Annotated in this window: 52 protein-coding genes and 3 pseudogenes; 29 read left to right on the top strand and 26 right to left on the bottom strand. The window is 72.3% G+C overall.

The window, feature by feature from the left end; translation table 11 throughout:
- The first annotated feature begins 181 nt into the window (after nucleotides 1-181).
- The 3 genes from groL to ACFV9O_RS09375 all read left to right on the top strand — a co-directional run bounded on the left by groL (nucleotide 182) and on the right by ACFV9O_RS09375 (nucleotide 3,185).
- Nucleotides 182-1,810, top strand: a complete 1,629-nt coding sequence (gene groL, locus ACFV9O_RS09385; protein ID WP_385414496.1) for a chaperonin GroEL — start codon at nucleotides 182-184, stop codon at nucleotides 1,808-1,810.
- Between the two features lie 88 nt (nucleotides 1,811-1,898).
- A complete protein-coding gene (locus ACFV9O_RS09380) occupies nucleotides 1,899-2,315 on the top strand; it encodes a hypothetical protein (RefSeq protein WP_385414493.1) in 417 nt (138 codons plus the stop codon).
- Nucleotides 2,316-2,489: 174 nt separating this feature from the next.
- Entirely contained in the window at nucleotides 2,490-3,185 is a 696-nt protein-coding gene (locus ACFV9O_RS09375) for a DUF4232 domain-containing protein (protein WP_385414490.1), read from the top strand.
- Here ACFV9O_RS09375 and ACFV9O_RS09370 read toward each other — a convergent pair.
- Nucleotides 3,175-4,014 carry a class I SAM-dependent methyltransferase gene (locus ACFV9O_RS09370; RefSeq protein WP_385414489.1) on the bottom strand — a complete coding sequence of 280 codons (840 nt, stop codon included), beginning with the start codon at nucleotides 4,012-4,014 and terminating at the stop codon, nucleotides 3,175-3,177. The two genes, ACFV9O_RS09375 and ACFV9O_RS09370, sit on opposite strands and share 11 nt — an antisense overlap.
- A gap of 140 nt (nucleotides 4,015-4,154) precedes the next feature.
- Here ACFV9O_RS09370 and ACFV9O_RS09365 point away from each other — a divergent pair.
- Nucleotides 4,155-4,292, top strand: a pseudogene (locus ACFV9O_RS09365) (TetR/AcrR family transcriptional regulator); the annotation flags it as partial.
- 399 nt (nucleotides 4,293-4,691) lie between these two features.
- On the opposite strand, the gene ACFV9O_RS09360 reads toward ACFV9O_RS09365, so the two are convergent.
- The 4 genes from ACFV9O_RS09360 to ACFV9O_RS09345 all read right to left on the bottom strand — a co-directional run bounded on the left by ACFV9O_RS09360 (nucleotide 4,692) and on the right by ACFV9O_RS09345 (nucleotide 8,312).
- On the bottom strand, nucleotides 4,692-6,224 hold the full coding sequence (locus ACFV9O_RS09360; RefSeq protein WP_385414487.1) for a S8 family serine peptidase: 1,533 nt from the start codon (nucleotides 6,222-6,224) through the stop codon (nucleotides 4,692-4,694).
- A 264-nt stretch (nucleotides 6,225-6,488) separates the two neighbouring features.
- On the bottom strand, nucleotides 6,489-7,223 hold the full coding sequence (locus ACFV9O_RS09355; RefSeq protein ID WP_385414484.1) for a hypothetical protein: 735 nt from the start codon (nucleotides 7,221-7,223) through the stop codon (nucleotides 6,489-6,491).
- Nucleotides 7,220-7,489 (bottom strand): DUF397 domain-containing protein, encoded by a 270-nt coding sequence (locus ACFV9O_RS09350; RefSeq protein WP_385414482.1) that lies wholly within the window; start codon nucleotides 7,487-7,489, stop codon nucleotides 7,220-7,222. The genes ACFV9O_RS09355 and ACFV9O_RS09350 overlap by 4 nt, the downstream gene beginning before the upstream one ends.
- Complete coding sequence (locus tag ACFV9O_RS09345) at nucleotides 7,476-8,312, bottom strand: Scr1 family TA system antitoxin-like transcriptional regulator (RefSeq protein ID WP_385414666.1); 837 nt, start codon at nucleotides 8,310-8,312, stop codon at nucleotides 7,476-7,478. Before ACFV9O_RS09345 ends, ACFV9O_RS09350 begins: the two co-directional genes overlap by 14 nt.
- 113 nt (nucleotides 8,313-8,425) lie before the next feature.
- On the opposite strand from ACFV9O_RS09345, the gene ACFV9O_RS09340 reads away from it, so the two are divergent.
- The 6 genes from ACFV9O_RS09340 (at nucleotide 8,426) to ACFV9O_RS09315 (ending at nucleotide 13,338) form a co-directional block, all read left to right on the top strand.
- The gene (locus tag ACFV9O_RS09340) at nucleotides 8,426-8,647 is read left to right on the top strand and encodes a hypothetical protein (protein WP_385414479.1); all 222 of its coding nucleotides are present in this window, start codon (nucleotides 8,426-8,428) and stop codon (nucleotides 8,645-8,647) included.
- A complete protein-coding gene (locus ACFV9O_RS09335) occupies nucleotides 8,644-8,850 on the top strand; it encodes a hypothetical protein (protein WP_385414683.1) in 207 nt (68 codons plus the stop codon). Before ACFV9O_RS09340 ends, ACFV9O_RS09335 begins: the two co-directional genes overlap by 4 nt.
- A 133-nt stretch (nucleotides 8,851-8,983) precedes the next feature.
- Nucleotides 8,984-9,766 carry a putative protein N(5)-glutamine methyltransferase gene (locus ACFV9O_RS09330; protein ID WP_385414476.1) on the top strand — a complete coding sequence of 261 codons (783 nt, stop codon included), beginning with the start codon at nucleotides 8,984-8,986 and terminating at the stop codon, nucleotides 9,764-9,766.
- Nucleotides 9,767-9,820: 54 nt separating this feature from the next.
- Complete coding sequence (locus ACFV9O_RS09325; protein ID WP_385414473.1) at nucleotides 9,821-11,086, top strand: MFS transporter; 1,266 nt, start codon at nucleotides 9,821-9,823, stop codon at nucleotides 11,084-11,086.
- 34 nt (nucleotides 11,087-11,120) lie between these two features.
- Nucleotides 11,121-12,587, top strand: a complete 1,467-nt coding sequence (locus tag ACFV9O_RS09320; protein ID WP_385414470.1) for an ABC transporter permease — start codon at nucleotides 11,121-11,123, stop codon at nucleotides 12,585-12,587.
- Between the two features lie 61 nt (nucleotides 12,588-12,648).
- Complete coding sequence (locus tag ACFV9O_RS09315) at nucleotides 12,649-13,338, top strand: ABC transporter ATP-binding protein (RefSeq protein WP_385414467.1); 690 nt, start codon at nucleotides 12,649-12,651, stop codon at nucleotides 13,336-13,338.
- Between the two features lie 72 nt (nucleotides 13,339-13,410).
- Here the strand turns inward: ACFV9O_RS09315 and ACFV9O_RS09310 are convergent, their stop codons facing one another.
- From ACFV9O_RS09310 to ACFV9O_RS09300, 3 genes are all read right to left on the bottom strand, one after another.
- Nucleotides 13,411-14,064 (bottom strand): sortase, encoded by a 654-nt coding sequence (locus tag ACFV9O_RS09310; protein WP_385414465.1) that lies wholly within the window; start codon nucleotides 14,062-14,064, stop codon nucleotides 13,411-13,413.
- A gap of 305 nt (nucleotides 14,065-14,369) precedes the next feature.
- The gene (gene murQ / locus ACFV9O_RS09305) at nucleotides 14,370-15,317 is read right to left on the bottom strand and encodes an N-acetylmuramic acid 6-phosphate etherase (RefSeq protein ID WP_385414462.1); all 948 of its coding nucleotides are present in this window, start codon (nucleotides 15,315-15,317) and stop codon (nucleotides 14,370-14,372) included.
- A gap of 99 nt (nucleotides 15,318-15,416) precedes the next feature.
- Complete coding sequence (locus ACFV9O_RS09300; protein WP_385414459.1) at nucleotides 15,417-16,355, bottom strand: MurR/RpiR family transcriptional regulator; 939 nt, start codon at nucleotides 16,353-16,355, stop codon at nucleotides 15,417-15,419.
- A 113-nt stretch (nucleotides 16,356-16,468) separates the two neighbouring features.
- Here ACFV9O_RS09300 and ACFV9O_RS09295 point away from each other — a divergent pair, with 113 nt between their 5' ends.
- Both ACFV9O_RS09295 and ACFV9O_RS09290 read left to right on the top strand, forming a co-directional pair.
- On the top strand, nucleotides 16,469-16,825 hold the full coding sequence (locus ACFV9O_RS09295; RefSeq protein WP_385414456.1) for a hypothetical protein: 357 nt from the start codon (nucleotides 16,469-16,471) through the stop codon (nucleotides 16,823-16,825).
- Nucleotides 16,822-17,100, top strand: a complete 279-nt coding sequence (locus tag ACFV9O_RS09290) for a DUF4031 domain-containing protein (protein ID WP_385414453.1) — start codon at nucleotides 16,822-16,824, stop codon at nucleotides 17,098-17,100. The genes ACFV9O_RS09295 and ACFV9O_RS09290 overlap by 4 nt, the downstream gene beginning before the upstream one ends.
- A gap of 199 nt (nucleotides 17,101-17,299) precedes the next feature.
- Here ACFV9O_RS09290 and ACFV9O_RS09285 read toward each other — a convergent pair whose 3' ends face one another.
- Nucleotides 17,300-17,947, bottom strand: a complete 648-nt coding sequence (locus tag ACFV9O_RS09285) for a hypothetical protein (protein WP_385414451.1) — start codon at nucleotides 17,945-17,947, stop codon at nucleotides 17,300-17,302.
- 152 nt (nucleotides 17,948-18,099) lie between these two features.
- Here ACFV9O_RS09285 and ACFV9O_RS09280 point away from each other — a divergent pair, with 152 nt between their 5' ends.
- Nucleotides 18,100-18,606: a DUF6479 family protein gene (locus tag ACFV9O_RS09280; RefSeq protein ID WP_385414448.1), complete on the top strand. Its 507-nt coding sequence runs from the start codon at nucleotides 18,100-18,102 to the stop codon at nucleotides 18,604-18,606.
- 66 nt (nucleotides 18,607-18,672) lie between these two features.
- Nucleotides 18,673-19,362 (top strand): copper homeostasis protein CutC, encoded by a 690-nt coding sequence (locus tag ACFV9O_RS09275; RefSeq protein WP_385414445.1) that lies wholly within the window; start codon nucleotides 18,673-18,675, stop codon nucleotides 19,360-19,362.
- A 157-nt stretch (nucleotides 19,363-19,519) separates the two neighbouring features.
- On the opposite strand, the gene ACFV9O_RS09270 is transcribed toward ACFV9O_RS09275, so the two are convergent.
- The gene (locus ACFV9O_RS09270) at nucleotides 19,520-21,463 is read right to left on the bottom strand and encodes a HelD family protein (protein WP_385414664.1); all 1,944 of its coding nucleotides are present in this window, start codon (nucleotides 21,461-21,463) and stop codon (nucleotides 19,520-19,522) included.
- A 406-nt stretch (nucleotides 21,464-21,869) separates the two neighbouring features.
- On the opposite strand from ACFV9O_RS09270, the gene ACFV9O_RS09265 reads away from it, so the two are divergent.
- The 3 genes from ACFV9O_RS09265 (at nucleotide 21,870) to ACFV9O_RS09255 (ending at nucleotide 23,538) form a co-directional block, all read left to right on the top strand.
- Complete coding sequence (locus ACFV9O_RS09265) at nucleotides 21,870-22,061, top strand: hypothetical protein (protein WP_385414443.1); 192 nt, start codon at nucleotides 21,870-21,872, stop codon at nucleotides 22,059-22,061.
- A gap of 227 nt (nucleotides 22,062-22,288) precedes the next feature.
- Entirely contained in the window at nucleotides 22,289-23,386 is a 1,098-nt protein-coding gene (locus ACFV9O_RS09260) for a glycosyltransferase 87 family protein (protein WP_385414662.1), read from the top strand.
- A complete protein-coding gene (locus ACFV9O_RS09255) occupies nucleotides 23,383-23,538 on the top strand; it encodes a hypothetical protein (RefSeq protein ID WP_385414440.1) in 156 nt (51 codons plus the stop codon). Before ACFV9O_RS09260 ends, ACFV9O_RS09255 begins: the two co-directional genes overlap by 4 nt.
- A 50-nt stretch (nucleotides 23,539-23,588) precedes the next feature.
- Here the strand turns inward: ACFV9O_RS09255 and ACFV9O_RS09250 are convergent, their stop codons facing one another.
- Nucleotides 23,589-25,232 (bottom strand): DNA repair helicase XPB, encoded by a 1,644-nt coding sequence (locus ACFV9O_RS09250; RefSeq protein WP_385414437.1) that lies wholly within the window; start codon nucleotides 25,230-25,232, stop codon nucleotides 23,589-23,591.
- A gap of 231 nt (nucleotides 25,233-25,463) precedes the next feature.
- Between ACFV9O_RS09250 and ACFV9O_RS09245 the strand changes: the two genes are divergently transcribed.
- On the top strand, nucleotides 25,464-26,339 hold the full coding sequence (locus tag ACFV9O_RS09245) for a glycosyltransferase family 2 protein (protein WP_385414434.1): 876 nt from the start codon (nucleotides 25,464-25,466) through the stop codon (nucleotides 26,337-26,339).
- A gap of 72 nt (nucleotides 26,340-26,411) precedes the next feature.
- On the opposite strand, the gene ACFV9O_RS09240 is transcribed toward ACFV9O_RS09245, so the two are convergent.
- Nucleotides 26,412-29,036, bottom strand: a complete 2,625-nt coding sequence (locus tag ACFV9O_RS09240) for a helicase C-terminal domain-containing protein (RefSeq protein ID WP_385414431.1) — start codon at nucleotides 29,034-29,036, stop codon at nucleotides 26,412-26,414.
- Between the two features lie 93 nt (nucleotides 29,037-29,129).
- Here ACFV9O_RS09240 and ACFV9O_RS09235 point away from each other — a divergent pair, with 93 nt between their 5' ends.
- Nucleotides 29,130-30,146 (top strand): hypothetical protein, encoded by a 1,017-nt coding sequence (locus ACFV9O_RS09235; RefSeq protein WP_385414429.1) that lies wholly within the window; start codon nucleotides 29,130-29,132, stop codon nucleotides 30,144-30,146.
- Nucleotides 30,147-30,476: 330 nt separating this feature from the next.
- Here ACFV9O_RS09235 and ACFV9O_RS09230 read toward each other — a convergent pair whose 3' ends face one another.
- Genes ACFV9O_RS09230 through ACFV9O_RS09220 form a run of 3 tightly spaced genes read right to left on the bottom strand, consistent with a single transcriptional unit; the run spans nucleotide 30,477 to nucleotide 33,510 of the window.
- Entirely contained in the window at nucleotides 30,477-31,370 is an 894-nt protein-coding gene (locus ACFV9O_RS09230) for an ABC transporter ATP-binding protein (RefSeq protein WP_385414426.1), read from the bottom strand.
- Complete coding sequence (locus ACFV9O_RS09225; RefSeq protein WP_385414660.1) at nucleotides 31,367-32,485, bottom strand: FecCD family ABC transporter permease; 1,119 nt, start codon at nucleotides 32,483-32,485, stop codon at nucleotides 31,367-31,369. The genes ACFV9O_RS09230 and ACFV9O_RS09225 overlap by 4 nt, the downstream gene beginning before the upstream one ends.
- 32 nt (nucleotides 32,486-32,517) lie before the next feature.
- Nucleotides 32,518-33,510 carry a FecCD family ABC transporter permease gene (locus ACFV9O_RS09220; protein WP_385414424.1) on the bottom strand — a complete coding sequence of 331 codons (993 nt, stop codon included), beginning with the start codon at nucleotides 33,508-33,510 and terminating at the stop codon, nucleotides 32,518-32,520.
- 110 nt (nucleotides 33,511-33,620) lie between these two features.
- Between ACFV9O_RS09220 and ACFV9O_RS09215 the strand changes: the two genes are divergently transcribed.
- Nucleotides 33,621-34,265 carry an HAD family hydrolase gene (locus tag ACFV9O_RS09215; protein ID WP_385414420.1) on the top strand — a complete coding sequence of 215 codons (645 nt, stop codon included), beginning with the start codon at nucleotides 33,621-33,623 and terminating at the stop codon, nucleotides 34,263-34,265.
- Here ACFV9O_RS09215 and ACFV9O_RS09210 read toward each other — a convergent pair.
- On the bottom strand, nucleotides 34,244-34,492 hold the full coding sequence (locus tag ACFV9O_RS09210; protein WP_385414417.1) for a hypothetical protein: 249 nt from the start codon (nucleotides 34,490-34,492) through the stop codon (nucleotides 34,244-34,246). The two genes, ACFV9O_RS09215 and ACFV9O_RS09210, sit on opposite strands and share 22 nt — an antisense overlap.
- 170 nt (nucleotides 34,493-34,662) lie before the next feature.
- On the opposite strand from ACFV9O_RS09210, the gene ACFV9O_RS09205 reads away from it, so the two are divergent.
- Nucleotides 34,663-35,046 carry a cold-shock protein gene (locus tag ACFV9O_RS09205; protein ID WP_385414414.1) on the top strand — a complete coding sequence of 128 codons (384 nt, stop codon included), beginning with the start codon at nucleotides 34,663-34,665 and terminating at the stop codon, nucleotides 35,044-35,046.
- 20 nt (nucleotides 35,047-35,066) lie between these two features.
- On the opposite strand, the gene ACFV9O_RS09200 is transcribed toward ACFV9O_RS09205, so the two are convergent.
- The 4 genes from ACFV9O_RS09200 to ACFV9O_RS09185 all read right to left on the bottom strand — a co-directional run bounded on the left by ACFV9O_RS09200 (nucleotide 35,067) and on the right by ACFV9O_RS09185 (nucleotide 38,619).
- Entirely contained in the window at nucleotides 35,067-35,918 is an 852-nt protein-coding gene (locus ACFV9O_RS09200; protein ID WP_385414412.1) for a 1,4-dihydroxy-6-naphthoate synthase, read from the bottom strand.
- Complete coding sequence (locus ACFV9O_RS09195) at nucleotides 35,915-36,637, bottom strand: futalosine hydrolase (protein WP_385414410.1); 723 nt, start codon at nucleotides 36,635-36,637, stop codon at nucleotides 35,915-35,917. Before ACFV9O_RS09195 ends, ACFV9O_RS09200 begins: the two co-directional genes overlap by 4 nt.
- 25 nt (nucleotides 36,638-36,662) lie before the next feature.
- On the bottom strand, nucleotides 36,663-37,139 hold the full coding sequence (locus ACFV9O_RS09190; RefSeq protein WP_385414407.1) for a DUF2771 domain-containing protein: 477 nt from the start codon (nucleotides 37,137-37,139) through the stop codon (nucleotides 36,663-36,665).
- 106 nt (nucleotides 37,140-37,245) lie between these two features.
- Nucleotides 37,246-38,619, bottom strand: a complete 1,374-nt coding sequence (locus tag ACFV9O_RS09185) for an MFS transporter (RefSeq protein ID WP_385414405.1) — start codon at nucleotides 38,617-38,619, stop codon at nucleotides 37,246-37,248.
- 278 nt (nucleotides 38,620-38,897) lie between these two features.
- On the opposite strand from ACFV9O_RS09185, the gene ACFV9O_RS09180 reads away from it, so the two are divergent.
- Nucleotides 38,898-39,806, top strand: a complete 909-nt coding sequence (locus ACFV9O_RS09180; RefSeq protein WP_385414402.1) for a DUF3027 domain-containing protein — start codon at nucleotides 38,898-38,900, stop codon at nucleotides 39,804-39,806.
- A gap of 515 nt (nucleotides 39,807-40,321) precedes the next feature.
- Nucleotides 40,322-43,408, top strand: coding sequence for a sacsin N-terminal ATP-binding-like domain-containing protein (locus ACFV9O_RS09175; RefSeq protein ID WP_385414399.1), 3,087 nt, complete (start codon nucleotides 40,322-40,324; stop codon nucleotides 43,406-43,408).
- Between the two features lie 250 nt (nucleotides 43,409-43,658).
- Here ACFV9O_RS09175 and ACFV9O_RS09170 read toward each other — a convergent pair whose 3' ends face one another.
- Nucleotides 43,659-46,112, bottom strand: coding sequence for an HAD-IC family P-type ATPase (locus ACFV9O_RS09170; RefSeq protein WP_385414396.1), 2,454 nt, complete (start codon nucleotides 46,110-46,112; stop codon nucleotides 43,659-43,661).
- A gap of 288 nt (nucleotides 46,113-46,400) precedes the next feature.
- Nucleotides 46,401-46,673, bottom strand: coding sequence for a DUF2530 domain-containing protein (locus ACFV9O_RS09165; protein ID WP_385414393.1), 273 nt, complete (start codon nucleotides 46,671-46,673; stop codon nucleotides 46,401-46,403).
- A gap of 192 nt (nucleotides 46,674-46,865) precedes the next feature.
- On the opposite strand from ACFV9O_RS09165, the gene ACFV9O_RS09160 reads away from it, so the two are divergent.
- Nucleotides 46,866-48,341, top strand: a complete 1,476-nt coding sequence (locus tag ACFV9O_RS09160) for an NCS2 family permease (protein ID WP_385414390.1) — start codon at nucleotides 46,866-46,868, stop codon at nucleotides 48,339-48,341.
- A 24-nt stretch (nucleotides 48,342-48,365) separates the two neighbouring features.
- On the opposite strand, the gene ACFV9O_RS09155 is transcribed toward ACFV9O_RS09160, so the two are convergent.
- Nucleotides 48,366-48,548: a ribbon-helix-helix protein, CopG family gene (locus ACFV9O_RS09155; protein WP_385414388.1), complete on the bottom strand. Its 183-nt coding sequence runs from the start codon at nucleotides 48,546-48,548 to the stop codon at nucleotides 48,366-48,368.
- Between the two features lie 132 nt (nucleotides 48,549-48,680).
- On the opposite strand from ACFV9O_RS09155, the gene ACFV9O_RS09150 reads away from it, so the two are divergent.
- The 3 genes from ACFV9O_RS09150 to thpR are packed head-to-tail and all read left to right on the top strand — an operon-like array spanning nucleotide 48,681 to nucleotide 51,132.
- Complete coding sequence (locus ACFV9O_RS09150; protein WP_385414385.1) at nucleotides 48,681-49,118, top strand: MarR family winged helix-turn-helix transcriptional regulator; 438 nt, start codon at nucleotides 48,681-48,683, stop codon at nucleotides 49,116-49,118.
- Between the two features lie 27 nt (nucleotides 49,119-49,145).
- A complete protein-coding gene (locus ACFV9O_RS09145; protein WP_385414382.1) occupies nucleotides 49,146-50,516 on the top strand; it encodes an MFS transporter in 1,371 nt (456 codons plus the stop codon).
- A gap of 52 nt (nucleotides 50,517-50,568) precedes the next feature.
- Entirely contained in the window at nucleotides 50,569-51,132 is a 564-nt protein-coding gene (gene thpR / locus ACFV9O_RS09140; protein WP_385414380.1) for an RNA 2',3'-cyclic phosphodiesterase, read from the top strand.
- Nucleotides 51,133-51,206: 74 nt separating this feature from the next.
- On the opposite strand, the gene ACFV9O_RS09135 is transcribed toward thpR, so the two are convergent.
- From ACFV9O_RS09135 to ACFV9O_RS09125, 3 genes are all read right to left on the bottom strand, one after another.
- Nucleotides 51,207-51,611, bottom strand: coding sequence for a helix-turn-helix transcriptional regulator (locus ACFV9O_RS09135; RefSeq protein WP_385414378.1), 405 nt, complete (start codon nucleotides 51,609-51,611; stop codon nucleotides 51,207-51,209).
- A gap of 201 nt (nucleotides 51,612-51,812) precedes the next feature.
- Nucleotides 51,813-52,802 (bottom strand): aldo/keto reductase, encoded by a 990-nt coding sequence (locus ACFV9O_RS09130; RefSeq protein ID WP_385414375.1) that lies wholly within the window; start codon nucleotides 52,800-52,802, stop codon nucleotides 51,813-51,815.
- Between the two features lie 108 nt (nucleotides 52,803-52,910).
- On the bottom strand, nucleotides 52,911-53,417 hold the full coding sequence (locus tag ACFV9O_RS09125) for a MarR family winged helix-turn-helix transcriptional regulator (RefSeq protein ID WP_385414373.1): 507 nt from the start codon (nucleotides 53,415-53,417) through the stop codon (nucleotides 52,911-52,913).
- A 65-nt stretch (nucleotides 53,418-53,482) separates the two neighbouring features.
- Between ACFV9O_RS09125 and ACFV9O_RS09120 the strand changes: the two are divergent.
- Nucleotides 53,483-53,735: pseudogene (locus ACFV9O_RS09120) on the top strand (hypothetical protein).
- A 323-nt stretch (nucleotides 53,736-54,058) separates the two neighbouring features.
- Nucleotides 54,059-54,737: pseudogene (locus tag ACFV9O_RS09115) on the top strand (DNA primase); the annotation flags it as partial.

The raw sequence follows: 54,737 nt of genomic DNA, 5'->3' as shown, positions 1-54,737 counted from the left end.
CTCTCTGCCCGAGTGCTAATCATTGGCGTTAGCACTCTCCGAGTGAGAGTGACAACGAAGGACCGGGTCGGTGAGGCCCGCAGGCCGGGTGGGGCAAGGAACCACAAGGCATGCAGGCCGTCCGTCGCGGGCGCCAACGCGGTCCGGAGAAATCCACCCCAGTCCGGGAGGACCACTTCACATGGCCAAGATCATCGCGTTCGACGAGGAGGCACGGCGCGGTCTCGAGCGCGGGATGAACCAGCTCGCCGACGCCGTCAAGGTCACCCTTGGCCCCAAGGGCCGGAACGTCGTCCTCGAGAAGAAGTGGGGCGCCCCCACGATCACCAACGATGGTGTTTCCATCGCCAAGGAGATCGAGCTCGAGGACCCGTACGAGAAGATCGGCGCCGAGCTGGTCAAGGAAGTCGCCAAGAAGACGGACGACGTCGCCGGTGACGGTACGACCACCGCGACCGTTCTCGCCCAGGCACTCGTCCGCGAGGGCCTGCGCAACGTGGCGGCCGGCGCCAACCCCATGGCTCTGAAGCGCGGCATCGAGAAGGCCGTCGAGGCCGTCTCCGGCGCCCTGCTCGAGCAGGCCAAGGATGTCGAGACCAAGGAGCAGATCGCTTCCACGGCCTCCATCTCCGCCGCCGACACCCAGATCGGCGAGCTCATCGCCGAGGCGATGGACAAGGTCGGCAAGGAAGGCGTCATCACCGTCGAGGAGTCCCAGACCTTCGGTCTGGAGCTGGAGCTCACCGAGGGTATGCGCTTCGACAAGGGCTACATCTCGGCGTACTTCGCCACCGACATGGAGCGTATGGAGTCGTCCCTGGACGACCCGTACATCCTGATCGTCAACTCCAAGGTCTCTTCGGTGAAGGACCTGCTCCCGCTGCTGGAGAAGGTCATGCAGTCGGGCAAGCCGCTGCTGATCATCGCCGAGGACGTCGAGGGCGAGGCCCTGTCGACCCTGGTCGTCAACAAGATCCGCGGCACCTTCAAGTCCGTCGCCGTCAAGGCCCCGGGCTTCGGCGACCGCCGCAAGGCCATGCTCGGTGACATCGCCATCCTCACCGGTGGCACGGTCATCTCCGAGGAGGTCGGCCTCAAGCTCGAGAACGCGGGCCTGGACCTGCTGGGCCGCGCCCGCAAGGTCGTCATCACCAAGGACGAGACCACGATCGTCGACGGTGCCGGTGACAGCGACCAGGTTGCCGGTCGCGTCAACCAGATCCGTGCCGAGATCGAGAACTCCGACTCGGACTACGACCGCGAGAAGCTCCAGGAGCGCCTGGCGAAGCTGGCCGGCGGCGTGGCCGTCATCAAGGCCGGTGCCGCGACCGAGGTCGAGCTCAAGGAGCGCAAGCACCGCATCGAGGACGCCGTCCGCAACGCGAAGGCGGCCGTCGAGGAGGGCATCGTCGCCGGTGGTGGCGTGGCTCTCATCCAGGCTTCCACGGTCTTCGAGAAGCTCGAGCTCGACCTGACGGGCGACGAGGCCACGGGTGCCGCGATCGTGAAGCTGGCCCTGGAGGCCCCGCTGAAGCAGATCGCGATCAACGCCGGCCTCGAGGGCGGCGTCGTGGCGGAGAAGGTCCGCAACCTGCCGACCGGTCACGGCCTCAACGCCGCGACCAACGAGTACGTCGACCTCATCGCCGAGGGCATCATCGACCCGGCGAAGGTCACCCGCTCGGCCCTGCAGAACGCGGCCTCCATCGCCGCGCTGTTCCTCACCACCGAGGCCGTCATCGCCGACAAGCCGGAGAAGGCCGCCGCGGCCGCTCCGGGCGGCATGCCGGGCGGTGACATGGACTTCTGATCGACCTCTGGTTGATCAACTGTCCTGAGTACCGAGGGCGGCACCCCTACTCCCAGGGGGGTGCCGCCCTCGGGCGTTCCCGTGGCCGGTGGGGGTTCCCGACGAGACACAGGCCGTCACCGCCGCGCGCCTCGCCAACGACCACTACGCGGAAGTCGTACGCGCCCAGCCCGCGCGCTTCTCCGCATTCGCCGCGCTGCCGACGCTGCTGCCGCGCGCCGACGCGCACGTCCCGTGGGAGGCCCCGGACATCACCGAGTTGCCGACGGTCGCGGCACGCCGCATGTTCTACGACACCGTCGCCCACGGCCACGAACCCGCGCTGCGTGCCGCGGCCGAGTCGTACGGCACGGAGCGGCTGATGCTCGGCACGGACTTCCCGTACCAGACGGGCGACGGTCTGCGCCGGGCCGTCAGGTTCATCGAGGAGACGTGGTGCCGGAGGAGGCGGAAGCGGTGCTGGAGGCGGGCGCGGAGCCGCTGCCTGCAGGCCACGGCGGCGTAGGCGTTCGGCGGCGCAGCCCGTGAGCTTCTCGGTGCCGCGGCGACGGTTCCCGCGATGCGGCATTCCGGATTTCCGTGGTGGATTCGGGAAGGCTCGGTCACCAATTCGTGAAGCTCGGGCGAGACGCTGGGTCCAGTCCAGCGCTCTCGCGCTTCTCACTCGGGGGAACTTCAGATGACCAAGCACATCCGCCGTGGCGTCCGCAGAGGCGCCGTCGTGCTCGCCGCCGTGTCCGCACTCGCTCTGACGGCCTGTGGGCCCGAGGGGCACCGGTCCGACCAGACCGGCGCCGGGGCCGAAGCGCCGCCCGCGAGCGCGAGCCCGTCCAAGCCCGCGAGCCCGTCCAAGCCCGCGAGCCCGTCCAAGCCCGCGAGCCCGTCGAAGCCGGCCACCCCCAAGGGCACGCCCGGCAAGGGCTCGTCCGGCGGCACCGATGACTCTTCGGCGCCCGACCCCGACTACGCGGTCTTTCCGTGCAGCACGTACGACGTGAAGTTCACCGCGACCCTCGCCGAGCGCACGACGAGCAGCTACCTGCTGAAGATCACCAACAAGAGCGGCAAGCCGTGCAAGGCGATGGACTACCCCGTCGTGACCTTCGGCGACCTGGACGGCGCGGCGACCGAGCGCACGGGGACGCACCCCGGCACCGACATCCTGCTCAAGCCGGGCCAGTCTGCGTACGCCGGGCTCATGGGCGGCGTGAACGACGGCACGGGCCGGACCGTCAACTCGATCGCCATGACCATGAACACGCACTCCGACCTGGAGCAGGTGCCGCTCAAGGCGTCGACCCCCGGCATGTACGTGGCCCCCGACCCGTCGGTGACCGCGTGGGTGAACAACGCTGAGGACGCCCTCAGCCTGTAGGCGGCTCGCGGTGCGTGACCCGGATCTTGGGCTGGCTGTGCGGACCCTGCTCCCAGTCGTCCATCAGGCGGGCGGCCAGCCCGTGGCTGCTCGCGACATCGATGAGCGTTTCGGTGCGGTAGTAGAAGTCCTCGCGCAGTACGTGGTGTTCCTTGCCCGCGGTGCGGTTGAAGGTGAAGTCGAAGAAGCCGTGTGGGGCGAGGACCCGTCCCACATGGGCCAGGCACTCGTCGATGACCTCGATCGGCGAGTGGGAGAACACGCTGTGCGCGTGCACCACGGTGAAGTACCCGGAGGGCAGAGCGGCCAGGCGCAGGTCACGGACCACGCTCAGGTGCGGAAGCTTGTCCTGCAACTGTCGGCGCGCGACCGTCTCCTGTGCGGCGATCAGGATCTCGGGGGAGATGTCGATCCCGTAGTAGTGGCCGACGTCGAGGTAGTCGATGAGGCGCCAGCCCGCGCGCAGATTGCCGCAGCCGATCTCCAGCAGTCGGTCGTCGGCCCGCAGCCCGTGCCGGCGGAGGTAGTCGTACTGGAGCTGTCCCATGGCGAGCCAGCGGTGATGGGTCCTGCTCCCGACGGCGGAGTCCGGACTGATCGCGCTGTCCGCCTTCATCACGGCCCGGTAGAAGGACGCGTGGTCGTCCGTGGACCACATCAGCCTCAGGTTGCGGCCGAGCCGGCGCACGTGCTGCGGGATGCGGTCCGGGTGCCGCAGGGCGTAGCGGAGTTTGTGGGCGAGGGCGGCGCGGTTGGTGGCGCTGCTCTTGCCCTCGCTCTTGCTCTTGCCATCGCTCGTGCCCTGGCCGTGGTCCGTGGCCTGTGCCATGTCGCCGGTCCTCCTGCGTCGGTCGCCGCCTTGTAGGCCACCATGCGACGGGTCGGCGCCCGGGGCGACCGCGGGCGACCGTTCAGAGCACGTAGACACTGTCTGCGTAGCTGAGGTGGACAGTGTCCATGCATCAGCCGCCGCGCGTCGTCGCGGGCGCGCTGTGGGCCAACCTGCGCGGCATCGCCCAGCTGTGGGGGTGGGGCAGCCTCCCGCTCGTGATGGGGGCCGACGACGTCGAGCCGCTGCTGCGGGCCGCGCTCGACGCCCACCTCGGCGTGCGCGGAGGCCCGATGAACCAGGGGCGGGTGCAGCGCCTCACCCTCGCCGGCAGCACCACCGGCGCCGTGATCGTCGCCCTCGACGGGACCGCCCTGACCATCGTCCCTGCGGTGGGCGTCGCCGCCGCGACGATGCTGATGTCCCCGGGCGACGGCCCCCGCTGGACCGGCGCCGCCTTCACCTCCGCGATGGGCCCGGCCCTGGTCGTCCTCGCGGCGGCGGCGGCGGTGGGCGGTGGCGGTGGCGGTGGGCGGTGAGCAGCCGGCGACCAGGCTGCCTCAGCGGACGTAGTCCCTGAGCTGTCTCGGTGGCGAGGCCCTGACGCACGCCCCTCCATGGGGCCCTGAGGCCCGCCTGCAGGTGCGCTGCAGGCAGGCCTCAGGGGAGTAGGGGTGTCAGTGCCTGGTGACGGCGTCGAGTGCGTTGACGATGCCGTGGCCGTAGAAGCCGTTCACGCGCTGGGAACCCACGCAGGTGGAGTCCTGGATTCCGTTGCCGTCCGGGTCGTACAGTCCGGTCGGGCAGCCCGGGTTGTCGGCCTGTGCCTTCAGCAGCGCCTGCAGGACCTGCGGGCCGGCCCACGGGTGGGTGCTCTTGAGGAGCGCGGCGACGCCGGCCACGTGCGGGCTGGCCATCGAGGTGCCCTGCAGGAAGGCGTAGCCGTTGTTGGGCATGGTGGCGAGGATCCGGCCGTTCTTCGACGGTGTGTCGGGGATCTGGTACTTGTCGCCGCCCGGGCCGGCGACGTCGACGACGCCGAAGCCGTAGCTGGAGTAGTACGACTTGAGGTTCCGCACGCCGGTCGCGGAGACGGTGACGACGCCCGGCAGCTGGGTCGGGATGTCGAAGCACTCGTGCGGGTCGATGGTCCGCTCGACCGGGGTGGTGTCGTCCGGGCTGGAGTCGTCGACGATCGAGTCGGCGTCGAGGTCGTGGTTGGAGTTGCCCGCGGAGGCGACGTGCAGGGTGCCCTTGCCCTGCGCGTACAGCGAGGCCCGGTTGACCGCGTCGACGATGGCCTTCTGGTCCGGGTCGTCAAGGCAGTTGTAGAGCCACGGGTCGATGTAGTAGCTGTTGTTGGTGATCTCGACGCCGTGGTCGGCGGCGAAGACGAACGCGCAGACCACGCTCTCCGGGAAGAAGAGACTGGTGGTCGGGTCGCTCACCTTGATCGAGGCCACCTTGACGCCCGGGGCCACGCCGGCGATGCCGATGCCGTTGCGTGCGGCGGCGATCTCACCCGCGACGTGGGTGCCGTGGTAGTCGTCGCTGGTGTAGGGGCGCCAGGCCCCCTCGCTGGTGTCTGCGACGCCGCCCACGCAGTTCGCGGACTGGCTCTTGGAGAAGTTGGCGGCGAGGTCGGGGTGGGTGTCGTCGACACCGGTGTCGATCACCGCGACGGTGACGTCCTTGCTGCCCGGGTTGATCTTGGCGGCCTTGTCCGCACCGATCGCGCGCAGGTCCCACTGGTCGGCCTCGAGCGGCTCGACACCGTCGGCGGTCGCGGCCGTTCGGCCCGCAGCGCTGTCCACGTACTCCGGGGCACCGATCTCGGTGGTGCCCGCGGGGGCGAGTGCCGCGGTCCGCGTGGCACCGGCACTCTGCACACCCTCGACCGTGCGTATCTGCTCGGCGAAGCCGGGGTTCGTCGAGTGGACGACGATCACGCCGATCTTCTCGTGGGTGACGACGACGGTCCCGCCGGCCTTGGCTATCGCCTTCTCCACGGCCTTGATAGTGCCCTGGTTCGGCTTCGTGTTGACCACGTAGGACAGCTTCGGGCCGTCCGCAGCCGTCGTGGCGGAGGTGTCCTGCACTGCGGTCTGCGCGAAGGCAGTGCCCGGCAGGAAACCGAGCGACGCGGTCAGCGCCAGCCCGACCGGTACCGCGAGGGAAGCGCGCAGGCGTCTGGAACGGAGATGAGCCATGAGGGTTCTCCACATCAGCAAAGGAATCCGCCCGATGTGTGTGGACACGGGCGGGGGCAGATGACGTGGCAACCTAGCGTCGATCACGCCTGCGATCAATGGCCCACGGAAAGCGGAGCTCTCACGCCCTTTCAACCACGGCAGGTGTGCCCCCGGGGTCACACATCGGTACCACGGCTGGTGGATCGAAGCCCGAGGCTCAAGGGCCGGGTACGCGGCGAGGTGGGGTGGGTCGTGGGCGGCGGGGTGGAGCCGCTCCGGAGCTCAACTTGCGTTCACCGTGCGGGGCTCTGTTCCCCGGAAGTCCATGGCGTGGAAGCAGGCCGTCCGGGACGAGTCGCAGATCTGCGGTCCCGGCCAGGGGGTGTTCTTCGGAGGGTCGTATGCGAGGAAGGTCACGATCGTCCCGGACTCCAATACCGCAGTGGCCTGACGCAGCGGGGTCTTCACCGTGGAGTCGACGAAGGCGAACGGAGCGTGCGGCCCCACCATCACGACGCCGGCGAGCGCACTCTTCGGCTGCTCCCCAGGGGATTCGGCATCGGGGAAGTCGAGCATCGGACCGATCACCGTGGCGCTGTTCGCGGTGCCTGGGGACAGCGGCCCGCACCTGGCCCCGGCCAGGCCCTTCCGGAGCGTCGCGAGGCACCAGCGGCCGTCGTCGCCGACCCAGCCCATGTCCGCGTCGTCTCGCGACGTGCGGTTCAGGACCACGAGTTGTTCACGGCGAGGCAGCATGGGGTTGAGTGGCGAGGCGACCTGCAACTTCTTGTGCAACTGAGCCAGTAGGTCCAGGTCCTTGACCGGCATCGGGACCGTCGCTCTGGCACCTCCGGGATTCGGTGCCGGCTTCTCCGTAGGTGCGGAGCTCGGCTTGGGCGTCGACGTCGGCTTGCCCGTCGGCGTCGACGCCTCCGTCACGCAGCCCACCGCGCTCGTCGCGAGCAGGGCCAGGACGGCGACGAGGCGTCTGCCTCCCCGTCCGCGCTCGCCGCTCAACGGCCCTGCTTGATGCCGCCGATGAAGGCGGACCAGGCGGCGGCCCGGAACTCGAGCTTCGGGCCGTCGGGGTTCTTGGAGTCACGGACGGGGACGAGGCCGGGGTGGTGATCGGCGACTTCGAGGCAGTCGCCGCCGCTGCCGCCGCTGTACGTCGACTTGCGCCACGTGCCGACCTCCAGGCAGTCGCCGCCGTCGCCACCGCTGTAGCTGGACTTGTGCCAGGTCGCGGTGCGCAGGTCGTACTCAGGGCTACTGATCTCCATGCGCGTAATCCTCCGCCACTGATTCGATCAAGGCCAGGGAGGCTTCCGGTGACGATGCGCTGGCCCGGACCAAATCGTAGGTCAGTTCGTGACGGGCAACGGTGGCCGGGTCATCCTCCAACCGCCCTGCTCCAGGGCCCTGGAAGTACGCGAGCGGGGGTGCGTCCTCGAAGGACATCAGCTTGAGGGCGCCTTCCAGCGCGGCGTGCGCGCCCGCGTCGAACGGCAGCACCTGCACGATGATCCTGTGGCGGCGGCCGAGCGCCGCGACGTGACGCAGGCTCTCCGCCATCACCGCCGCGCTGCCGACCCTCCGCCGTAACACCGCCTCGTCCAGAACCGTCCACAACAACGGCTTTGTTGGATCGTCGAGCAGCCGCGCCCGCTCCAGCCTCGCCTCGACGAGATCGTCGATGACCTCGTCCACCGCCGTCGGCTGATACGCCCGGAACACCGCCCGCGCATATGCCTCCGTCTGCAACAGCCCTGGAACCAGCAGCGGCGCGTACTCCCTGATCGCCGTCGCGACAGCTTCCGCCTCCGCCGCTTCGGCGAAGTGGTCCGGGTACTTGGACTTGTTGGCGGCCTTGCAGTTGCGCTCGAAGAAGCCCTTCGTGCCGAGTATGTCGTCGATCCTGCGCGCGATGTCCGGCTGCATCCGCCTCGTACCCGCCTCCAGCTGCCCGATGAACGAGGCGCTCACGAACAGCGGCTCGCCCAGCTCGCGCTGACTGAGACCGGCCTCCTCGCGGGCATGGCGCAGCTCGGCGCCGAGCAGGGCCCGGGGAGACGTGGAGGGATCCAGATCCTTCGCTCCAGGCATGTCAACTCCATGTCGCACATGTGGGGTTGTTGGGCCGCTGTCCTTGTTCACGGTAGCCGCGCGCGGCCACGCTGTGTGCGGAAAGCGAATACTCAGCGTGGAGGTGCCTGGTCATGGCGGTGGTGCGATCGGCGGAGCGGCTACGGGCCGCGGAAGAGGTGGTGGCCCAACTGCGGGGTGAGCTCGTCGGGTCGGGGGTGACCCTGCCGTCCCTCCGCGTGGACGTCGTGTCCCTCGCGAGCGAGGCGCCGTACCCGCTCGTCGATCTGGGCTGCTGCAACCTGGACACGGCACTGCGGCTCGCGGCCGTCCTGCACGAGGGGCGCAAGCGGTGAAGGTCGGCGACTACGCGATCGACGCGCGCGACGGGCGGATCGGCCGGGTCATGGGGCGCGAGGGCCCGTACGTCCAGCTGCGGCCGCCGGGCGGTGGGCGGGAGTGGGACTGTCCGCCCGAGGCGCTGCGGCCGGCGCCGCCGGGGGAGGCGCTGCGGGCGCGGGTGCGGGAGCGCAACCGGGAGCGGCGGCTGCCGGGGTAAGGTGTCGGCTCCAGCAGTGCCAGGATCGGACCGAGGAGGTGAGACCCATTACCGCTGTTGCAGGCCGGGTGCTCTCCTCCGCGTCGTCGTAGGTGCCTGAGGGAGCCCCGTTCGGAATTCCGAAAGGCTCCCGTTGCTCCCTTCTTCCGATCTTTCCGCAGTCGTCAGTCGCCTTCGCTCCGCAGGCTGTGTCTTCGCCGAGGACGAGGCGGCTCTCCTCGTCTCCACCGCCCGTACGCCCGCCGAGCTCGCCGCCATGGTGGAGCGGCGGGTCGACGGGCATCCCCTGGAACACGTCCTCGGCTGGGCCGAGTTCTGCGGGCTGCGGATCGCGGTCGACCCGGGGGTGTTCGTGCCCCGGCGGCGTACCGAGTTCCTCGTCCGTCAGGCCGTCGCCGCCCGGCCCGGTGCGGGCGTCGTCGTCGATCTGTGCTGCGGGTCGGGGGCGGTGGGGGCCGCGCTCGCGGCTTCGCTGCCGGGTGTGGAGCTGTACGCCGCCGACATCGAGCCCGCCGCGGTGCGGTGTGCGCGGCGGAACGTGCCCGAGGGCGGGCAGGTGCACGAGGGTGACCTCTTCGCCGCGTTGCCCGACGTCCTTCGGGGGCGTGTCGACATCCTCGCCGCGAACGTCCCGTACGTACCGACCGAGGAGGTCGGGCTGCTGCCGGCCGAGGCGCGGGTGCACGAGCCGATCGTCGCGCTCGACGGCGGCGCGGACGGGCTGGACGTGCTGCGGCGGGTCACCGGCGAGGCGGGGAAGTGGCTCGCGCCCGGCGGGATCCTGCTGTTCGAGACGAGCGAGCGGCAGGCGGCGGTCGCGGTCGAGGCGGTCGCCCGCAGTGGGCTGACGCCGCGCGTCGCCGCGTCCGACGAGCTGTACGCCACGGTCGTCATCGGGTCCAAGTTGCCCAGTTGACGGGGTCCGAATTGGCCCTGGGGGGCGGGCCATCCGGGCCGTAGGGTCACGGTCATGCCGACGATTCGCGTCCTGCCGCCTGCCGGTCCGCCTCGCGTCCTCGCTCTCGCCCAGCTCGTCAACTCCCTGGGCGACGGCGCCTTCTACGTCACCTCCGCACTCTTCTTCACCCACGTCGTCGGGCTCGCCCCGGCGAGGGTCGGCCTCGGGCTCACCCTCGCCTGGGCGGTCGGGTCGGTCGTGGGCGTGCCGCTGGGGCGGCTGGCCGACCGGCGGGGGCCGCGGGGGACCGCAGTGCTGCTGGCGCTGGCGACGAGCGCGGCCGTGGGGTCGTTCCTGGTCGTACGGTCCTTCTGGCCGTTCCTCGCCGCCGCGTGCCTGTACGCCGCCGCGCAGTCCGGGCTCGCGGCGGCGCGGCAGGCGCTGCTCGCGGGGCTCGTCGCGAAGGAGGAGCGGACCGGCGTACTCGCCCATCTCCAGTCGACCCTCAACGCGGGTCTGGCGATCGGCGCCGGGATGGGCGGGCTCGCGCTCTACTCCGGAAGCAGGGCCGGGTATCTGACGGTCTTCGCGCTGGACGCGGTGAGCTTCCTGGTCTGCGCGCTGGTGCTGCGGCGGCTGCCCGCCGTCGAGCCGGTGGCCGCGGAGCCCACGGCGCAGGGCAGCGGCGGCCCGGCCCTCGGCGTCCTGCGCGACCGCCCGTACACGCTGATCACTCTGCTCAACGCCGTGCTGCTGCTGCGGATGCCGCTGCTCAGCCTCGGGATCCCGCTGTGGATCAGCGAGCGGACGCAGGCGCCCGCCTGGCTGGTGTCGGCGCTGTTCGTGCTCAACACCCTTGCCGTGGCCGCCTTCCAGGTGCGCGCGGCCCGTGGCGTCACCTCGCTGGGGACGGCGGTGGGTGCCGTGCGCCGGTCCGGCGTGATCATGCTCGTCTCGTGCGCGGTCACCGCGGTCTCGGGCGTCGCCGGGGTGCCGGTGTGGGCGGCGGTCGCCGTACTCGTCGCGGGCGCGGTCCTGTACGTGGCCGGCGAGATGCTGCACTCCGCCGGCTCCTGGCAGATCAGCTTCGACCTCGCCCCGGACGGCAGGACCGGCGAGTACCAGGGCTTCTTCGGCACGGGCGTGACGGTGGCCCGCACGGCCGGACCGCTGCTGCTCACCGCCCTGCTGGTCACTTGGGGCGTACCGGGCTGGCTGCTCCTGGGCGGCCTCTTCGCCGCCGCGTCGTACGGGCTCGGTCCTGCGGTGCGGTGGGCGGAGCGCAACCGGCGTACGGAGCACGCCGCAACACTCATGCGGCTCTCATCCCGGCCTTAACCCACCCTCACGGCGCGCACCTAGCTTTCGCGCCATGTTCTTCACCTACCTCAGGCGCGAGCTGCGCCGCCGCAGGAAGGCGGCGCTCGTCGTCGCCTCGGGGCTTGCACTCGGAATCGCCCTGGTCATCGTCGTCAACTCGGTCTCGGCCGGGATGACTCAAGCGCAGGGCAAAGTGCTGGAGTCCCTGTACGGGCTCGGCACCGACATGACCGTCACCAAGGCCGCCGCGCCGCCCGGGGAGGGCGACACCGTGCGGCGGCCGAGGTTCCAGTTCGACGCGAAGGACGGGGACGACGACGCCGAGCAGAGCCAGGACATCGTCATGGTCCAGGGCTTCGAGACGCTGGCCGCGTCGACGGTCGCGCAGGTCGGCAAGCAGGACGGGGTCGCGGACGCCGTCGGCGGGCTGAACGTGCGGGTCATGAAGGTCAACGGGAAGTTCAAGCGAGGGGAGTTCGAGCAGGAGCCCGGGCAGGAGGGGAAGCCGGGCGGCCCGGCCGGCGGTGAGGTGCGCGGTGAGGTGCAGGGCGGCGGGGCCGACTTCGACGTCAACTCCTACTCCGTGTACGGGACGGACGTCGCCCACCAGGGGCTCGGGCCGCTGACCTCGTCGAAGGTCACGTCCGGGCGTACGTTCAAGGCGAGTGAGACCTCGGCCGAGGTGGCCGTCGTCGACAGCGCGTACGCGAAGGAGCAGAAGCTGTCGGTCGGCAAGGCGCTGACCATCTCCGGGACGAAGTTCACCATCATCGGGCTCGCCACGGCGGACAGCGGGGACGCGGCGGCGAACGTCTATCTGCCGCTCGCGCAGGCGCAGACGCTGGCCGAGGCCAAGGACAAGGTGACGACCGTCTACGTGAAGGCGACCGACTCGCAGCAGATCGACAGCGTCAAGGCGACCATCCAGAAGAACATCTCCGGCACGACGGTCACGACCTCCGCCGATCTCGCGGACACCGTCTCCGGGTCGCTGTCCACGGCCTCCGACCTCGCGTCGGGCGTCGGCAAGTGGCTGTCGATCGTGGTGCTGGTGGCGGCGTTCCTGGTGGCCGGGCTGCTGACGTCGTCGGCGGTGAGCCGGCGGGTGCGGGAGTTCGGCACGCTGAAGGCGCTGGGGTGGAAGAGCCGCCGGGTGACCGGGCAGGTGGCGGGCGAGGCGCTCGTCAACGGGCTGATCGGCGGGGCGCTCGGGATCGGGATCGGGCTGGCGGGCGCGTGGGCGATCACGGCGTTCAGCCCGACGCTCACCGCGCAGTTGGCGGGCGGGGCCGGTGGCGCCGACGGTGGCCCGAGGGCCGTGATGGGCGGCGGCGGTCCCGGCGGGCCCGCCCAGAGCGCGTCCGAGGCCCTCGACATCGCGCTCACCGCGCCCGTCTCCCTCACCACCATCGGCCTCGCCGTGGCCCTCGCGGTGACGGGCGGGCTGATCGCGGGCGGGTTCGGCGGGTGGCGGGCGTCGCGGCTGCGGCCTGCGGACGCGCTGCGGCGCGTCGAGTAGCCGGGCCCGTGGCCCGAATCCACCTACGCACCTACGTACGTACAGCAGGAGTTGAATCACGATGTACGAGCTCACCGGCGTGACCAAGCGCTATCGGCGCGGCAAGGACACCATCCAGGCCCTGGACGGGGTCGACCTGACCATCGAGGACGGCGGGCGGCTGGTGATCCAGGGCCCCACCGGCGGCGGCAAGTCCACGCTGCTGCAGATGCTCGGAGGCCTGGACCGCCCCACGGATGGGTCCGTCGTCCTGGACGGGGTCGACCTCGCGACCCTGCCGGAGGCGCGGCTCACGCGCGTACGGGCCGAGAAGATCGGCTTCGTCTTCCAGAGCTTCAACCTCGTGCCGACGCTCACCGCCCAGGAGAACGTCGAGACCGCCCTCGTACCGCTCGGCCTGAAAGCCGCGGAGCGGCGCGAGCGGGCGGGTGAGGCGCTGGACTCGGTGGGTCTCGGGGAGCGCCGGGGCCATCTGCCGGGCGAACTGTCCGGCGGGCAGCAGCAGCGGGTCGCGATCGCGCGGGCGCTGGTGAAGCGGCCGGCGGTGCTGCTCGCGGACGAGCCGACCGGAAATCTGGACGAGTCGATGCGCGACGAGATCATGGAGCTGCTGGAGGGCCTGTGGGAGGAGAACGGCCTCACGTTCGTGATGGTCACTCATGACTCGGCGCTGGCGGCGCGGGCGCCGCGGGTGGCGACGATCAGGAAGGGGCGGGTGACGATCAAGGAGCGGGCGGCGGGGGCGGCGTAGCCCTTGCCCGGTGGGAGCGGACTTCTGCCGTGCACGGGTCCCCGACCAGGGGGCCCGTGCACGGCAGTCGCGTCAGGAGAGGGCGTCGCTCGAGTGGCGGCGCAACCTCACCAGCCATGCGGCGGCGGCACCGGCGACCAGCACGCTGCTGCCCATGTTGAGCTGCGTGCCCTGGTCCGCCATGCCGCCCCCGCCGGCGTCGACCGAACCGTTGGGATGGTCGCTGTCGTCGTCCTCGTCCTTGTCCTGGGACCCGCCGTTGCCCTTGTCCCTGTTCTCGTCGTCCTTGTCCTCGTCCTTGTACGTGCCCTTCTTCTCGCCCTCGTCCTCGTCGTCGTCCTTGTCCGCGGCCTTGGCCCTGTCGGTGTCGCCGTCGCCGATCCGGTAGGTGTCCGTGACCATGGTCGCCGGCGGGCACTTGGCGGTGACGGTGTCCTCGTCGGCCTCGGCCTCCACCGGGATCTCGAACTCGCCGGTGAGCTCCCCCTCCTCGTCACCCTCGAAGAGGTGGAACATCCCGGCCAACTCCGACTGGCCCTTGCCGTAGGTCACGTCATCTCCGCAGCCCGTCACGGTGACGGTGACGGTGGAGCCCGGGGAGCCGCTCCCCGGGTCGATACGGATCTCCGAGTCGTCGGCGGCGACGGCGCCGAAGGCGATCGGGACCGAGAGTCCAAGGGCACCGAGGGCGAGAGCGGCGCCTACACCAACGCGTGTCTTGCGCATGAGAATCCTCCAACGGAGCAGCGTCCGGCCTGTCTGCGCGGTGCGAGTGCTGTGCTCCGTTTTCGAGGGAACCGACAGTCCGTCAGATCCGCAACCTGATGGTTCGTCGGATTTGTCGCCCGGGTGGGGAGTGGGGGTGGGATGGGGTCGGCTGTTTGTGCAGGTCGGTGGCGTGGGTGGGACGGGCGTTGGTCACATCAGACGAATCGTCAGAAAAGACGGCGAACGGGGGAGGGGTATGCGGTGGAGGGTGGGGCTGAGGGCGGGGGCGCCTGCGGCGCGCCCCGCGCCACCCCCGGGTTCCCCTACGCGCGGAGTGCCTCGCGGAGGTGGCCGTTGGTCTGTTCGAGACGGGCCGCGGCCGTCGGTGCGTCGAGGGTGGCGAGGAGCATGAGGATCGCCGTCTTGACCTCGCCGTCGGCCGCCGTGAGGGCCGACTCGATCTCGGTGTCCGACGCGCCCGTGGCGAGCGACACGATCCGGCGCGAGCGGGCGCGCAGCTTCTCGTTCGACGCGCGGACGTCGACCATGAGGTTTCCGTACGTCTTGCCGAGACGGATCATCGTGATGGTCGAGATCATGTTGAGGACGAGCTTCTGCGCCGTGCCCGCCTTCAACCGGGTGGATCCGGTGAGGAGTTCGGGCCCGACGACGACCTCGATGCCGTGCTCGGCGGCCGCCGCGAGCGCGCTGTCCGGGTTGCAGGACAGGCCGATGGTCAGCGCGCCGAGGGCACGGGCGTGCTCGACCGCGCCGATCGCGTACGGAGTGCGGCCGGAGGCGGAGATGCCCACGACGGTGTCGTCGGCGGTGAGCCCGAGGCCGTCCAGGTCCTGTGCCGCGAGCTCCTCGGAGTCCTCCGCGCCCTCGGCGGACGTCACCATCGCCGAGGGGCCGCCCGCGATCAGGCCGATGACCTGGTCAGGTCCGGTGTTGAAGGTGGGCGGGCACTCGCTGGCGTCGAGCACCCCGAGGCGGCCGGCCGTGCCCGCGCCCGCGTAGATCAGACGGCCGCCGCGGGCCATGCGCTCCGCGGTCGCGTCGATCGCGGCGGCGATGACGGGGAGCTGTGTGGCGACGGCGCCGGGGACGGACCGGTCCTCGCCGTTCATGATCCTGGCGATGTCGAGCGTGGGCAGCCGGTCGATGTCGGCGAGCTCGGGGCGGAACGCCTCGGTGGTGAGGGTCGCCAGCTGGGCTCGGAGCTCGGAATGGTCCTCGGAGTGGTCCTGCGCGTCTTGCGTCGAGGTCATGGGAAGAGCGGCTCTTTCGGTGGCTCGTGCTGCGGATCTGCGGCTCTGTGGGTCTGCGGGGAGGGGGTACGGCGGTCGGCGGCGGACAGCGGTCGGCGGTCAGCGGCCACGGGGGCTGTGGCGGTGCGCGAGCGCCTCGTACGACGCGGCCAGGGCGGGCGCCGCCGTCTCGTACGTACGCTGCGCGACGCCGATGAACAGGCAGTCGACGACGAGGAGCTGGCTCGTACGGGACGACATCGCCGCCGGGCGCAGCTCGCTCTCGCGGGCGGTGGAGGTGGTGAGGACGTGGTCCGCGTACTGGGAGACCGGCCCGTCCGGGCGGCCGGTGATCGCCACGGTCGTCGCGCCGTGGTCGAAGGCGACGCGCAGCGGCTCGATGATGTCGCCGGTCGAGCCGGAGTGGGTGATCGCTATCGCCACGTCGCCGGAGCGCAGCTGCACGGCGTTGGTGACGGCGAGGTGCGGGTCGCTGTGGGCCTGCGCGATCAGGCCGATGCGGAGGAGCTTCTGGGCGAGGTCCTGGCCGACCAGACCCGATGCGCCCACGCCGTAGATGTCGATGCGCCGCGCGGCGGCCAGCGCGCCGACCGCGGCGGACAGCTGTACGGTGTCGAGATTGGCGGCGGTGTCCGCGAGCGTCTGCTGCTCGTCGTACGCGAGCTTGGCGACGACGTCCGCTATCGGGTCGTCCACCGCGATGTCCGCGGTGACGGCCGGGGCGCGGCCCGACTGCTGCTGGGCCGCCAGGCCCGCGAGCGCGAGGCGCAGATCGCGGTAGCCGGGGTAGCCCAGGAGACGGGCGGTGCGGACCACGGTGGCCTCGCTGGTGCCGGTGAGCTCGGCGAGACCGGTGACCGTGAGGGCGGCGCAGCCGGCCGGGTCGGCGGCGACGGCCTCGGCGACCCGCTGCATGGAGCGGGTCATGGACGGTGCGAGCGTGCGCACCTTCGCCGCGAGGGCGGCGGGCGCGGGCGGCGCCTCGCCCGCTGGACCGGCCTGCGTGCCTATGAAAATTTCCTTCACCTCATTGGTCACCATTGAAAGATATTTTCGGGACCTATTGCCGTCAACCCCCTCTCCCGCCACCTGTCCCGCCGCCCGTTCCCGCCGCCGGTTCCATCCGTACCGACCGGGGAGACAATGACCCCATGAACGACGTCGACCCGCTGGAACAGGCGCTGCACGCCGCCCGCGCTCTGGTCCTCGCCGACCTCGCGGCCCGCGACGTGGCCCACGCCGAAGTCGTCTCGCTCGTCGAGGAGGCCGTGGCCCAGCGCCGCTGGTGGGTCGAGCAGTGGCCGGAGGGCACGGAGTACGTCGCCGGGCTGATAGCCCAGGACGTACAGGACGCGCTGCTCGAACGGTACGGCCGCTGGCCGATCTGCCCGGTCTGCTGCACCGGCGAACCCCACGCCCTCGACGTGGAGCCCGAACTGGGACCCGATCCGCACTGGGTGTGCGGCAAGGCGGGCGTGGTCGTGGCACCCGTCGGCGGGCTGTCGTGACGGTCTACATCGACCCGCCGAACTGGCCGGGGCACGGCCGCATGTGGTCCCACATGGTCAGCGACGTGTCGTTCGACGAGCTGCACGCCTTCGCCGCGTCGATCGGCTGCCCGGCGCGCGCCTTCGAACGCGACCACTACGACGTGCCCGCGCACCGCTATGCCGACGCGGTACGGGCCGGCGCGGTGGAGATCGGCTCCAAGGAACTCGTACGCCGGATCACGGAGGCGGGCCTTCGCCGGCGCAAGAGAGCGGCGGCGCAGAAGAACGACTGAGGTGAACGCGTCTACGCGCAGGGCTGTGGCGACTCCCTGTGAGCGCCCACGGGGACCGCGCTCACGGCCGAGGCGGTCACCACACGGGTTTCCGCAACCGCCGACGCGCCGCGCCGGTGCAGCCGGAGTGCGAGCCCGAACTCGCTGGTGCCGAGCGCGAACACCGACAGACCGAGGATGTGGACGGCCGTCCTTGCCGTTACCCGCGCTCCAGGCTCTCCAGTTCCGCCGTCAGATTGCGGCGGGCCGGTGCCTCCCACTCCCGATCGCCGTACGGGGTACGGAACAGCCGCGGCAGGTCCAGGAGCTGCCGCAGGACCGCCGCGCGTCCCGCACGGAAGGCGTCGTCGGGGACGAATCCGTACTCCTCGCGGACGGCGGCGGTGTACGCGGCGTACGCGTCCGGCGGCGACGCGAGCATCGCAAGGTCCGCGTCGCACAGGACCATGCCGTTGCTGTCGCCGTCCTGGGCGGCGTGCGTCGTGGTGAGGCGGACAAGACGGGCGACCTCGTTCGTGTCCTCCTGGGTCAGCCCGGCCTCGGGGAGGGCTCGCTCGGCGAGACGGGCGCTGCGCTCCTCGTTGGTGGAGCGCTCCGGGAGGTAGACCGCGTCGTGGAACCAGGCGGCGAGGCGGACCAGGTCGGCGTTGTCCGCGTACTGCTCCAGCGTGTCGACGTGGCGCAGGACGGCGGCCAGATGGTCGACGGTGTGATAGCGCCGCTGCGGCTCCGACCAGCGGGCCAGCAGATTGTCCGCGTACCGGAACGGGTCGGGGAAGCACGGGTCCTCGCGGACGGCGAGCAGGGCGCCGTACCAGCGGTTGCGGAGATCCTCGGTGTCGGCCATGCGGCCCATTGTCCCCACGCGGTGCGGGGCCGGGGGCCGGTGTTCCCCGCCCGAGGGCGACCGGGATTGCCTGGGGGCGCCTCTATGGGGCATCTCGGACGATAATGGGCGGGTCAGGCTTGTGTGCCGTTGCGTATGCGGAGGCAGACGCCATGAACCCCTTGATGATCGCCCAGGGCAGCCCGGCCACCACCGAAGTCGTGGCTGCCTCACCGTGGGCCGGTCTCGTTCCGTTCCTCATCGCGGTCGTCCTCGTCGTCGTGCTCGGAGGCGCCATGTGGCTGGAGGCGAGGCGGCGGGCGCAGGAGCGGGCACCGCGGCCCGAGGAGCAGCCGAAGGTGCCGGATCACCCGACGCACATCGAGGAGATCCGGGAGCCGGACGAGGCCGACTTCCCGACGGACGGCGCGCGGCTGCTTCCGTACAACCTGAAGACGCACAGCACGCACGGCGTGCCGATGGAGCCTGCCGGGCCGGGGGAGGGCGCGGCGGCACCCGGCGCGGCGGCACCCGGCGAGGCCGCGACGCCGGGCGAGGCCGCGGCGCCCGGGGCGGGTGCGACGGAGCCCGCGGCGGAGCAGCAGGGCGGCCGGTCCGATGCGGGTCCGGCGGGCTCTGCGGGTTCCTCGGGTTCTGGAGGTTCCGCCCAGCCGTCCTGAGTCGCCCGGACGGTCTAGGCTGATCCCATTATTGGACTAGACCTATAGGGCCGAAGGGATGGGGCCATGAGCAACCGTGCAGTCCTGGAGGTGATCGCCCTCGACGAGCGGGACGCGGTCGCCGCCCAGGCCGGAGGAGCCGACCGCCTGGAACTCGTCACCGACATGGCGGCGGACGGGCTCACCCCGTCCCGGGAGACCTTCGCGGCGATCCGCGCGGCGGTCGACATCCCGCTGCGGGTGATGCTGCGCCTCGCCGACGGATTCGCCGTGGGTGACGTCGATGCGCTCGTGCACGTCGCGCGCGGGATGCGGGCGGAGGGTGCGGACGAGTTCGTCCTCGGCTTCCTCGACGCGCACGGCAACCCGGACCTCGTCACCGTCGAACGGCTCGTCGCCGAGGTGGAGGGCTGCCGGTGGACGTTCCACCGGGCCATCGACCGCGCGGCCGACCGTGACGCCCTGCGCAAGCAGCTCGCGGACGTGCCGGGCCTCGACACGTATCTGACCGCCGGGTCCCCGGCGGGCGTGGACGACGGGCTCCCGGTCCTCCTCGCGGAGGCGGCGCGCCGGGGGGAGCCGGGCTACGAGGCCCAGCTCCTCGTCGGCGGCGGCCTCCGTCTCGATCACCTCCCGGCGCTGCGCTCCGCGGGCATCGACGCCTTCCACATCGGCGGCGCGGCGCGACCGCACGGCTGGACCGCCCCGGTCGACGCGTCGGCGGTCCGGGAGTGGCGGGACGCGCTGGACGCGTAACCCTGCGGTGCGGCTGGCTGCGGCTGCGGCCGGTGGGGGCGGGGCGGGCGGCCCGGGTGCGGGCCGTGGGTGGTTCGTGCCCACCCTCCCCCAGAGCTTCGCCTGGGGGTGCCCCCAGGCCGGCGGAACGACTGCTCGCAAACCACCGGTCTCCCGTTCAGGACAGCTGCGGCGGCAGCGGCGCCGCGTGGAGCACCGTCAGGCCCGAGACCGCGCGGGTCAGGGCCACGTACAGGCGGCGCAGGCCGGTGCGTTCGTCCGGCTCGCCGTCGACGACGGCCGCGGGCTCGTCCAGTACGACGTAGTCGTACTCGAGGCCCTTCGCGAGGGACGCCGGGACGAGGGTGAGCCGGACCTCTGGGGTCGTCTCCTCGCCGGGGGAGAGATACGGCAGACCCGCCGCGGCCAGGGCGTCCGCCAGCGCGGGGACGCGCGCGTCGGCCGCGATCAGGCCGATGGAGCCCTCGTGCCGGAGGGACTCCACGCACGCGGCCACCACATCGCCGTCCCTGGACGCCGCCCGGATCTCCAGGGAGCCGGGGGACTCGCGCACCGAGCGGACCTCCGCCAGGCCAGGGGACATGTGCGGCAGCAGCCGTGACGCGTACGCGATGACCTCGCGGGGCACACGGAAGCCCGCCGTCAGCTCCTCGACCGCCGCGTCCGGCTTGCCGAGGTGGGTCAGCGCCTCGGCCCAACTCCCCGTCGCCCAGGGCGTGGTGCCCTGCGCCAGATCGCCGAGCACCGTCGCCGACCCGGTCGTGCAGCGCCGCCCCACCGCCCGGTACTGCATCGGCGACAGGTCCTGCGCCTCGTCCAGCACCACGTGCCCGAGCGAGTGCGTGCGCTCGACGAGGTCGCTCGTCTCGTCGATCAGGACCGCGTCGGCCGGGGACCACTTCGCGGTCCGCACCGACCGCGGCGGCTTCGTCCAGAGGATCGCCTTCTGCTCGTCGGCGCCGAGGACGCCGTCCGCGTGCTCCGCGAGGAAGTCCGCGTCGGACAGCAGCCGCAGGATCAGCTTCGCCGGATCGACCGCCGGCCAGATCGCCTTGACCGCCGCCTTCACCGCCGCGTTGCGCGCCACCGCGTCCTGCACCCGGTCGTCCGGGGCCTCGCCGGCCTGTTCCATCCGTACGAGGACGGCATGCGCGATGCGCTGCGGCAGGGCGTCGCGGGCGGCCCCGTACCGGATGTCGCGGTCCAGCAACTCCTGCACGATCTCCTCGAGTTCGTACGCCGGCACCCGCCAGCGCCGCGATCCGCGGACCACCATCAGGGCATCCGCAGGCATCGTGACGTGCGAGCGCACCGCCCGGCGCAGCACCTCCGCCATCCGGGCGTCGCCCTTGACGATGGCGGCCTCGGCGGTGTCGTCGCCCCGTACGTCGACGTGCGCGACGAGATCGTCGACCGTCGCCTGCCGGACCTCCAACTCGCCCAGCGCCGGGAGGACCTGCTCGATGTAGTGGAGGAAGGAGCGGTTCGGGCCGATGACCAGCGTGCCGGTGCGGGCCAGCCGCTCCCGGTGCGCGTAGAGGAGGTACGCGACGCGGTGCAGGCCGACGGCGGTCTTTCCGGTGCCCGGGCCGCCCTGTACGCAGACCGTGCCGGACAGGCCCGACCGGACGATCTCGTCCTGCTCGGGCTGGATCGTCGCGACGATGTCCCGCATGGGGCCGACGCGGGGCCGCTCGATCTCCGTCTGGAGGAGCCTGCTGGTCCGCTCGGCCTCGGCCGGGTCACTGAGGTGCTCGTCCTCGTACGCGGTGAGGTCGCCGCCCGTGTAGCCGAAGCGGCGGCGCAGGGCGACGTCCTGCGGGTCCTTCTTCGACGCGCGGTAGAACGGCTGCGAGACCGGCGCACGCCAGTCGATGACCATCGGGTCGCCCTCGGCGTCGTGGACGTGCCGGCGGCCGATGTAGAAGCGTTGCCCTTCCTGGGTGGAGTGCAGATAGTCGAGGCGGCCGAAGAACAGCGGGGTGTGGGCGAGGTCCGCGAGCGCCTTGATGCGGTCCTCGATCTGGGCCTCCAGGACCGCGGCGTTCACCCAGTTCGCGGTGACGTCGCGGATGTCGAGAGCCTGCACGTCCTCGCGCATGGCGCGCAGCGCGGAGCGGGACGTGGCCAGATGGGCGCGCTCGCCGGCGAGCGGATCGGAGCCGGAATCGGAACCGGAACCGGACGCGGGTACGGCCTCGGGTACGGGCGCGGGCACGGGGCTGCCTCCGGAAGGTACGTGGGGTTTACGGCATGGCTGCGCGTCCGGTTGCCGACCGGACGGCGGCACTCCTCGGGGGGAGGCGGGCAAGACGGGCGATTGTAGTCAGCCGGGTGGGTGGGGGGCGAACGGTTTTCCGTGGCCGGCCGGGCCGACCGGCCCGGGGCGGGGGCCGCGGGTGTCCGTCCCGTAGGGGACGCCGTATGCCCGAGGTCGTACGTGGCGGGGGTCGCGGGTCGGACCGCAGGCCGATGTGCTCCGGGTGCGGAAAGCCCACTATGGAGGTATGAGTACAGCCACCTTCCACCAAGCCGCCGGGCCCGGGCGCGGCGCCACGGCGAGCGGTGCCGCCGGCCGTCACGGCCACCGTCTCGGCGATGCGCTGCGCGCGATCAAGGTCTTCGTGAAGGCCGCCTTCGGTGTCGTGGTCCTCGGGGAGTACGGCGAAGAGGCCGGCGTCGTCCGCCGCCACGGCTGACCCCGCCGCCGGCCTCGCCACCACCGACCCCGCCCCGACGCCACCGCCGACCCCGCCACCAGGCATGCGGCGGGCCTGACCGGGCCCGTTGATCCACTAGGGTCGCGGCCGTGACGAACCCGTACCGGACCGTGACCATCCGCCCACTCACCGCATCCGCCGGTGCCCTCGCCCTCGTTCTGTCGCTCGCCGTGCTGGCCGCCCTCTGCCTCGCCCGGCACATCCCCATGGCCGACACCCTCGTCTACCGGGCGGAGGGTGCGGCCGTCGCCAACGGCACCGATCTGTACGGGTTCACCGTCACCGAGTGGCAGCTGCCCGCCACGTATCCGCCCTTCGCCGCGATCCTCTTCGTACCGACGACATGGCTGCCCGTCACCGCGCTCAAGGCCGCCTTCGTCGCCGGGAACGCGCTGCTGCTGGCCCTGCTGGTACGGCTCTCCTGCCGGTTCGCCGGGCTTCCGGTGCGGACGCCGCAGGTGCTCGGGGCCACCGCGCTCGCGCTGTGGCTCGAACCCGTCTTCCAGACGCTCGTCTTCGGCCAGATCAACCTGGCGCTGGTCTGTCTCGTCCTGTGGGACCTGTCCCGGCCGCCCGGCTCGCTCGGCAAGGGCTTCGCCCTCGGTGTCGCGGCGGGCGTGAAACTCACCCCGGCCGTCTTCGTCGTCCTGCTGCTGATCACCGGCCGGGTGCGGGCCGGGCTCACCGCCCTCGCCTCGCTCCTCGGGACAGTCCTCCTCGGTGCGCTGGTCCTCCCCAAGGCCAGCGCCGACTTCTGGACCCGCCGGATCTTCGAGACCGACCGCGTCGGCAAGGCGTGGATCATCGACAACCAGTCCCTCCAGGGGCTCTTCGCGCGCGCCCTGCACACGCAGGAGCCGGGCGCGGTGTGGGCGGCCACCGCTGCCGTGACCGCCGTCGCGGGTCTCTGGATCGCCCACCGCGCGCCGGAGCGCTGGGGCGTCCTCACCGTCGCCTTCACCGCCCTGCTCGTCTCGCCCATCAGCTGGTCCCACCACTGGGTGTGGTGCGTCCCGCTCCTGGCCGTCCTGATCGCGGAGGGGCGTCGCCGCACGGCCGCCGCCGTCACGGCCGTCTTCCTCGCCCGCACCATGTGGCTCGTACCGCACGAAGGCGACCTGGACCTCCAACTCCCCTGGTGGCAGCAGCCGTTGGCCTCGCCCTATCCACTCCTGGCGCCGGCGCTCCTGGCGTTCGCGGCGCTCCGGGCACGCGAGGCCGCGGAGTCGAGTACCCGAGCAGGCGCTCCTGAGTACGTGAGCAGAGCCCCCGGCCGGGACCGGGCTGATGCAATCGGGCCATGACGACCCTGTGGTCGCTGGGCCTCTCCGTGCTGACGGGCCTGGGCGCGGCGGCGCTGCCGCGCGGCGTACTGAGGCACGGAGTGCGGGGCAAGGCCGTCTTCGCCCAGCACCTCCTGATGATCCTCGCCCCGATCCTGGCCGCGCTCGACTGACCGGGGACCGGGCCGGGCCGGGCGCCCCGGGGCGGGCCGGGGGCCGGGGCTTACTCCTCCGCCAGCAGGTCGTCCGCGTCCATGATCCGGTACGCGTAGCCCTGTTCCGCAAGGAACCGCTGGCGGTGGGCCGCGAAGTCCTGGTCGATCGTGTCGCGGGCCACGACCGAGTAGAAGTGGGCCTTGTGGCCGTCCGCCTTCGGGCGCAGGACGCGGCCGAGACGCTGGGCCTCCTCCTGGCGGGAGCCGAAGGTGCCGGAGACCTGGATGGCGATCGTTGCCTCGGGAAGGTCGATCGAGAAGTTCGCGACCTTGGACACGACGAGGACGCTGATCTCGCCGTTCCGGAAGGCGTCGAAGAGCTTCTCGCGCTGCGAGTTCGGCGTCTCGCCCTTGATGACCGGTGCGTTCAGGTGCTCGCCCAGCTCGTCGAGCTGGTCGATGTACTGGCCGATGACCAGGGTCTGCTGGCCCGCGTGCTTGCGGACGAGCTGCTCGGTGACCTTCCGCTTCGTCTCGGTGGTCGCGCAGTAGCGGTACTTCTCCTCCGTCTCGGCCGTCGCGTACGCCAGCCGCTCGGAGTCCGTCAGATTGACCCGGACCTCGACGCAGTCGGCGGGCGCGATGTAGCCCTGCGCCTCGATCTCCTTCCACGGCGCGTCGAACCGCTTGGGGCCGATGAGGGAGAAGACGTCCGACTCGCGGCCGTCCTCGCGGACGAGGGTCGCCGTCAGGCCGAGGCGGCGGCGGGCCTGCAGGTCGGCCGTGAACTTGAAGACCGGCGCGGGCAGCAGATGCACCTCGTCGTAGACGATCAGGCCCCAGTCGCGGGAGTCGAAGAGCTCCAGGTGGGGATAGATACCCTTCCGCTTCGTCGTCAGCACCTGGTACGTGGCGATGGTGACCGGGCGGATCTCCTTCTTCGCGCCGCTGTACTCACCGATCTCCTCCTCGGTGAGCGACGTGCGCTTGACCAGCTCGTGCTTCCACTGGCGGGCCGAGACCGTGTTCGTGACGAGGATCAGGGTCGTCGCCTTCGCCTGCGCCATGGCGCCCGCGCCGACGAGTGTCTTGCCCGCGCCGCAGGGCAGCACGACGACGCCGGAGCCGCCGTGCCAGAAGCCCTCGACGGCCTGCTTCTGGTACGGGCGCAGGCCCCAGCCCGACTCGTCGAGGTCGATGCGGTGCGCCTCGCCGTCCACGTACCCGGCGTGGTCCTCGGCAGGCCAGCCCAGCTTCAGCAGCGTCTGCTTGATCTGGCCGCGCTCGGAGGGGTGCACAACGACCGTGTCCGGATCGAGCCGGGCGCCGACCAGGGGCTGGATCTTCCTGGAACGGAGGATCTCCTCCAGGACGGGCCGGTCGGTCGTGGTCAGCACGAGCCCGTGCGCGGGGTGCTTGGCCAGCGTGAGCCGTCCGTAGCGGGCCATCGTCTCCGCGACGTCGACGAGCAGCGCGTGCGGGACGGGGTAGCGGGAGAATTCCACGAGCGCGTCCACGACCTGCTCGGCGTCATGGCCCGCCGCCCGGGCGTTCCACAGCCCGAGGGGCGTGATGCGGTACGTGTGGATGTGCTCCGGAGCGCGCTCCAGCTCCGCGAACGGGGCGATGGCGCGACGGCACGCGTCGGCCTGCTCGTGGTCCACCTCGAGCAGGAGAGTCTTGTCGCTCTGGACGATGAGCGGTCCGTTCACGCGTGTGCCCTTTCCTCGTGGCGCCTGCGCGGGGCCCGGGCGATCCCGGGGGTCCCGTTCCAGCCAAACCTCCAGTCTGCCTCATCGGGCGGTGCGACCGGGTGGCGTCGGCCACACCGCGGCGGGCGCCGGGTCCGGGAGCGGGCTCCGACACCTGGCAGCCAGGTACGCGACGCCGGCCCGACAGGACCTAGCATCGGGGCACCCTGCCGACCTCTGGAGTGTGCGCCCATGCCGTTGCCGCGTATCGGAGTCGTCATCGTCACGATGGGCAATCGCCCGAGGGAACTGGACGCTCTGATCGCCTCCGTGGGCAGGCAGGACGTGCCACCCGCCCGCGTGGTGCTGGTGGGCAGTGCGACGCCGCTCACGGACGTGTCGGCCGACGTGACGAAGATTCCCCTCGAGGAGAATCCGGGCTGCCCCGGAGCACGCAATGCCGGGCTGCAACTCCTGTGCGATTCGGGCGAGGTGGACGTCGTCGTGGAGCTGGACGACGACGGGCTGCTGATCGCCGACGACGTCTTCCGCAAGGTGCGGCGGCTGTACGCAGATGATCCCGCGCTCGGGATCGTGTCGTTCCGCATCGCCGACGAACACGGGCGGACCCAGCGCCGCCACGTGCCGCGGCTGCGTGCCGACGACCCGATGCGGCGGGGACTGGTCACCGCCTTCCTCGGCGGCGGTCACGTGCTGTCGGTACCGATGCTCAGGGAGATCGGCCTGTGGCCGTCGGAGTTCTTCTTCGGGCATGAGGAGTCGGACGTCGGATGGCGGGCGCTCGACGCCGGATGGAAGATCCTCTACGAGCCCGAACTGGTGCTCCAGCACCCGAAGACCTCCCCTGCCCGGCACGCCGTGTACTACCGGTTCACCGCGCGCAACCGGGTCTGGCTGGCCCGCCGCCGGCTCCCCGTTCCGCTGATCCCGCTCTATCTCGGCGTGTGGATCCTGCTCACCGTGGCGCGGATCCGGTCCCTGTCCGGGCTGAAGGCGTGGTGCGGCGGGTTCCTGGAGGGCGTGCGGACTTCGTGCGGTCCGCGCAGGCCCATGAAGTGGCGCACGGTGTGGCGCATGACCCGACTGGGGCGGCCTCCGATCCTCTGACCGGTCGCACCGCGACGGGCAGCGGCTGCCGGGACCGCCGTCTTACGCAGCGCCCTCTCACGCAGGGCTGTCTCAGGCAGGGTCGTCCGCCAGTTCGGCGACGCCGGTGATGCGGTGCAGGGGGTACGTGCGGACCTCGTCGGCCGTGTGGTCGTACGCGGTGACGAAGCCGCCCTCGACGCGCACGGGTGCGATGACGCGCTGACTGGCGGCGCCGTCTGCGTTGACGTAGCCGATCCATACGGCGGAGCCGGTGAGGGCGGCGGCCTGGACCGTCGCGAGGGTCTCGGCCGGTGTGGTGCGGGGCAGCTCGCCGTCCGCGGTGTGCGGCGCGGACCTGCGTACGGCCGTGGCCGCCATGTCGCCCGCCCGGATCGCCTTCACCGCCGCGCCGAGGAGGGTGTCGTCCGGCACCGGCGGACCCTCGGGGACGGGAGCGGGCGGAGTGCGGGGAGGCGTGCGGCGGGCGTCGGCGCGGGTGATCAGGACGTCGCCCTCCGCGGACTCGGCCGCGGGCGCGTACCCCATCGCCCGCAGCCCCTCGAGCAGCGCCGCAGGGTCGGCCTGGGCCGCCAGCACGGTCGGGGCGAGGCGGCGCATCCGCAGCGGCTGCGAGCGGCGGTCCGCGAGGATCTCGTCGAGCAGGGCGTCGTCGTCGCAGCGAACGTACGCGGAGGCGGCGCCGATCCGGAGGTGGCCGTGCCGGCGGGCCACGTCGTCGATGAGATAGCTGAGCGGCTGCGGCACGGGCGTACGGCTGTGCTTGGCCAGGAACGCGTGCAGGTCGGCCGCGGCCTGCCCGGCGTCGAGCGCGCGCCGCACGGACGCGGGCGTGAACCGGTACACGGTCGCCCCACCCTTCGACTCCACGTCCGCCAGCACGCCGAGCGCGTCGGCGAGCGGCCGCTCCAGCGGTCCTGGCGCGACGGCGGTGAGGTCGGCCTGGAGGAGGACGTGGTCCAGGGGCGCGGGGAGCAGTGGCGCGATGGCCTGCTCGGCGAGTTCCGTGCGCCGCGGGTCCGTGGCGTCCAGGAGGGCGCGGGCCGCCGTGGACAGCGCGCCGCGGCCGGTGAGGCCGAGGAGTTCGGCCTCGGTGAGGGTCCACCTGGCGATGCGGGAGCGGAGGTCCGTGGGCTCCGAAGGGCCCGTGCCGGCGCCCGCGGCGCCCGCGGCACCCGCGGCACTCGCGGTGCGGGCCGCGTTCGCGTCGCTGGGGGTCGCCCCACGCCCCTGGGCGTAGGGGGACGGCGAGGGTCCGGGTGCCGCCGGCGCGGAGCCGGGTGCCGGGCGGACCGGGCGTTCCCAGCGGAGGCGGGCCAGCAGCGTGTCCGGAACCGGGGCGGCGCCCTGGGGGAGGGCGGCCAGCAGGGTCAGGACGCGGTGCCGGACCTCGGGGGCCGCGCTGCGGTCCAGATCGGGGCCGAGGGCGGCGAGCGTGCGGCCCTTCGTGTCCTGGCCGCCGACCAGGCCGGCCGTGCGGGTCGCCGTGAGCCACGCCGTCACGAGCGTCGTCCAGCGCTCGGCCGCCGGGAGGTCGAGCCACTCGTCGTACGCCGGCGTCGGCGCGAAGCGTTCGTCCGCCTCGCCGTCCGAGGCCAGTAGCCCGGCGGCGTGGGCGAGTTCGATCCAGAACGCCGCGATCTGCTCGGAGACGTCCAGCGCCGCCGCCGTGCGCTTGAGGTCGCGCACGCTCAGCCCGCCCGCACGGAGCACGGTGGGACCGGCCGTCTGCCACTCCTTCAGGAGCTCCTCGACGGTCGCGAGCGACGTGTACGCTTGCCCTGCCGCCGTGTTGTCCACAACCTGTGGACGGTGTTCGGCCGCGACGCGGACCTCCGGAGCCACCGGCTCCGGCTCCCGGTGCGCGCGCCCCCCGCGCAGATGCAGCGCCGCCTCGCGCGGCAGCACCATCGTGCGCGGCGACGTGGGCAGCAGCAGCCCGCGGTCCCGCAGCCAGCGCACCGGCGGCGTGGGCTCGGCCGTGACCTCCCCGTACGGCGGCCCCCACACCAGCCGGTCCAGCACCGCCAGCGCCTCCGGCGGAGCCGTGTCGAGCAGTGCCGCCATCCGCTCGCGGTCCGTGAACAGCCCGGTCAGCGCGGCGACCGCCGACACGGGATCATGGGTCGTCGGCAGTCCCGCCGCGCCGAGGATCTCCTGCACCCGGCCCGGCGACATCCCGGCCGTCGCCTCGGCGACCGTCGGGCCGAGGCCGGTCGGCGACGGATGCGAGGGCGACGGGGCGAGCAGTTCGCGGGCGGTGCGCACGAGCCGCAGCCGGTCGTCGTCGCCCCACACCAGCGCCTGCTCGCGCAGCACACCGAGCGCGCGCGGCAGCGCCGCCGCGACCGTCGGGTCGCCCTCGTCGCCCGCGAGCAGGCCGAGGACGGTGTCGTACGACGTCGGCTCCGCGGCCACCGCCAGCGCCTGGGCCGTCTGGAGCGCGAACCGGTCCAGCCGCTCCAGGGCACGGACGACCGAGGCGCGCGTGCCGGCGCGGGTGGCGAGCTGGGTGAGGTCGTTCGGGACCGGGGTCAGCAGGTCGGGGCGGGCGCGCAGCAGTGCGGCCAGGCCTTCGTCACCGCGGGCGCGCAGCGCTTCGGCCAAGGTGCGCGGTGCCGTGCCCGTACCGGTTGTCGTACTAGCGGGCGTTCCTGTGGGCACGTGCGCCTCCCGATCGAGCTCACCGGTCCCCATCCGCCCCACGTTAGCCCCTGCCCGCGCGCTAACGTCGGGTCAGGGCGCCCGCGGGTACCCCGCCGTTACAGGGCGCGCTGTGGAGGGGCGACCGTGGGGATCGAGAGCGACCAGCTTGTCTTCGACTACCTGAGCCGGGTCGGCGACCTGGCCCAGCAGCACCAGCTGCCCTCCGGGACCAGGATGCAGCTGGTTTCGTCGCTGCGGAACGAGATCGACCGCCAACGCGCCAAGTACGACACGGACAGCCCGGCGGCGGTGCGCCGCATCCTGGGGCGGCTCGGGACACCGGACGAGGTGGTGGCCGCTGCGGCGGCGCCGGGGCAGGAGGGCGCGGGCGTGTCCCGCGGTCCCGTCGCGGTGGAGGAGCCGCGCACCGCGGTGCCGGAGCAGCGGTCCCGTTCGGCCCGGCGCTTCAGCGTGCGGCGGGGCAGGACGGAGAAGGCCGCATCCGGGCCCGGCTCCGGATCCGGGCCTGTGCAGGGCGCGTCGCCCCCGCATCTGGCCGGGATGGACGAACTCGGCGCGTCCGGCGGTGAACCCGACTGGTGGCGGGTCGGGCCGGGGGAGAGCGACATCGGTGGCTTCGTGGGCGGGGTGGAGATCGCGGAGATACTGAGGCCGCCGCGCAAGGACAAGGATCTTGACGGGGCCGAGGACGACGAGGACGGCGAGGAGGGCGAGGACTCGTTCACGGGCGCGTCGTCGGGCTCCTCCGAGGAGTCCGAACGCCGCCGCGGGCGCCTGCGGTTCCTGCGCCCCGGCCGGCGGGGGCTCGGCAACCCCCTCCTCCTGACCGCCGCCGCGCTCCTGGTCGTCGGGACGATCCTCGGCTCCTGGCTCGCCCTCGGCCTCGGCTGGCTCCTCGCGTACGCGTCCAGCACGCTGTCCCGTACGGAAGCGAAGTGGGCGGTCCTCGGGCTCCCGGGCGCCGTCGCCGCGGGTGCGGCGGTCTGGCTCTGGGGCAGGGTCAACGGCCGCTGGGGCGAGCCGATCCCGCCGGGTGGCGACGCGATGGCCGACGCCCTCGCGACGGCGTGGCCGTGGGTGGTGCGGGGGGCGGCGGTCGCGACGGCGCTCTATCTGGTGTGGCGGGCCCGCAGGAAGTAACCGGGGCGGGGCCCCCGGTCCGGCCCTCGGCTCTGCCCGGACGCCTGCGGCGGGCCCTTTCCCCTCCCCGCCCCTTCCCGAACTGGGGCTCCGCCCCAGCCCCCGCCGGGGCTCCGCCCCAGCCCCCGCCGGGGCTCCGCCCCAGCCCCCTGCCCCTACGCCCTGGCGGGCGTGGAGCCTTTATGGGGCTACGCCCCCAGCCCGGCGGGTGACCGGTACCGCGCGGGCGGCCCGCGTGTCGGTCCTCAAGTGCTGGACGGGCTGGAACCGGGCGGAGGGACGCGTCACTTCGTCGGAGGGCCGGCGGAATGCACTCGGCGGAGTGGCTTGCTACCGGAGGACGTCGTCGCCCGCCGCGGTCGGCGCCGCCTCGGCGTGCCTGGGGCCCGCGACGCGTGCGTCGGCGTCCACACGGGCACCGGCACCGGCACCGGCGTCGGCCGCCCACGGCGCCCCCGGCACCACCAGCGGCGATCCCGTCACCGGGTCCGGTACGACGACCGACGTCAGCCCGAACACCTCGCGCACCAGCTCCGCGGTGACGACGTCCGAGGGCCGCCCCTCGGCGACGATGCGGCCCTCCTTCATCGCGACGAGATGGTCGGCGTACCGCGCGGCCTGGTTGAGGTCGTGCAGGACCGCGACCACCGTCCGGCCGCGCTGGGCGTTGAGCTGGCGCACCAGGTCCAGGACCTCGACCTGGTGAGCGATGTCCAGGAAGGTCGTCGGCTCGTCGAGCAGCAGCAGGTCCGTCTCCTGCGCGAGCGCCATCGCGATCCACACGCGCTGCCGCTGACCGCCGGACAGCTCGTCCACGGACCGGTCGGCGAGCGCGGCGACGTCCGTGCGCTCCATCGCGTCCGCGACGGCCCGCTCGTCCTCCTCCGACCACTGCTTCCACCAGGCCTGGTGCGGCTGGCGGCCGCGCGACACCAGATCCGCGACCGTGATCGCCTCCGGCGCGACCGGTGACTGCGGCAGCAGCCCGATCCGCTGCGCGATCCGCTTCGTCGGGATGCGGGCCAGCTCCGTGCCGTCCAGCAGCACCGCGCCGCCCTTCGGCTTCAGCAGCCGGCCCAGGGCGCGCAGGGTCGTCGATTTGCCGCAGGCGTTCGGGCCGACGATCACGGTCACCTGCCCGTCCGGGATCGCCAGGTCGAGCTCGTGCACGACCGTACGGTCCTCGTAGGCGAGCGTCAGCCCGCGGGCCGTCAGCCTGCTCATGCCTTGCCTCCTGAAGCTCCTGCGGTACGGATGCGGACGATCAGCCAGATCAGGTACGGGGCGCCGACGGCGGCCGTCAGCACGCCCACCGGCAGTTCGGTCGGCGCCAGTAGTCGGCGGGCCGCCAGATCCGCCAGCACCACGATCGCCGCGCCCGCCAGCGCGGAGCACAGCAGCGGGATCTGTGCCGTACGCGTCATCCGGCGCGCGATCTGCGGCGCGAGCAGCGCCACGAAGTCGACCGGTCCCGCCGCGCCCGTCGCCACGGACGCCAGGACGACGCCGATGAGGACGAGCCCGAGCCGTACCCGCCCGAGCCGTACGCCCAGCGCGGTGGCCGTGTCGTCGTCCAGGGACACGTTGCGCATGGCGCGCGCCGCCCACAGCACGCCCGGGACGAGCAGGGCCAGCGTCCAGCCGAGCGGCGCCGCCTCGTCCCAGCCCCGGCCGTTGAGCGAGCCGGTCATCCAGATCTGGGCCTGCTGGGCGACGAGATAGTCGCCCTTCGTCAGGAAGAGGGTCGTGACCGAACGCAGCGCGATGGCGAACCCGATGCCGATGAGGACGAAGCGGCCGGCGTGGAGCCCGCCGCGCCAGGCGAAGACGTACACCAGGGCGGCCGCCAGGATGCCGCCGGCGACCGACAGGTACGGCAGGACGGCGTACGACGTGACGCCGAAGGTCAGCGCGCCGACGGTGACCGCGCTCGCGCCCTGGCTGATGCCGATGACGTCGGGGCTGGCCAGTGGGTTGCGGGCCACGGTCTGGATGAGCGCACCGGCGGCGCCGAACGCGGCGCCGACCAGGAGCGCGACCGTCAGACGGGGCAGCCGGAGCGTTCCGACGACCAGCGTGTCCGGCGACGGCTGCCCGAGGACGACCTTCACGACCTCCGCCGGCGGGACGAAGCTCTCGCCGAAGCAGAGGTACGCGACGGACGCGGCGGCCAGCGTGACGGTGAGCCCTGCCGCGACAGCGGCGGCGCGCCGGTGCGGCAGCAACCGCGCACCGCCGAGCCGTACCAGCCCGTACCCGGCCGGACGGACACCGTTGCGGCGCCCGGCACCGGAGGCGTGCCCACCCTCACCCGGAGCCTCGCCCGGGGGCACCCCCATCGCCCCGGCGGAACGAGGGCCCACAGAGGTCTTCACGCCGGCACCGCCTTCCTGCGCACCAGCGCCACCAGGAACGGCACGCCGATCAGGGCCGTCATGACACCTGCCGGGACCTCGCCCGGGGGGAACACGATCCGGCCGACGACGTCCGGGACCAGCAGCATCACGGGCCCGATCAGCGCCGCCATCGGCAGCACCCAGCGGTGGTCGGCGCCCACGACCACCCGGGCGATGTGCGGCACCGCCAGGCCGATGAAGGCGATCGGTCCCGCGGCCGCCACGCCCGCGCCGGTGAGCACGGTGGCGCCCACGCCGCCGACGATCCGTACCGTCGCGACCTGCCGGCCGAGGCCCTTCGCCACGTCGTCGCCGAGCGCCAGCGCGTCCAGACCACGGGCGACGGACACCACCAGCACCGTGCCGAGCAGCAGGAACGGCCAGATCTGTGCGGCCACCTCCGCGTCCCGGCCGCCGATCGAGCCGACCTGCCAGAAGCGGAACTCGTCCAGTGCCGCGGCCTTCGTGGTCAGGACCGCCATCGTCACCGACACCAGCAGCGCGTTGACCGCCGCGCCCCCAAGCGCCAGCTTCACCGGCGTGGCGCCCCCGCGGCCGCTGGTGGCGATCGCGTACACCGCGACCGACGCGAGCGCCGCGCCGGTGAACGCGAACCAGACATAGCCCGTGAGCGTGTGCACCCCGGCGAAGGCGATCGCGAGCACGACACCCACGGACGCGCCCTGGCTGATGCCGAGAATCCCGGGGTCCGCGATCGGATTGCGGGTGAGGCCCTGCAGCACCGTGCCCGCCAGCGCGAGCGCCGCGCCGACCATCACGCCGATGAGGGTGCGCGGCAGCCGGAGCTGCCGTACGACCTGGGCGGCGTCGCTCGTCCCGCCGTGCAGCAGGGCGTCGAGGACGGCCGACGGCGCGATCGGACGGGCCCCGACCGCAAGGCTGAGCAGAACCGCGAACAGCAGCGCGACCACGGCCGCCGCGGTCGCGCACACGCGTCGTGCTGGCATCGCATCCCATCGAGTGGCCGGAATTCCGGTGAAGATTGGTAAGGCTTGGCTAAGCGCGCCTCAGTCTATGCAGCCGTGCCGCCGCCTCCCGCACGGGCACAATGGCCCTCATGTCCCGCGAACCTCTGCCCCGTCCCCGGACCCCGCTGACCGTCGGTTTCGACCTCGACATGACGCTGATCGACTCCCGCCCCGGCATCCACGCCGCCTACCGCGCGCTCTCCGCCGAGACGGGTGTCCACATCGACGCGGACCTCGCGGTCACCCGGCTCGGGCCGCCCCTGGAGCAGGAGCTCGCGCACTGGTTCCCCGACGACCGCATCCAGGAGATGGGCGATCGCTACCGGGAGATCTACCCCACGTACGCCATAGCCCCGACCCTCGCGATGCCCGGCGCCCGCGAGGCCGTCGCCGCCGTCCGGGAGCTCGGCGGCCGCGCGATCGTCGTCACCGCCAAGCACGAGCCCAATGCCAAGCTGCACCTCGACCACCTCGGCATGGAGCCCGACGCGGTGATCGGCTGGCTGTGGGCGGAGGCCAAGGCGGAGGCGCTGCGCGAGCACGGGGCGCGGGTGTACGTCGGCGACCACACCGGGGACGTACGCGGGGCCCGTACGGCGGGGGCGCTGTCCGTCGCCGTTCCGACCGGGCCGTGCGACGAGGACGAGCTGAGGGAGGCGGGCGCGGACGTGGTCCTGCCGGACCTCACCGCGTTCCCCGGCTGGCTGGCCGCCTACGCGGAGGAGCGCGCCTGACGGCGCTGCGCCGCGATCGAGCGCAGCACTCCCGCGGCCGCGATCAGGAACCCGACGCCCATCAGCATGCAGACGGCGTACGCGACCGTCGGGAACGGCTCCGTACCGAGGAACAGCGGGGCCACCGTGACCAGAGTGGCCACGGCGCCGACGATGAAGACGATCGCGCCGACGCGGACGAGCCCGTCGCCGGGGCCGGCCGAATTCGCTTGGGTTTCGTGAGTCACCCGACCAGGGTAGTTCCCAGCGCACAGGAACCACCGGGGACGTCTTGTCAGTGGGGCCTGGACCATTAGCCTTGGGTGGTGGCGGGTCGGGCGACCCGCTGCAGTGTTATACAGACTGGTTTTTCTTCGCAGTTCCGCAATTCCCGACGAGTACGAGGACGAGGACAGACGTGCCTACCGGCAAGGTCAAGTGGTTCAACAGCGAGAAGGGCTTCGGCTTTCTCTCCCGAGACGACGGCGGCGACGTCTTCGTCCACTCGTCGGTGCTTCCTGACGGAGTCGACAGCCTCAAGCCCGGGCAGCGGGTCGAATTCGGCGTCGTCGCGGGCCAGCGCGGTGACCAGGCGCTCTCGGTGACGGTTTTGGACCCGACCCCGTCCGTCGCCGCGGCGCAGCGCCGCAAGCCCGACGAACTGGCGTCGATCGTGCAGGATCTGACGACGCTCCTGGAGAACATCACGCCGTCGCTGGAGCGCGGCCGCTACCCCGACAAGGCCCACGGCAAGAAGATCGCGGGCCTCCTGCGCGCGGTCGCCGACCAGCTCGACGTCTAGGTCGTCCGGACGCGCAGACGTCAGGACGGCTGGACGAACGCCAGCGCATCCCGGCCGAGGGGCGGTACCAGCCCCTCGGCCGCCGCACGCGTGAGCAGTCCGCGGACCGCGGCATAGCCGTCCTCGCCGAGGCCGGCCGTGAACTCGTTGACGTACAGCCCGATGTGCTGGTCGGCTACGGCCGGGTCCATCTCCTGGGCGTGTTCCAGTACGTACGGGCGCGACGCCTTCGGGTCGTCCCAGGCCATACGGACCGACGTGCGGGCCGACTCGGCCACCAGCTTCAGGGTCTCCGCGCCCAGCGAGCGCTTGGCGATGATCGCGCCCAGCGGGATCGGCAGCCCGGTCGTGGACTCCCAGTGCTCGCCCATGTCGGCCAGGCAGTGGAGTCCGTAGTTCTGATAGGTGAACCGCGCCTCGTGGATGACGAGACCCGCGTCGACCTTTCCGTCCCGCACCGCCGGCATGATCTCGTGGAACGGCAGGACGACGATCTGCCCGACACCCTCCGGGACGACGTCCGCCGCCCAGAGCCGGAAGAGCAGATACGCCGTCGACTTCTCGCTCGGCACGGCAACGGTCCTGCCCGTCAGGTCGACGCCCGGCTCGCGGGTCAGCACGAGCGGACCGCAGCCCCGGCCGAGCGCGCCGCCGCAGGGCAGCAGGGCGTACTCGTCGAGCACGTAGGGGAGCACGGCGTACGACACCTTCAGGACGTCGAACTCGCCGCGCTCGGCCATGCCGTTGGTGATGTCGATGTCGGCGAAGGTCACGTCGAGGCGGGGCGCGCCCGGGACCCGGCCGTGCGCCCAGGCGTCGAAGACGAACGTGTCGTTCGGGCAGGGCGAGTAGGCGATCTTGAGGGTGGTCATCGGGCCTCCTCCTCGAACACGGGGCTGAGCAGCTCGAACGCGCGCCGCAGCGCGGCAAGGGCCTCGCCGATCCGCCAGGCGTCCCGGTCGCGCGGGCCGACGGCGTTCGACACGGCCCGGATCTCGACGACGGGCACGCCGTGGGCCGCGGCGGCCTCGGCCACCCCGAACCCCTCCATCGCCTCGGCGGCGGCCCGGGGGTGACGTGCGATCAGCTCCGCGGCACGCGCGGCGGTCCCGGTCACCGTGGACACGGTGAGCACGGGCCCGTGCACCGCGTCCAGGGCCTTGGCGATACGCGCCGAGAGGGGTGACGGCTGGTGCACGGAGCGGCCGAAGCCCAGCTCCTCGACGGTGAGATGGCCGTCCGGCGTGCCGGCTCCGAGGTCGGCGCAGACGATGGCGTCCGCGACGACGACCGAGCCGACGGGGGCGACGGGCCGGAACCCGCCTCCGATACCGGCCGACACGACGAGGTCGTACCCGGGCGCCGGCTCGTATGCCGCGGCGGTGAGCGCCGTCGCCGTACCCGCCGCCGCGGCCGCGGGGCCCACGCCCGCGGACAGGACGTCCACGGTCACGCCGCCGCCCGCGGTGGCGCCCGCGCCCGCACAGCGACGCAGGGTGCAGCCGCCCGGGAGGGCGTGCGTGGTGACCGTGCGGTCCGCGGAGACGGCGTCTGCCTCCGCGGGTACCGCGGTCACGACGAGTACGCGCATGGGTGAGCGGTGGGTCCGGGACCGGTCAGGACTTCTTGAGCGTGAAGTGCCAGATGCCGGTCAGCTTCTTGCCGGTGGTCTCGACGATGCTGACCTGCGCGGTGTTGGTCGCCTCACCGGTCTGGGTGGCGAAGAACGCGCTGGCCGGGATCGACCGGTACGTCTTGTGGTAGGGCTCCTGCTCGGCCTGCTGCCCGCCGATGAACAGCGTCCAGCCGTTCTCGGCGACCTCCGGCTCCACGCCGAAGCGGACCCGGTCGTCCACGGAGACCTCGATGGTCTTGTCGGGCTTCTTGTTGAGGCAGCCCTGGATCAGCGACTCCCTGATGGCGTCGCCGTCGTTGTAGCAGGCCGCCTCGGTGGTGACCGAGTTCGTCCCGACCGTCACGGTCGCGAGCGGCGTCGGCTTGTCGCAGGCGGAGAGTACGAGGAGGCCGGCGGACACGGCACCGAGGGCGGCGGCGGCCCGGCGGTGCTTGCCGGTGAAGAACGCAACGGTCATGGTCCGAAGGCTATCGGGCCCCCGGTGTCACGCAGCGCGGGGGTGCGGCGTGGCGTCCCGATGGCCCAGGGCGCGGCCCCGTCCGCCTCATCCCCGTACCGGCCCGTCACCGCACCCGCGGCGCGGTGCTCACCCGGCCCGCGGGGGACGGCGGCGTGCTGCGCCGCGACGCAACCAGCAGGCCGCGCATGGCCAGCAGCGCGCCCGTCGCCAGGATCCCCGCGGCCACCGCCATGCCCAGCACACCGTTCAGCGGCAGGGAGATGCCGATCGCACCGCCCACCACCCACGCCATCTGCAGCAGCGTCTCCGAACGGGCGAACGCCGACGTCCGCACCGACTCCGGGACGTCCCGCTGGATCATCGCGTCCAGCGACAGCTTCGACAGCGCCTGCGAGAGACCCGCCACCGCGCCCAGCACCGCCACCATCACCGGGCTGAAGAACACCGCGGCGAGGATCGCCGCCGACAGCGCGAGCGTCAGCCCCGTCGCGACGATCACCTCCGGCCGGCGGTTCCTCGCCCACGCCCCGATGGCCGTACCGCATGCGTTCCCGACCCCCGCCGCCACGCCGACCATGACCAGCGACACGGCCGCGCTCTGCCCGGCCAGCGGATGCACCCGCAGCAGGAAGGCCAGGAAGAAGATCAGGAAGCCGGAGAGCGCCCGGTGTGCGGCATTGGCCTGCAGCCCGTGCAGCACCGACGGGCCCACCGTGCGCAGACTCGGCTTGCGCTCGCCGTGCGTGAGCATGTGCGCCTTGCGCTCGCCCTTCGCCGAGTCGACCTTGTGGGGGAGGCTGAACGCCAGGAACGTGCCGGCGACGAAGATGGCGCACGCCCCGTACAGCGGCCATTCGGGGCCGATCCGCTGCAGCCCCGCCCCGATCGGCGCGGCGATCCCCGTCGCGACCAGGCCGGCGAGGGTCACCCGTGAGTTGGCCTTCACCAGGGCGAAGCGCGGGGGCAGCAGCCTCGGGACGACCGCGCTGCGGACGACGCCGTACGCCTTCGACGCCACGAGCACGCCCAGCGCGGCCGGATACAGCTCCATGCCCCCCGTCGCGACCGCGCCCGACATGGTCAGCGCCAGCACCGCGCGGGTCATCATCGCCCCGGCCATCGCGGCGCGCCGGCCGTGCGGGATGTGGTCGAGCAGCGGCCCGATGACGGGGGCGAGCAGAACGAACGGCGCCATCGTGATCGCGAGATAGAGCGCGACCCGGCCGCGCGCCTCGTCGGTGGGGACCGAGAAGAAGACCGTCGAGGCGAGCGCGACGGTGATCATGACGTCGCCCGCGCCGTTGACGGCGTGGAGTTCGATGAGTTTTCCGAGCCCGGATTCGCCCGCGCCATGGGCGTGGGTGGCCCGGCGAATACCTCGCGCCGTGCCGGTGAACGGGAGATGCAGGGCACGGCCGACCGCCCGGCCCGCCCTGCTCAGCGGCCCGGCGACGGGGGACGACCTCGCGGCTGTCACCTCGTCATAGTGCCCCACGGACCTCCGACCCGAACCGGGATTCGGACGGGCAGGTGGGCGGCACGCCACGGAGGGGGTAGCGTGCGTAGCGCGCCACGGCGGTAGTTCTCGGCCGCGCGCCTCTTCGTCATCCCGCAGAATGGGTGACAGTAGGCGTGCACGGGATTGATTGCCCGGGCGCGGACGTCGATGCGGCCCGCTGGTCCGCTCCGCCCGCCGCCCGTACATCGTGAATCGGCCGGCGCACCGTGAGACGGCGTAGGAGAGAAGCGAGACCTGTGAGTGCTGCGACGACGCGAAGCCGTACCCCCGACCGTCTGTGCGCCGAGGCGGTAGACCTCGCGCGCGCCGCCGCCGAGGAGGCGGCCGCGCCGGGGGTGGTGGGCGAGCACGTCGCCCTCGTGTCCGAGGGCGACCGGGTCGTCACCCACCTCTTCGAGTGCGAGGAACCGGGGTACCGGGGATGGCGCTGGGCGGTGACCGTGGCGCGGGCGTCCCGCGCGAAGGTCGTCACCCTCGACGAGACCGTCCTGCTGCCGGGCCCCGACGCGCTGCTGGCACCCGAGTGGGTGCCGTGGAGCGAGCGGCTGCGCCCCGGCGACATGGGGCCGGGCGACCTGCTGCCCACGGAGGCCGAGGACCTGCGGCTCGAGCCCGGGTACTCCGGCGAGGACGAACCCGCGCCGAACGCGCCCGTCTCCGAGGAGATGGCCGAGCGCGTCGACGCCGAGGACGCGGAGATCGTGCCGCGGGCGCCGTCCCGTGGCGCGATCACGTCCGTCGCGGAGGAACTGGGGATGCGCCGGGCGCGCGTCCTGTCCCGGTACGGGCTGCACGTCGCGGCGGACCGATGGGAAGAGGCGTACGGCGCGAAGACACCGATGGCGCAGGCGGCACCCGCGACGTGTGTGTCGTGCGGGTTCCTGATGCCGCTCGGGGGGTCGCTGAAGCAGGCGTTCGGGGTGTGCGCGAACGAGTTCTCGCCCGCGGACGGGCGGGTCGTGTCCCTGTCGTACGGGTGCGGCGGGCACTCCGAGGCGGCCGTGATGCCGAAGCCGCCGAGGCCGGCGCCGCCGGTGCTCGACACGATGCGCCCGGCGGAATTCCCCCTGCGCCCGGCCCCGGACAGCGGTTCGGTCCCGGACCACGTCGACGCGGCGTCCCCGGACGACCTGGGCCACAGCTAGCGTTCGCCCCGGTTGCGGGCCCCGTGCCGGGTGCTCGCCCCGGGCGCGGGCCCTGTGCCGGGTGCGCGCGGTGTCCTCGGTACCGCGGGCGAGCCCGGTGTGTTGTCCGTCCTCGAACGCCGGACGGGCCCGGTGCGGCTGCTGCCGGTGGGTGTGGTGGGGGCCCCTCCGGGCTCGGCTCCTCGGAGTCGGTGGGTACGAAGCGACCCGGCACCACCGCCCGACCCCAGCGGGGCCGACCCTGCACGGCCCCGCCCCGGTTGTCCGCCGTCTGCGGCCCGGTGGGCGTCCCCCGTTGATTTGTGGGCAGTCGTTCCGCAGGGCAGAACGGTGGTCGGAACAAACCACCCACCGGCCCGCCGCCGGCAACGCGCCTCGGCACTGGCCGTGCAGCGCCCGCCGCCCCGCGTCACGGGGCAGACCACGGTGGGGGCTGCGCCACCGGTTCGGCCCGTACGCGATACCTTCGGGCCGCGGTTGAGGTACACCGGTAACAGGACAGAGCGGAGACAGGCGTGAGCGTCAGGACGACCGAGGGGGCCGACCCGTTCGGGACGGCACGGCTGCGGCGTGGGGTGCTCGACGCGTGGGGCGCCAGTCCCGCACGGTTCCGGGAGGACGCCAACGCCGAGGAGGACCTCGCGCTCGGCGGCTACCGCGACCGCCTCGTCGTCGAGCTCGCCCAGAACGCCGCGGACGCCGCCGGCCGCGCCGGAGTCCCCGGCCGCCTCCGGCTCACCTTCGACCAGGGCACCCTCGTCGCCGCGAACACCGGCGCGCCCCTCGACGCCGTCGGCGTCGAGTCGCTGTCCACCCTCCGCGCCTCGGCCAAGCGGGAGAACGACCGGGCCGCCGTCGGCCGCTTCGGCGTCGGCTTCGCCGCGGTGCTCGCCGTGAGCGACGAGCCGGCCGTTGTCGGCCGGCACGGTGGAGTGCGGTGGTCGCTCGCCGAGGCCCGCGAACTCACCCAGCAGGCCGCCCAGGCCAGCCCCGGCCTGGGCGACGAGCTGCGCCGCCGCGACGGCCACGTACCGCTCCTGCGGCTCCCGCTGCCCGCCGAGGGCAGCGCCCCCGACGGCTACGACACCGTCGTGATCCTGCCGCTGCGCGACGGCACCGCCGAGGACCTCGTCGAGCGCCTCCTCACCGGTATCGACGACGCGCTGCTGCTCACGCTCCCCGGCCTCGAGGAGGTCGTCGTGGAGACCCCGGACGGGACGAGGACCCTGCGCCGCTCCGAGCAGGACCCGTACGTCCACATCGAGGACAGCGCGAGCGGCGTCAACCGCTGGCGCGTCGTCACCCACCACGGCGGCATCGAGGCGCCGCTCCTCGCCGACCGTCCCGTCGAGGAGCGGCTGCGGCCGCACTGGACCGTCACCTGGGCCGTGCCCGTGGACGGCGACGGCGCGCCCGTGTACCCCGCCACCGCGCCCGTCGTGCACGCACCGACCCCCACGGACGAACCCCTCGGCGTCCCCGCGCTGCTCATCGCGACGCTCCCGCTGGACACCACCCGCCGGCACCCCGCACCCGGCCCGCTCGCCGACTTCCTGGTGCAGCGCGCGGCCGAGGCGTACGCCGAGCTCCTCGGCGACTGGCAGCCCGTCTCCACGGGCACCATCGACCTGGTCCCGGGCCCGCTCGGCAAGGGCGCGCTCGACGGCGCCCTGCGCGCGGCGATCCTGGAGCGGCTGCCCCGCGTCTCGTTCCTCGCCCCGGCCGCACCGTCGGAGGACCTCGTCGCGCTGCGGCCGCTGGAGGCCGAGGTGGTCGAGGGCGCGGGCGCCGAGACCGTACGCGTCCTGGCCGACGTACTGCCGACGCTGCTGCCCGCCGGCCTCGAGCGCCGTGTGGAGCTGCGGACGCTCGGCGTCGCGCGCCTGCCGCTGACGGAGGCGATCGACCGGCTCGCCGGGATCGAGCGCGACCCGTCGTGGTGGTGGAGCCTGTACGACAGCCTCGCCGGCGTGGACCCCGAGCGGCTGACCGGCCTTCCGGTGCCGCTGACCGGGGCGACCCGCACCACCATCGGCCCCCGCCAGGTCCTCCTCCCGACCCCCGAAACGCCCGCCGGTCTCGGCCGGTTCGGGCTGAAGGTGGCCCATCCGGACGCCGCGCACCCCCTCCTCGAGAAGCTCGGTGCCCTGCCCGCCACGCCCCGCGCGGTGCTCACCACGCCGCAGGTGCGGGCCGCCGTCGCCGCGTCCCTCGACGACGGGGTCGACGTGTGGGAGGAGGACGCCCCGGACAGCGAGGAGCTCGCGGAGATCGTGCTCACACTGGTCCGGGACGCGGGACTGGACCCCGGCGACGAGCCCTGGCTGGGCGCGCTGGCCCTGCCCGACGAGGACGGCGAGCTCGCCCCGGCCGGTGAACTCGTGCTGCCCGGCAGTCCGTTCGCCTCCGTGATGCGGGAGGGCGAACTTGCCCTGTGCGAGGCAGAGTTGGCCGACCGCTGGGGCGAGCAGCCGCTCGCCGCCTGCGGGGTGCTGGCGAACTTCGCGCTCGTACGCGCCACGGACGTCGTCCTCGACCCCGACGAAGTGGAGCCCCGCGAAGGGGACTTCGCCGAGCCCGACGACGCGGGGCTGCTCGACGCGGTCGACGTGTGGTGCGAGGACGTGCTGGACCGGCTGCCGGAGACTCCGGTGCCGCCGGTCGCCACCGAGATCGTGGCCGTACGGGATCTCGACCTGGTCGACGACGACCGCTGGCCGCAGGCGCTCGCCCTGCTTGCTCAGCCGCCGCTGCGGGACGCGCTCACCCAGCCGGTGCGGGTGCTGCTGCCGGACGGCACGACCGAGACCGTCCGTCCGTACACGGCCTGGTGGCTGCGCGACCACCCCGTGCTCGGCGGGCGGCGCCCGGCGGGTCTGCGGGCGTCCGGCGGCGATCCGCTGCTGGTCGGTCTCTACGACTCCGCGGACGCGACCGGCTTCGAGGACGAGCAGGTGCTGCACGCCCTGGGCGTACGGACCTCCGTCGCCGCGCTCCTCGACGAGCCGGGCGGCGCGGCCGAGCTGCTGGGGCGGCTCGCCGACCCGGACCGCCCGGTCAGTGCGGCCCAGCTGCACGCCCTGTACACGGCGCTGGCCGACCTCGACCCGGAGCAGGTGACGCTCCCGGACGAGCTGCGCGCGGTCGTCGACGGCGAGGTGCGCGTGGTGGACGCCTCGGAGGCACTGGTCGCCGACGCGCCCGATCTGCTGCCGCTGGCCAAGGACCGCCCGCTGCTGCCGGTCGCCCCGGACCGGGCGGCGGACCTGGCGGAGCTGTTCCAGGTGGGCCGGCTCGGTGATGTGGTCGAGGCCGATGTGACGACGGTGGGAGAGGAGCACGACGTACCGCCGTCGGTGCACGCGCTGCTCGGTCCCGGCACCCCCGCGACGTACGTCGAGCACGAGGAGCTGCGTGCGGGCGGCGTCGAACTCGACTGGCGCCGCACCCCCGACGGCGTCATCCACGCCTCGACGCTCGAGGGCGTCGCGGCGGGCCTCGCCTGGGCCGCGGGCCAGTGGCCACGCCGCTTCGAGGTCGCGGCGCTCCTGGAAGACCCGTCGCGCACGGAAGAACTCGCCCGCGACCGCTGGTTCGACTAGCGCCCCGTCCTGGCGCCGTGCGGTGGCACAGGGTGTGCCCGGTACCGCCGGGTGGGCCGGGGTGTCCGTCCTCGAACGCCTGGCGGGCTGGAGAATGTCCCCGCTGGACGGGCTCCGAGGGAGAGCCCGGCGCCCCCACGCCCGCCAGGGCGCAGGGGAGGGGTCCGGGGCGGAGCCCAGGTGTGGGGGCTGGGGGCGAAGCCCCCAGTTCGGGAAGGGGCGGGGAGGGGAGAAGCGCGGGCGCCCCCGCCTACGCGGGGAACCTCCGGGCCACCCACCGCCACGCGATTTCCAGCAGCACCGCCCCCACCGCCGCGATCGCCGCCGCCGCCCACGGCAGGGTCGTGCCCACGAGCTTCAGCGCGAAGAAGTCCTGCAGCCAGGGCACGACCAGGACGACGAGGAAGCCCAGTCCCATCGCCAGCACCAGGCCGAGCCGCCACCATGTGTAGGGACGGGCGATGATCGCCAGGACCCACAGCGCGACCAGGAAGAGGGTCAGCGTCGCCGCGCTGGTCTCGGCCTCCAGGGCGCCGGGACCGGCGTAGTGGGAGCGGGCGAGGAGATACGTCGTGAAGGTCGCCGCAGCCGCGATGATGCCGCTCGGGATCGCGTACCGCATGACCCGTCGGACGAAGTGCGGTTTCGCGCGCTCCTTGTTGGGGGCCAGGGCCAGGAAGAAGGCCGGGACGCCGATCGTCAGCGTCGACAGCAGGGTCAGGTGGCGGGGCAGAAAGGGGTACTCCACCTGCGCGCAGACCACCAGGATCGCGAGCAGCACGGAGTAGACGGTCTTCGTCAGGAAGAGCGTCGCCACGCGCGTGATGTTGCCGATCACCCGTCGGCCTTCGGCCACCACCGACGGCAGCGTCGCGAAGCTGTTGTTCAGCAGCACGATCTGGGCGACCGCCTTCGTCGCCTCTGAGCCCGAGCCCATCGAGACGCCGATGTCGGCGTCCTTGAGCGCGAGGACGTCGTTGACGCCGTCCCCCGTCATCGCGACCGTGTGCCCGCGGGACTGGAGCGCGCCGACCATGTCCCGCTTCTGCTGCGGCGTGACGCGGCCGAAGACCGCGTTCGCGTCGAGCTCCGCGGCCATCGCGACCCGCTCGGCGGGCAGCCGGCGGGCGTCCACCGTGGTGGCCGCGCCCGGCAGGCCCAGCTTTCCGGCGACCGCGCCCACGGACACCGCGTTGTCGCCGGAGATGACCTTGGCGCGGACGTCCTGTTCCTCGAAGTACCGCAGGGTGTTCGCGGCGTCGGGCCGCAGCCGCTGCTCCAGGACGACCAGGGCGGTGGGCAGGGCGCCCGCCGCGATGTCGGGGGCGTCCAGCTCCCCGGCTGCGCGCGCGAGGAGCAGCACGCGCAGCCCCTGCTCGTTGAGCCGGTCGATCTCCGCGAGCGCGGGGTCCTCGTCCGGCAGCAGGACGTCGGGCGCGCCGAGCAGCCAGGTGGAGCTCTGGCCGTCGCCCTCGCTGAACGCGGCACCGCTGTACTTGCGCGCGGAGGAGAACGGCAGCGACCGGGTGCAGCGCCATTCGTCGCTGTCCGGGTACGCCTCGATGATCGCCTGCAGGGACGCGTTGGGGTGCGGGTCGGACTCGCCGAGCGCGCCGAGCACTCTGCGTACGTACGTCTCGTCGGAGCCGTTGAGCGTCCGCAGCTCGGTGATGTCCATTCCGCCCTCGGTGAGCGTGCCCGTCTTGTCGAGGCAGACGACGTCGACCCGTGCGAGCCCCTCGATCGCGGGCAGCTCCTGGACGAGGCACTGCTTGCGGCCGAGCCGGATGACGCCGATCGCGAAGGCGACGGAGGTGAGCAGGACCAGCCCCTCGGGGATCATCGGGACGATGCCGCCGACGGCGCGGGCGACCGAGTCCTTGAAGTTGTCGCCCTTCACCACCAGCTGGCTGATGATCAGCCCGAGTGCGGTGGGGACCATCATCCACGTCACGTACTTGAGGATCGTGGAGATGCCGGAGCGCAGCTCGGAGTGGACGAGGGTGAAGCGGGAGGCCTCCTCGGCGAGCTGCGCTGCGTACGCCTCACGGCCGACCCTGGTGGTGGTGAAGGCGCCGCCGCCCGCGACGACGAAACTGCCGGACATCATCCGGTCGCCGCGCTTCTTCAGGACGGGGTCGGCCTCGCCGGTCAGCAGCGACTCGTCGACCTCGAGGTTGTCGGCCTCGGCGACCTCGCCGTCGACGACCGCCTTGTCGCCCGGTCCGAGTTCGACGAGGTCCCCGAGGACGATGTCGGACGTGGACACCTCGGTGGCGATGCCGTCGCGCCGCACGGTGGGTTTCGCCTCGCCGATGACGGCGAGTCCGTCGAGGGTCTTCTTGGCGCGGAGCTCCTGGATGATGCCGATGCCGGTGTTCGCGAGGATGACGAAGCCGAACAGCGTGTCCTGGAACGGCGCGACGAAGAACATGATCACCCAGAGCACGCCGATGATCGCGTTGAAGCGGGTGAAGACGTTGCCGCGGACGATGTCGACGGTGGAGCGGCTGCTGCGAACGGGTACGTCGTTGACCTCGCCGCGCGCGACCCGCTCGGCCACCTCGGCGGCGCTGAGCCCGCCGGGCCGGTGGAGCACGGGCAATTTCACGGGGTGCACGGGATCGAGCTCCGCGCCCGCGTCGATGACCGCCCGCCCGCTCGGCTCGGATGCGTCTCCGCCGATCTCAGCCCGCTGAGTCATGCTCTCGACGTTACGGCGACGAGGCGGCGTTCACCCCCCGAGCGGGGTGAACATCCCGGGTTCCCCCGGCCCCCGGTACGCCCTGCGGGCGGGCGCTGAAGAGTGCCCCCGACCGCGCCGTGGGCCCGTGTGTCCGACTTCGAACTCCCCCTACGCCCTGCTCCCTGCGGCGTGGGGGGGACCCCGGACGGGCTTGATGTGCGCCGGTGCCGCCGGGTGGGGCCCGGGTGTCCGGTATCGGCCGGGCGGCACGCGGCCCGCGGCGCGGGACGCGGGGCGGTGCCCCCGCTACTCCGCGTGCTTCGTCTCGCTGCGCGCCGCCTCGGCGCGCTTGATCGCCGCGTCGCGCTTGCGGACGTACCAGACGCCGATCAGGCCGAGCCCGCCGCCGGCCAGGCAGGTCCAGATCCACCAGGTCAGATCGTGGTCTTCGTACCAGCCGTAGAAGGGGACCTGGACCAGGAAGAGGACGAACCAGAGGATCGTGCCGCCGGTGATGGTGGCGACGACGGGCCCCTCCAGGGGCTCGGGTGCCGCGTGCTTGGGGGTCCACTTCGCCATGCGGTCAGTGTAGGCGCGCCCCTTCGGGGGTCCCCGGGGCCCCTGAGACCCCAGCAGTCACAGGCGTCTACGCGCGGAGATACCGATCTTCGGCTTATACGTTCATACTGAAGCGGTTTGTGTCCGACCGGTTTTGTCCGTATGAACATCCAGGAAACCGGCCAAGAACCAGAAACACCGACGAGGTCTCGCATGCCCCCCACGGCCACCGCTCCTGCGGACGTCAAGCAGCCGCAGCGGCCGGATTCCGGTCACGGCGGTCCCGGCGCCCTCGGTCGCCTCGACCGCTTCTTCAAGATCTCCGAGCGTGGCTCCACGATCCCCCGTGAGATCCGCGGCGGCTTCGCCACCTTCTTCGCGATGGCCTACATCATCGTGCTGAACCCGATCATCCTCGGCAGCGCGAAGGACATGTACGGCCACCAGCTCGACGGCGGCCAGCTGGTCACCGCCACGGTGCTCACCGCCGCCTTCTCCACCCTCCTCATGGGTGTCATCGGCAACGTCCCGATCGCACTGGCCGCGGGCCTCGGTGTGAACACCGTCGTCGCCCTCCAGCTCGCCCCCCGGATGAGCTGGCCGGACGCGATGGGCATGGTGGTCCTCGCCGGTCTGGTGGTGATGCTGCTCGTCGCGACGGGTCTGCGCGAGCGCGTCATGAACGCCGTACCGCTCGGCCTGCGCAAGGGCATCGCGATCGGTATCGGCCTCTTCATCATGCTGATCGGCCTCGTCGACTCGGGCTTCGTCTCCCGCATCCCCGACGCCGCCCACACCACCGTCCCGCTCCAGCTGGGCCTCACCGGTCACCTGAGCGGCTGGCCGGTCCTCGTCTTCGTGCTGGGCGCGCTGCTCACGCTCGCGCTGATCATCCGCAAGGTGCCCGGCGCGATCCTGATCTCGATCGTCGTGATGACGGTCGTCGCGCTCGTCATCCAGCTGATCGCGAAGCTGCCCGGCCAGGCCTGGGGTCTCACCGTTCCGGAGTGGCCGGGCAACCCGCTCGCGACGCCCGACTTCGGACTCGTCGGCCAGGTCAGCCTCTTCGGCGGCTTCGAGAAGGTCGGCTACCTCACCGGCGCGCTGTTCGTGTTCACCGTGCTGCTGTCCTGCTTCTTCGACGCGATGGGCACGATCCTCGGCGTCGGGGACGAGGCCAGGCTGATGGACGGGAAGGGCAACTTCCCGGGCATCAACAAGGTGCTGATCGTCGACGGCATCGCGGTCGCCGCGGGTGGTGCCACGTCGTCGTCCGCCAACACCTGCTTCGTGGAGTCCACGGCCGGCGTCGGCGAGGGAGCCCGTACGGGTCTCGCGTCCGTCGTCACCGGAGCGCTGTTCTCGGTGGCGCTGTTCCTGACACCGCTCGCGACCATGGTGCCGTCCCAGGCGGCGACGCCCGCGCTGCTGGCCGTCGGCTTCCTGATCCTGGCCGGCTCGGTCAAGGACATCGACTGGAGCGACTTCACGATCGCCGTTCCCGCGTTCCTGGCGATGGTGATGATGCCGTTCACGTACTCGATCACGAACGGCATCGGGATCGGCTTCATCGCCTTCAGCGTGCTGCGGCTCGCGGTCGGTCGCGGCCGTGAGGTGCCGGTGGCGATGTACGTCGTGTCGGCGGTGTTCGTCTTCTACTACGCGATGCCCGCGCTGGGCCTCACGTAGCGGGTCTCACGTGAGGGTCCGGGCTCACGTCAGCCCGTAGAACTTCTCCGTCTCGTCGACGGCCGCCTTGAAGCGTTCGTCGAAGTCGTCGCGAATGAGCGTCCGGACCACATAGTCCTGGACGCTCATTCCGCGTCTGGAGGCGTGCTGCCGGAGCCGGTCGAGCAGCTCACCGTCTATCCGCAGGCTGAGCACTGTCGATGACATGTCAGCCAGAGTCGCGGTCGGGAACCGGCCAGTGCGTCACTTTCCGGATCCGTCTCACTCATATGAGTGATACATCGACTCAGGCCGAAACCCGCTGGTATTTAGCGAGAGTAATGAGTTATTCTAAGGAACATGCTTGACCTGTCCCACGACGACGACGTCGCCGCCGTGAATTCACTCCGCTCGGCCGTCATGCGGCTGGGCCGGCGCCTGAAGCATCAGCGCGTCGACGAATCGCTGAGTCCCACCGAGATGTCGGTGCTCGGCACCCTGGCCCGCTGCGGTTCCGCCACCCCCGGTGAGCTGGCCCGCAAGGAGCACGTCCAGCCGCCGTCGATGACCCGCATCGTGGCGCTGCTGGAGGCCAAGGGGCTGGTCCGGCTGGAGCCGCACCCCGACGACCGCCGGCAGAAGGTGGTCAGCCAGACCGAGCGGGCCGAGGCCATGCTCGAGGAGAGCCGCCGCAAGCGGAACGTCTGGCTGGCATCCCTCGCCGAGGGCCTGGACGAGGACGAGTGGGCGAAGCTGCGCGCCGCCGCCCCCGTGCTGGAGAAGCTCGCACACCTTTAGACCACGGACCTGAGGAGGCGACCCCCTTTGAGTACGGGACCCGGAGCAGACTCCGCCCCCGCACCGAAGCCGACCCACGACACCCGCGACACCCCCGACACCCGCGGCACCGGCCGCGGCACCTTCAGCTCGCTGAGGACGCGCAACTACCGGCTGTTCTTCACCGGCGCGATCGTCTCCAACACGGGCACCTGGATGGCTCGCATCACCCAGGACTGGCTGGTCCTCAGCCTCACCGGCTCCGCCGCCGCCGTCGGTATCACGACGGCCCTGCAGTTCCTGCCGATGCTGCTCTTCGGTCTGTACGGGGGCGTCATCGCCGACCGCTACCCGAAGCGCCGCATCCTGCTCTTCAGCCAGGGCGCACTCGGCCTGTGCGGGCTCGCCCTCGCCGTCCTCACGCTCTCCGGCCACGTCCAGGTCTGGCACGTCTATCTGATCGCGTTCCTGCTCGGCATGGTCACGGTCGTCGACAACCCGGCCCGGCAGTCCTTCGTCTCGGAGATGGTCGGCCCGGAGCAGCTGCGGAACGCCGTCAGCCTCAACTCCGCGAACTTCCAGTCCGCGCGGCTCGTCGGCCCGGCCGTCGCCGGTGTGCTGATCACCGCCGTCGGCAGCGGCTGGGCGTTCCTGCTCAACGGCCTGTCCTTCCTCGCGCCGGTCACCGGACTGCTGCTGATGCGCACGAACGAGCTCCACAAGGCGGAGCGGGCGCCACGGGGCAAGGGGCAGCTGCGGGAGGGGCTGAAGTACGTCGCCGGGCGGCCCGAGCTGATCTGGCCGATCGTGCTGGTCGGCTTCATCGGTACGTTCGCCTTCAACTTCCCGATCTGGCTGACCGCGTTCGCCGACAAGGTCTTCCACGCCGGGGCCGGTACGTACGGCCTGTTCAACACCCTCATGGCGGCCGGCTCCCTGGCGGGCGCCCTGCTCTCCGCCCGGCGCGGCTCGTCCCGGCTGCGGATGCTGGTCGGGGCCGCGGCGCTGTTCGGAGTCCTGGAGATCGCCGCGGCCCTCTCGCCGTCCTTCTGGCTCTTCGCGCTGCTGCTCGTCCCGATCGGGATGATGGGCCTGACGGTCAACGTCACCGCCAATTCGTCGGTGCAGATGGCCACGGACCCGGTGATGCGGGGCCGGGTGATGAGCCTCTACATGATGGTCTTCGTCGGCGGCACGCCCGTGGGCGCGCCCATCGTCGGCTGGATCACCGACACCTACGGCGCCCGCGTCGGCTTCGCGACCGGCGGCGCGGTCGCCGTCGTCTCCGCCGCGGCGATCGGCCTGATCCTGGCGCGGGTCGGCGGTCTGCGCCTCCGGCTCGAACTGCGGTCCGGCCGCCCGCACGTGCGCTTCGTACCGCGCGAGGACGCCCGCGAGCCCCTCGCGAAGGCGGCGTGAACCGTCCTGCGGGCACGGGGTACGGCGGGTCGGATTGCCGCAGACTGGCCGTATGAGACTCTTCGCCGCCGTCGCTCCGCCCGAGGAAGCCCTACGGGAGCTCGGGGTCGCCGTCGACCGGCTGCACAGGCTCCCCGACGCGGACGCGCTGCGCTGGACCGGGCGGCCCGGCTGGCACTTCACACTCGCCTTCATGGGCGAGGTGGACGAGGAACTCCTGCCCGAGCTGCGCGAGCGACTCGGGCGGGCCGCCCACCGCAGCGAGCCGTTCCCGCTGCGACTGCACGAGGGCGGGCGCTTCGGCCGGCGGGCGCTGTGGATCGGGGCGGCCGGCGACCTCGACGCGATGCGGATGCTCGCCGAGCGCGCGGACGCGGCGGCGCGGCGGGCGGGGGTGGCGATGGACGAACACCGCGCCTACCACGCGCATCTGACGATCGCCCGTACCCGTGAGAACTCGGACCTGCGCCCTTACGTCGATGCGCTGGCTGGCTTCGAGGGCCGGCCCTGGACCGTGTCCCGGCTGGTGCTCTTCCGCAGCAATCTGCCGGGCGGCGGCGTCAGGGGCGAGCGCCCGCGTTACGAGACGGTCGAGGACTGGCCGCTCGGCGGCTGACGCGTGGGGCGGCCGGCGACCTGGCCGGCGACGTTCTGCGCCGCGCCGGAGGTGTTCTGTGCCGCGTCGGGGCGTCAGGGGTGCGTCGCCGGCAGCCGGCCGTAATGGACGCAGCGCACTCCCAGCTCGAAAAGGCTTCGCGCGTTCGCCCGCTCCATCAGCTCGGAGGCGATCCGGCGCGCGGTCCGGTGGGAGACCCCGAGCCGTTTGGCGATCGTCTCGTCGGCGTGTCCGTCGGCGAGCAGCCGGATGACCGTGGCCTGCCGGCCGGTGAGGCCTTGGCGGTCGACCGGGATGTCGTCGCCGAGCAGCTGGGCCGCCGCCCATGTGTCTCGAACAGCGCACAGAGTGGGGTCGGCATCCCCGTCCCGGTCAGCACGACCGCGCCCGCCGCCGAGTTGTCGCTGCTGACCAGGATCAAGCCGGCAGGCCCCCGGGCTCCGGGTTCCAGCAGCACCGAGGCTCTGCCGCTCCGTCACGGAGCGGCAGAGCCTCGGTGTGCTCCGTCGTGCCGTCGGTGACGAGGGCACCGCCATGTAGATCAACTTCTCGGTGCGGTTACGCTCGAAGCGTGGACCCGAAGACCAGGAACCGGATCATGGCCGGTGTGCTCGTGCTGATGTTCGCGATCGTCGCCGTGGCGGCCGTGCTCGGCAGGTGAGCACGACCGCCGGGGGCGACTACCAGGCGAAGGCCTCCGGAGAGGGCCCCGGACCCGGGAAGATCCCGTCCAGCTCCGCCAGCAGCTCCTCGCTCAGCTCCAGCTCGACCGCCCGAAGCGCCGACGCCAGCTGATCCGCGGTGCGCGGGCCGACGATCGGTCCGGTCACGCCGGGCCGGGTGAGCAGCCAGGCGAGCGCCACCTCGCCGGGCTCCAGTCCGTGCTTGTCGAGCAGGTCCTCGTACGTCTGGATCTGTGCGCGCACGGAGGTGTTCGCGAGCGCGTCCGCCGACCGGCCGGAGGCGCGGCGGCCGCCCTCGACCTCCTTCTTGATCACCCCGCCGAGCAGGCCGCCGTGCAGCGGCGACCAGGGGATGACCCCGAGGCCGTACTCCTGCGCGGCCGGGATCACCTCCATCTCGGCGCGGCGCTCGGCCAGGTTGTACAGGCACTGCTCGCTGACCAGCCCGTACGAGCCCAGCCGGCGGGCGGTCTCGTTGGTCTGGGCGATCTTCCAGCCGGGGAAGTTCGACGAACCGGCGTAGAGGATCTTGCCCTGCTGGATCAGTACGTCGACGGCCTGCCAGATCTCCTCGACCGGGGTGTCCCGGTCGACGTGGTGGAACTGGTAGAGGTCGATGTGGTCGGTCCTGAGCCGCTTGAGGCTCGCCTCGACGGCGCGGCGGATGTTCAGTGCGGAGAGCTTGTCGTGGTTGGGCCAGGCCTCGCCCTCCGCGGCCATGTTGGCGTACACCTTGGTGGCCAGGACCACCTTGTCGCGGCGGTCGCCGCCCTTGGCGAACCAGTTGCCGATGATCGTCTCGGTGCGGCCCTTGTTCTCGCCCCACCCGTAGACATTGGCCGTGTCGAAGAGGTTGATGCCGGCGTCGAGCGCGGCGTCCATGATCGTGTGGCTGTCGGCCTCGTCGGTCTGCGGTCCGAAGTTCATCGTGCCGAGGACGAGTCGGCCGACCTTGAGTCCCGTGCGTCCGAGCTGCGTGTACTTCATGGTCCACAAGCCAACGCGTTGGAGCGCACTCCAGGCAAGAGCGCCGGGCCGTTGCCCGCCTCCTGTGCCGGCGGTCCCTGGTGCCGCCGCGGTCACGCGCCGTGATCGCTACGCGCCGCCGAACCAGCCGGCCGCGTCGAGCCGGAACGCATCGGCGGAGACGACGGTGCGCAGCCCGTCCTCCAGTGCGCCCAGCCGTTCGGCGCCCAGTGCGCGGGCCCATTCCGCCCGGAGCTCGTCGAAGACGGCGGCCGAGCGGGCGAGTGCGTCCAGGCCGTGCGGCGTGAGGCGGACGGTCTTTCGGCGGGCGTCGGCGGGGTCGTCGACACGTTCCGCGTAGCCCAGCGCGACGAGCCGGTCGACGGTCTTGCCGGCCGCCTGCTTGGAGACCCCGAGCCGCCGTCCGACCTCGCTCGCCGTCGCGCCGCCGGCCCCGACGGCCTGCATGGCGAAGCCGTGTGCGGGCCGTACGTCCGGGTGCCCCTGGCGGGCCAGCTCGGCGTGGAGGCGGTCGATGAGGGTGCGGAAGCCCGCGAAGAGGAGCAGCGGCAGCTCATATCCCTTGCTGGATTCGACAACCTGATTTACCTTTTTTTCGTCAACCATGTTGTCCATCCTAGGAGGCGTACGTGTTCACCGACCACACCCTGGAGACCGCCCCGCCCGCGTCCCGCAAGGCCATGGAGGCGGTCGCACGGAACCTCGGCCGCCTCCCGGACGCCGTCGCCAGGCTCGCCGAGTCGCCCGAGCTGCTGAACGGCTTCCTCCAGCTCAGCGCCGCCTTCGAGGGCTGCACCCTGGGACCCGGACGAGGAACTGAAGCGGTTCCTGTCGTACGGCTACACCGGGCGCAACGCGCTCGAGGTCGTCCTCGGCATCGGCACCTACACGATGTCGACGTACGCGAACCGCCTCGTCCGCGCCGCGCTCTGAGGCAGGCCGGGAGCTGTGAGGGTCCGTCACGGTGCAGCAGTGTTCGGCGCGAGGGGCGGCGAGCCGACGGGCCACGCGGGCGGGCCGGGGCGGACGTGCGTGCCGGGGGGCGAGCGCGCGGCGGGCGCCTCGCTTCGTGTGGCCCTCCAACGGGTGATTATCGGCCTGATCGCCACCCGAAAAGCCCACGGGGTAGCTCGAATGCGGGGTTCTCGGGTGGTGAGCCCCCGGATTCCGGCTGACGGTGTACGAAGTCGCTGCTGCGATCCGATGAGCCGACGAAGTGTCAGCCGTCGCAGTCGCGGCGAAAGGAATGTGCTCCCATGCGCTCTGCCCGCACTTTGTGGATCTCAGCCGCAATCTCCGCGGTTCTCTCCGTCACTGCTCCCGCGGCCTACGCGATCGCCGTCGCCGACGACAACGCTGCTGCCGGAGCTTCCGCCAGCCGCGACGACGAGTCCGACAAGGACAAGGACTACGACAAGGGCGACAAGGACGACCACGACAAGGGGGACAAGGACGACCACGACAAGGGGGACAAGGACGACCACGACAAGGGGGACAAGGACGACTACGGCAAGGGGGACCACGACAAGGGTGACAAGGACGACCACGGCAAGGGTGGTTGGAAGAAGCACCACGACAAGGACGACGACGACGACCACGACGACGACGACCACGACGACGACGACGATGACGACGACGACGATGACGACGACGACGACGAGGACAAGCCCAACGGTGGCACCGACACCGGTGGTGGCTTCCTGGCCCGCGTGATCTCCGAGGACGAGTCCGACAAGGACAAGGACTACGACAAGGGCGACAAGGGCGACAAGGACGACCACGACAAGGGCGACAAGGACGACCACGACAAGGGGGACAAGGACGACCACGGCAAGGGCGACCACGACAAGGGTGACAAGGACGACCACGGCAAGGGTGGTTGGAAGAAGCACCACGACAAGGACGACGACGACGACCACGACGACGACGACCACG

This window comes from Streptomyces sp. NPDC059909, assembly GCF_042730885.1.
GTDB lineage: Bacteria > Actinomycetota > Actinomycetes > Streptomycetales > Streptomycetaceae > Streptomyces.
This window is presented reverse-complemented; position numbering and strand designations above follow the sequence as displayed.

Coding starts and splice junctions, on each gene's coding strand:
- groL (WP_385414496.1), top strand. CDS start 182: ATGGCCAAGATCATCGCGTTCGACGAGGAGGCACGGCGCGGTCTCGAG.
- ACFV9O_RS09375 (WP_385414490.1), top strand. CDS start 2,490: ATGACCAAGCACATCCGCCGTGGCGTCCGCAGAGGCGCCGTCGTGCTC.
- ACFV9O_RS09370 (WP_385414489.1), bottom strand. CDS start 4,014: ATGGCACAGGCCACGGACCACGGCCAGGGCACGAGCGATGGCAAGAGC.
- ACFV9O_RS09360 (WP_385414487.1), bottom strand. CDS start 6,224: ATGGCTCATCTCCGTTCCAGACGCCTGCGCGCTTCCCTCGCGGTACCG.
- ACFV9O_RS09350 (WP_385414482.1), bottom strand. CDS start 7,489: ATGGAGATCAGTAGCCCTGAGTACGACCTGCGCACCGCGACCTGGCAC.
- ACFV9O_RS09345 (WP_385414666.1), bottom strand. CDS start 8,312: ATGCCTGGAGCGAAGGATCTGGATCCCTCCACGTCTCCCCGGGCCCTG.
- ACFV9O_RS09340 (WP_385414479.1), top strand. CDS start 8,426: ATGGCGGTGGTGCGATCGGCGGAGCGGCTACGGGCCGCGGAAGAGGTG.
- ACFV9O_RS09325 (WP_385414473.1), top strand. CDS start 9,821: ATGCCGACGATTCGCGTCCTGCCGCCTGCCGGTCCGCCTCGCGTCCTC.
- ACFV9O_RS09320 (WP_385414470.1), top strand. CDS start 11,121: ATGTTCTTCACCTACCTCAGGCGCGAGCTGCGCCGCCGCAGGAAGGCG.
- ACFV9O_RS09315 (WP_385414467.1), top strand. CDS start 12,649: ATGTACGAGCTCACCGGCGTGACCAAGCGCTATCGGCGCGGCAAGGAC.
- ACFV9O_RS09310 (WP_385414465.1), bottom strand. CDS start 14,064: ATGCGCAAGACACGCGTTGGTGTAGGCGCCGCTCTCGCCCTCGGTGCC.
- murQ (WP_385414462.1), bottom strand. CDS start 15,317: ATGACCTCGACGCAAGACGCGCAGGACCACTCCGAGGACCATTCCGAG.
- ACFV9O_RS09295 (WP_385414456.1), top strand. CDS start 16,469: ATGAACGACGTCGACCCGCTGGAACAGGCGCTGCACGCCGCCCGCGCT.
- ACFV9O_RS09285 (WP_385414451.1), bottom strand. CDS start 17,947: ATGGCCGACACCGAGGATCTCCGCAACCGCTGGTACGGCGCCCTGCTC.
- ACFV9O_RS09280 (WP_385414448.1), top strand. CDS start 18,100: ATGAACCCCTTGATGATCGCCCAGGGCAGCCCGGCCACCACCGAAGTC.
- ACFV9O_RS09275 (WP_385414445.1), top strand. CDS start 18,673: ATGAGCAACCGTGCAGTCCTGGAGGTGATCGCCCTCGACGAGCGGGAC.
- ACFV9O_RS09270 (WP_385414664.1), bottom strand. CDS start 21,463: ATGCGCGAGGACGTGCAGGCTCTCGACATCCGCGACGTCACCGCGAAC.
- ACFV9O_RS09265 (WP_385414443.1), top strand. CDS start 21,870: ATGAGTACAGCCACCTTCCACCAAGCCGCCGGGCCCGGGCGCGGCGCC.
- ACFV9O_RS09260 (WP_385414662.1), top strand. CDS start 22,289: ATGGCCGACACCCTCGTCTACCGGGCGGAGGGTGCGGCCGTCGCCAAC.
- ACFV9O_RS09255 (WP_385414440.1), top strand. CDS start 23,383: ATGACGACCCTGTGGTCGCTGGGCCTCTCCGTGCTGACGGGCCTGGGC.
- ACFV9O_RS09245 (WP_385414434.1), top strand. CDS start 25,464: ATGCCGTTGCCGCGTATCGGAGTCGTCATCGTCACGATGGGCAATCGC.
- ACFV9O_RS09240 (WP_385414431.1), bottom strand. CDS start 29,036: ATGGGGACCGGTGAGCTCGATCGGGAGGCGCACGTGCCCACAGGAACG.
- ACFV9O_RS09230 (WP_385414426.1), bottom strand. CDS start 31,370: ATGAGCAGGCTGACGGCCCGCGGGCTGACGCTCGCCTACGAGGACCGT.
- ACFV9O_RS09225 (WP_385414660.1), bottom strand. CDS start 32,485: ATGGGGGTGCCCCCGGGCGAGGCTCCGGGTGAGGGTGGGCACGCCTCC.
- ACFV9O_RS09220 (WP_385414424.1), bottom strand. CDS start 33,510: ATGCCAGCACGACGCGTGTGCGCGACCGCGGCGGCCGTGGTCGCGCTG.
- ACFV9O_RS09215 (WP_385414420.1), top strand. CDS start 33,621: ATGTCCCGCGAACCTCTGCCCCGTCCCCGGACCCCGCTGACCGTCGGT.
- ACFV9O_RS09200 (WP_385414412.1), bottom strand. CDS start 35,918: ATGACCACCCTCAAGATCGCCTACTCGCCCTGCCCGAACGACACGTTC.
- ACFV9O_RS09195 (WP_385414410.1), bottom strand. CDS start 36,637: ATGCGCGTACTCGTCGTGACCGCGGTACCCGCGGAGGCAGACGCCGTC.
- ACFV9O_RS09190 (WP_385414407.1), bottom strand. CDS start 37,139: ATGACCGTTGCGTTCTTCACCGGCAAGCACCGCCGGGCCGCCGCCGCC.
- ACFV9O_RS09170 (WP_385414396.1), bottom strand. CDS start 46,112: ATGACTCAGCGGGCTGAGATCGGCGGAGACGCATCCGAGCCGAGCGGG.
- ACFV9O_RS09165 (WP_385414393.1), bottom strand. CDS start 46,673: ATGGCGAAGTGGACCCCCAAGCACGCGGCACCCGAGCCCCTGGAGGGG.
- ACFV9O_RS09160 (WP_385414390.1), top strand. CDS start 46,866: ATGCCCCCCACGGCCACCGCTCCTGCGGACGTCAAGCAGCCGCAGCGG.
- ACFV9O_RS09155 (WP_385414388.1), bottom strand. CDS start 48,548: ATGTCATCGACAGTGCTCAGCCTGCGGATAGACGGTGAGCTGCTCGAC.
- ACFV9O_RS09150 (WP_385414385.1), top strand. CDS start 48,681: ATGCTTGACCTGTCCCACGACGACGACGTCGCCGCCGTGAATTCACTC.
- thpR (WP_385414380.1), top strand. CDS start 50,569: ATGAGACTCTTCGCCGCCGTCGCTCCGCCCGAGGAAGCCCTACGGGAG.
- ACFV9O_RS09130 (WP_385414375.1), bottom strand. CDS start 52,802: ATGAAGTACACGCAGCTCGGACGCACGGGACTCAAGGTCGGCCGACTC.
- ACFV9O_RS09125 (WP_385414373.1), bottom strand. CDS start 53,417: ATGGACAACATGGTTGACGAAAAAAAGGTAAATCAGGTTGTCGAATCC.